This is a genomic window from Bacillus cereus group sp. BfR-BA-01349 (assembly GCF_022663795.1).
GTDB lineage: Bacteria > Bacillota > Bacilli > Bacillales > Bacillaceae_G > Bacillus_A > Bacillus_A cereus.
In genome coordinates this window covers 1-53,781 of the sequence record NZ_JAKUGE010000035.1, presented here as the reverse complement: position 1 = coordinate 53,781, position 53,781 = coordinate 1, and the positions used below count along the sequence as shown (strand labels likewise).

Sequence of the window (53,781 nt, the reverse complement as noted above, 5' to 3'; positions counted from 1 at the left end):
CATTAACGCCTCGAGAAAGAATCCAGGTAATAGAATGGCGTATGATGGATGAAGAACGACTAGCTGTTTGGGATAAAAAGAAGGCTTGAGCTGGATGTTTGGAAACGGACAAGTCCGGTTCTGAGGGGAGAAAGAGTCCGCGAGGACTCCGACTTACCCGACCTCAATAATAATCATGATATGATTAAACGTAGTTTATATTATTGGGGAAGGCTATACACAGCTCAACTTCAAAAGGGAATGCCATACAACAGGAGTTTTATGGAATCGACAACAACATAAAATATTGAGTAGTGATATCGAAGTTCACATCGTAGAGATTTCGAAACTTATGCAACAGTGGCGGAATGAACAAGTAAATCCTTGGGAAGATTTGTTTGTTCGTTGGTTATTATTACTTCCGGCAAACGAGGATGAACAACTAACCCAAACATTGGAGGACATTGCGATGAACCAAGATCCGATTTTACAAAAAGCGATGAATAAATGGGAGCGTATGATTCAAGATTCTTCTTTCCGACAAGCATATGAGGCAAGAGAGAAAGCTTTGATGGATGAAGCCGCAAAGTTCGCTCATGCTCGTAATGAAGGAAAGAAAGAGGGAATTGAAGAAAGTAAGATTCAATTAATTCGTGGAATGCATAAAAATGGAATGCCAATCGAAGATATTGCAAAGTTTACAAATTTACGTTTAGAAGAAATACGAAGCATTTTACAAGTCTAAATGATAAAAAGAACACCTCCATTGAATTTGCATACTTAGTATGCGAATTCGGGAGGTGTTTTAATATGTGTCCCGTTTTCGGGGGTCACTTCCATCATCAAGGTGTTTTCATTATAAGCTCAAAACTCTCCGAATCAGCCCCAAGCACAAAAGGACTAACCTCGCCAACGCTATAAAGTTGTAATTCATGCATTGCGCGTGTACAAGCAGTGTAGAACAATCGACGAACGCTCTCATCGTTGTATACATCTTTAGACGCATCGTAAATAATAACGGCATCAAATTCGATACCCTTCGCTAAGTAAGCTGGGATCACGACAATGCCTTGCTCATACTCGGCTGAGTTACTCTTCACGAGTTTAATATTCTCGATAGGACTAAGTGCCTCATAGGCAGCGGCGCTTTCAGCTGCAGATTTACATATAATTGCGATCGTGTTGTGATTTTGTTTTTGTAATTCAGCAACTTTGGCAGTAATACGTTCGTGCAGTTCGCTCTCATTCGCTACTTTCGTCACTGTAGGTTTCTCACCGTCACGTTCAAAGGCGTGAATGTTCTTCCCTTCCGGTACGAGAGCACGTGTAAATTCAATAATTGGTTTTGTTGAGCGATAGCTACGAGTTAAGTTGATACCGTTCGTTTCATCTGGACCGTATAAGCTAGTAAGTGTATTGAAATTCACTGTTTCACTCGCATGAGCAAATATTGCTTGGTTAAAGTCTCCAAGTACCGTCATTCTTGCGGCAGGGAAGAGACGTTTTAAAAACTCGAACTGGAACGGCGAATAATCTTGTGCTTCGTCTACGAGTACGTGTTTAATCGATCTGTTCGTTTGGAAGCCTTCAATTAATTCTTTTAAAAATAAGAATGGAGTCGCATCCTCATAATATAGTTTTCCTTCATCAAGCATGTTTACTGTTAAGGAGCAAATGTCATCCCACTCTTTCGGTTTTTTCTCAGTAACCCATGATGCATCTGTGAAAAGTTGTTTATATATGCCTGTGAAATTGATGAAACGCAATGTTTGAACACCTTTACGAAGGGGCTTCAATTTTTTACGGACAATCATACGTCCAAGTACTCTCGTTTCTTTTTCAAAATCATTAAAGGAGTTGTCGTCAAACTCTCCTTTTTTCTGCAAATATTTATAAGCTTTTTGGTATTCATCTTTACTAAGTAATTCAATTTCTTCTTCTACCCAAGGCTTTTTCAGTTCTGCTTTTTCAAGTGCATCTATTTGCTTATTTAGCCAATCCGTTAACTTCTCAATTCGACTATGGAAGCGGAGGGAGGAGTCGGTATTGTAAAATTGTTCTGTAATTTCTTTCGCAGAAACAATCAGTTTTCCTCTAAATTTCATTCCTCTAAATAGCATGCCTGAAGATTCAAGAGATTGTCTGTACGCTCTAATCATCTCGAAAAATTGAGTGGATGCTTTAAATCGGATGCTCGCATTTCTCGTTTTATAGGTAGGGCTATTCGTTTCAGTTAACATATATTCTAATTGCTCATAAGGATCTTCAACTTCAAATGACTTACTTAGTCTATGATTCAAATATTCTTGGAATGTAACTTGCTGCATATTTTCTTCACCAAGTTCAGGTAGTACGTTAGAAACGTAGCTATTGAACATAGAGTTAGGAGAGAAGAGAATAATTTGATCTGCTTTTAGCCATTCGCGATATTTATATAGTAAGTAGGCGATTCGCTGCAGAGCAGCTGATGTTTTACCGCTACCAGCAGCTCCTTGAACGATAAGGAGTCGGCCTTCATCGTGGCGGATAATTTCATTTTGCTCGCGCTGAATCGTAGCAACGATGCTCTGCATATGTTTGTTCGTACCTTTTCCGAGCGCTTGTTGCAAGATTTCATCACCAATTGTAAGGCTCGTATCGAACATAGAATCAATCTCGCCATTTTGAATAATGTATTGTAATTTTTTCTCCACATTACCGTGGATTACGCCGCCTGGTGTACTGTATTCAGCAGGTCCTGGTGGATAATCATAGTACACACTCGAAATAGGTGCGCGCCAGTCATATATAAGGAAGTTTTCTCCGCTTGCATCAGTAAGTGTAGCGACGCCGATATAAATTTGATCCGCGGCAGATTCTCCTTCTTCTTTGAAATCAATTCGTCCGAAATAAGGTGCTTTATGCATACGTCTTAATGCGGCAAGTCGATTAAAGGTGTGCTTATGGGTAATTTGTGTGACAGCTAGTGACTGAGCTTGTTGTCTCAAGTTGATAACTGTTTCAAGATAATCATCGAAAGTATCAGTATTAACTTTCACGTCATCCCAAAAGTGTTTACGAATATTGATTACTTCTGCCCGGCGTCTACCAGTTTCGTTTTCCAGTTTATCAATTTGCTCCGTAATTGTTTCAATTACGGTATCTAATCGTTTTTGCTCTAAATCAAGGTTTTTGTTCATACGGTAAGCACTCCTTTAAAAGTGAAAAATAGAGGTTGACTGAAGATGTGTTTTGGTGTACAATTAAGATACGGATAAATACGTTCTTTGTATTTTGTAAAACGTGTTTCTGTACTAATTTAACATAGTTTTTGAATTTAATCAATGATAATAAGATAAACCTTGGTTCTACGTGGCGTGGATCAAGGTTTTTTTGTGTTTGAAGAGGGAGTCACGCTTGTTGTCGTTTTTTGTCGGTAAGTCGATATATTTCGAAAATCGCTGATATATTTTGAAAATCGCCGATATAATTTCATTTACCGAATCTAGATATAACTACCGGGAGAAGAGGGGATAAAAAAAGCTCGGGCCTAAGCCCAAGCTTTTTACTGCATTATTTCTTTTCGTCTTTTTTAGCGTCAGTTTTCTTCTCTTCGAAAAGATCTTTTAAATCTTTATCGTCAACTTTTACGTCAGCTTTTTTGATTTCTTTCATCATAAGATCGTTCATAAATTGGCCATCTTGCATTTTCTTTTGAACGATTTCTTTTTTGATGTCAGCTTTAGATTGTTCGAATGATTTTTCTGGTTCTTTAATGTCTGTTACTTTAATGATGTGGTAACCGAATTGTGATTTCACAGGCTCGCTTACTTCATCTTTTTTCAGTTTATAAGCAGCATCTTCAAATTCTTTAACCATTTTACCAGCAGTAAAGTAGCCAAGGTCTCCGCCTTTTTCTTTTGAACCAGTATCTTCAGAGTATTGTTTCGCTAACTCTTCGAAAGATTTACCTTGTCCAAGTTCTTCTTTTACCTTTTTCGCAGTAGCTTCATCTTTTACAAGAATGTGGCTTGCTTTAATTTCAGGCTTGTAGTTTTCTTTTAGTTCTTTATCAGTGATTGTTTTCTCGATAGCTTTTTCTTGAGCTAATGAAGCGCGAACGCCATTTTTGACTGTTTCTTCTTTAAGACCTTGTTGTTTTAATAATGTATCGAATTGATCACCGAGTTGCTTTTTCATCTCATCGTACTTTTTATCTACTTCTTTGTCGTCTACTTTGTAGTTTTTAATAAGTACTTTTTCCATAACCATGTTATTTAGTGTTTGTTTACCAGTTTGTGAATTTTTCATTTGTTCGTAGAATTCTTCTTTTGTAATGTCACCAGCTTTAGATGTAACGATTTTGTCTGATGATGATGTTCCACATGCTGATAATGCGATTACACTTGTTGCGGCTAAGGCAAGCATAGCTTTCTTCATTCAATAAACACTCCTACTATTATGTATTTTTAATTTATCCTACACCGATGAATTTTAGTTCATAAGAGCCCGATTAAGTCTCACTGATACTTTTGCTTTTTTATATTGGTAAAGCGCGCTTAACAGGGCTTACCGTGGCTGAGGAAAAAGTTTTGATGAATGTTTTGTTCTATAGTATAAGCAATATGTACAAAATTTAATATATCATATTTCGAACCGTTTTCATATTGATAAAGAAAAATTAACCAGCACGTGTCAGATTTTGAAAGTGTGCCATATTGGGCGCATGCCGCATATACAGAATAGAGGAGGGGATGGGGATGAATTCTCAACTTATTTTATTACTTGTACTGTTTATTTTATTGGTTATTGTAGGTATAATTTGCTTATAGAGGAAAAAAGTGAGGAAGGGGCTTTCCCTCCTCACTTTCCATGAAATATAATTTCTATATAACTAGAAATTAATAAAATTGTTATACATACATTAATAACCCGAAAGACACCGGGCTGGCGGCTCGCAGCTATTTGTTTTCGTTCACACAGTGTATGTGTCATGAAATTCGTGTAAAATATAACAAGAAGTGCGAATGCGACAAAAACAACTGTTATAAGTGTCATGAGGCGAGACCTCCTTTTGGCTAAAATACATATACATATATTGTATCACACGATATTTTGTTCGTGTTACAAAATTCAGAAATAGAAGACTTTGTGTTAGAAAGTGAGGGAGGAAATGGACGTTGTTAGAAGATTAGAACAAGCTGAATACTATGTAGACCTATTATTTAAAATGATTGATGAAGAGAAGTGTCCATTTTATTCTTTGATCATAAAGAAAAAAGCTCGTAAAAAAGATATTGAACGTATACTAAATCTTTGTGAAAAACTGAACGAGCAATATGTAGTGGAGAAAGCAGAAGGGCTTCTTTTGTTCGATGCGCTGTTAGATCAATTTGAAAAAGCGCTTCCACATCAGCTCGAAGTACACGAAACTGCGGAAGCGCTAGCAAAACAAGGTTTATTTAAGCCGCTTATGAATGAATTCTTAAGCATGATTGCGAAAAAATAAATAGATTATTTCTTAACTAACTTTTGATCGGATTCTGTAAAGTTCTCTTCAATATCTTCTAATGATTTCTCAAAAATATCGATAAAGTCTTGTCCGTAAATATTACGCAGGATTGCAATCAGTTCGATATTTTCTGGGAACTTCCCATAAAAATTACGAAGTGCAAGAGCCCCATTAAACACTGAATTATTTTCAGGATCATACTCTTCCATTAAGCGAAGTAGTAATTCTTCCCCTTTGTCTGTAATTTCAATGTACGTATTTCGTTTATCATCTTCCTTTTTTGAGAATACAAGATAGCCGCGTTCTTCCAGCTTTTTCGAGAAGTTAAACGCTGTTGATACGTGCATAACTCCAAATTTAGCAATCTCAGAAATAGAAGCCCCTTTTAAATGATAAGCAATTGTTAAAATATGATGTTCATTAATATTTAAATCGTAAGGTTTAATCCACTGCTGCCAATCTTTCTCTACACATTTCCATAACGCTTTCGATAATTGAGCAATGCGTTGGCTGAAAATCATCGCTTCTTTTACCGAGTAATCTTTTTCTCCACTTTTCATTTACTCACCCACTTTAACATTCTTTTTTCATTACTATCTATTATGCCAGTAAAATAAAAATTAATAAAGTCTTTTTGTGAGAATTGTGAAAATTTTTCGAGAAAATGACATTCTATACAAATCATGCATAACTATGGAAGCGTTTTATGAGTCGTGAATACATACGTTGTCCTTACATGTTAAGTGATAACATATATTGTAAATGCATAAAAACACGGCATATCTATACGATATGCCGTGTCAAGGTCAATTTATATAAAAAATATTTGTTATATGCAAAAAACTAAGCAGGAATTTGTTTACGCTTTTTCTGGAACAGCTTCTTGTAGTTTCTCAATTGACTTTTGGATGTCCAAAATTTCTTTCTCAATATGGCGCTTGTTTTGAGAAATATCTTGCTTCCAGTTAGAAAGCGTGTCTTGCATGTCATCTTTTAATTCTTGAAACACTTCTTTACCTTCTGAAGCAGTTTCAATAATTTGACGCTTTAATAATTTCGTATCAGCTGTAATATCAGCTAAAGTCTTTTTAATATCATTTCCTTTTTCTTTTAACTTGCCGCGCATGTCTTTACCAGAAGAAGGAGTTGAGAAAAGAACAGCTAGTCCAGCAACTGCTCCGCCGCAAATAACACCTGTAATAAAGGATTTAGCTTTTGACATAAAAGGAGACCTCCTTATTTTTTGTTCGTATTCATGATGGGAAAAATATGCATATCTTTCTTATATGTGCTATGCACAAACAATCATCCCTGAGTATTTTAAGTAAAGAAACAAGCCATGCGGAATTTGATGACTTCAGGGAAGTGGCTTGTTATGTATTACGCCTTCTTATAGTGTCATTATTTCACACTATTTGCAATTGTACTTGCGATGTTTTGTAAATTTTCCATAGTGTATTCATTTTGATGTGATTTCCAAACAGCACCGAAACCACCTTTTTCACCGTAGCGTGGAATTAAATGAAGGTGGAAGTGGAACACAGTTTGTCCAGCTTTTTCACCGTTATTGTTAAGTAGGTTAAAGCCAACTGGATTAAACTCTGCTTTAATCGCATTTGCGATTTTTGGAACGACAGAAAAAATGTGTGATGCGATTTCTGGCGTTAACGCAAAAATGTCTTGTTTGTGAACTTTCGGAATAACAAGAGTATGTCCTTTTGTTACTTGACTAATATCTAAAAATGCAAGCACATGTTCATCTTCGTATACTTTTGAGCAAGGGATTTGCCCGTCAATGATTTTACAAAAAATACAATTGTCTGCTGTATGATTCATTGATCTCATCCTTTCAAATATCCTTAGCCGTATTTTACCATAATTACATAAGAGAACAAACACGAAAAACAGGAAGCTGACTCAGCTTCCTGTTTTCTGAAGAGGGATTGAAAAAGCATTATCGTAATTTACGTTTCGCAGACACCCCATTTTCAAGTGAAATGAATTGCAATCTTTTTTAAAATGAAATTGTTTATTTTTTAAAACAGTATATGCTCTTTCAGAGACACCCCGTTTCGAAAATGAAACAAATGATCTGGTTATGTGTAAATTTCATTGTCCAACTTGGACACCCCATTTCATGATGACTTCACTATGTTGTTGTACTCATCAATAGGTGGTTGCTTTTTCAATGTGTTCTTTCTTCAATAATTATGATGTCCGCTTTCGGAAAAATATATGCTAATAAATTTAAAAATTTTTTTTGAGTACATGGATACTATGTAGTACAGCATAATTTTTGGTAAGATGAATATAGAATGAATACTAATGAAGAAAGTGGTGTCGTATGAGCGAGTTATTGCGTGTAGAAAATGTTACAGGAGGATATACGAAACGACCTGTATTAAAAGACGTTTCGTTCTCTGTTAATAAAGGCGAACTTGTCGGCTTAATCGGTTTAAATGGAGCTGGTAAAAGTACGACGATTAAACATATTATCGGTTTAATGGAACCGAAAAAAGGAACTGTCACAATTAATGGGAAAACAATTCGTGATGATATGACAGCGTACCGTTCTAGCTTTTCATTCATTCCGGAAACGCCGGTATTATATGATGAATTAACGTTAGAAGAGCATTTGAAATTAACAGCTATGGCGTATGGCGTTGATGAAAAACAATATGAAGAACGTGTAGGACAACTACTACAAGAGTTTCGTATGAAAAATCGTTTAAAATGGTTTCCATCTCATTTCTCAAAAGGAATGAAACAAAAAGTAATGATTATGAGCGCATTTTTAGTGGAGCCATCTCTTTACATAGTAGATGAACCTTTCGTTGGATTAGATCCGTTAGCGATTCAATCCCTTCTTCAAATGATGGACCAAATGAAAAAGAGTGGTGCCGGTATTTTAATGAGCACACATATTTTAGCAACGGCAGAGCGTTATTGTGATTCGTTCATTATTTTGCATCAAGGTGAAGTAAGAGCGAAGGGAACATTATCTGAACTGCAATCACAGTTTAATATGCCAGGTGCAACGTTAGATGATATTTACATCGCGCTAACAAAGGAAGAAGATTATGAATAGCACAGCGTTATGGAAAGAACGATTTCGTCACTTTCTAAAAGAAGTTCGTACATATAGTAAATACGTATTTAATGATCATTTGAAATTTATTTTCGTGTTCATCATTGGTGCGGGAGCGTATTATTACCAGCAATGGTTACAAACGTTAACAACTTCGTTTCCGGCGGCGCTCGTAATGGCAGTATTAATTGGACTCGTGTTAACGGCTGGATCCATTCAAACATTATTAAAAGAAGCGGATCTCGTTTACTTACTGCCAGTTGAAGAAAAGTTAAAACCTTACTTCACAAAGGCATTTCTTTTTACATTTATGATTCAGTTATACATAATCGCAATCGTAGCAGCTGCGCTTGCTCCGTTATACTTCCAACAAATGAAGCAAACAGGAGCGGCTTACATATGGATTGTACTCGCGTTTGTTATCGTAAAAGCGTGGAATTTATTTGTAGCGTGGGAAAAGTCATTTTTAACAGATCAAAATATACAAAGAGCGGATTGGTTCATTCGTTTTATCCTAAACGGTTTATTTGTATATTTCCTTGTAGAACGTACTTCAGTTCTTTTCATTGGTGGAATCGTCCTTCTCATGGTGTTATACCTTGCTATCATGCATCAAATGGTAAAGGGAAAGCCACTAAACTGGGAGTATTTAATTTCTGAAGAAGGTAAGAAGATGATGCTGCTGTACCGCATCGCGAACATGTTCGTTGATGTACCAGCATTAAAAGAAAGAGTAGCACGCAGAAAATGGCTCGATTTCATTCTTTCGATGATTGGTGAAAAGCGTACATATTTATACTTATATACGAGAACGTTTTTAAGATCAGGTAACTATTTTGGATTATATGTGCGTTTGCTCGCTCTTGGAGGAGTTATTTTGTACTTCATTCCGTTTTTATATGGACGATTTATCGTAAGCCTTATTTTCCTATACTTAATCGGTTATCAGCTCTTAACTTTATGGAAACATCACCGCATGAAGATTTGGCTTGATTTGTATCCGGTAGGGGGAGAAGAGAAGAAGAAAGACTTTCTTACTTTATTAAACGCGATTCTAATCATAGGGAGCGTAATCTTTACAGTTATATTTGCACTAGCAACGAAAGATTTCATGATGATAGGAATTTTACTTATCGTAAGCATATTATTTAGTATCGGTTTTGTTTACCAATACGGGGCGAAGCGCATTGAGCGTTTAAATTGAAAGGAATGAACCCATGATTACATACGAAGAGAAGGTTATAAAAGAATTGGAGCAGTGGAAAGCTACATTCATGAAAGATTCTTCTATGATGACACGGTTCTCCAAAAAAGTGCAGACGAAAGTGCAACAGCTCATTCCGGCGAAAGTACAAAAGGTACTAACAGAGACGATTCGTATGATGGTGCAAACGATCAGCGCCGGGTCAAACTTTATAAAGCCGAAGCTAAAAGAGACGACATGGTCATTGCAAAGACGAGACGATGAAGTACGTAAAAAAATGGATGAGTACAAAAAAATAGCAGCGGCAGAAGGAGCAGGGACGGGGGCTGGCGGTATTCTCCTCGGTCTTGCTGACTTTCCGCTTCTACTTACAATTAAAATTAAATTTTTATTCGATGCAGCAACGTTGTACGGATTTGATACGAGTAAACAAGAAGAGCGTCTTTTTATCCTTCACGTTTTCCAGCTCGCCTTTTCAAGTGACAATCACAGAAAAGAAATATGGAAAGCAATTGAAACGTGGGATACAGAAAAAGAAAATCATATGGACTGGGAAAAGTTCCAAACAGAATACCGAGACTATATCGATTTAGCAAAAATGCTTCAGCTCGTCCCGGTAATCGGTGCCCCAGTCGGCGCATATGCGAACTATCAATTGCTGCAAAGACTTGGAGAAGTGACGATGAATTGTTATCGTATGCGATTGCTGAATAGGGATTAAAAAGAAGGCGTCCTACATGTGTAACGTAGGACGCCTTTTCTTAGAAGCCAAGTCCGATATAGCTAACTCCAACTATAATCAATACGATAAAAAGTACAATGATTAATGAAAATCCGCTCTTACCAGCTTGTCCTGCTTCACCGCCGCCATTACCACCACTACCGCCATTACCACCAAGTCCCATATGATATCCTCCTTATTGTTATATGTTGCTTTTACTTTATAACTTTCTGTAATTTCCAATAAACACCTTCTAGAACGCTAACTAAATTGAAAATCATTTCGTTTTATTTTATAATTTACTTACCGACCGGTAAGTAAAAACAAGTGAGGTACAGTATGACGAAGAATTTACAAACATCGCAAAACATTGTAGAGGCATCATTTAAACTTATGGCAGAACACGGCATTGAGAAGATGAGTCTTTCCATGATTGCGAAAGAGGTAGGTATTTCAAAACCGGCTATTTATTATCATTTTTCTTCTAAAGAAGCGTTAATCGATTTTTTATTTGAAGAAATTTTCTCTGGATATCATTTCGTGAGTTATTTCGATAAAGAGCAATATACGAAAGAAAACTTTGCAGAAAAGTTAATTGCTGATGGTTTACATATGCTCTCTGAATATGAAGGGCAAGAAGGGATATTACGCGTTATCAACGAATTTATCGTAACTGCATCGCGAAATGAAAAGTATCAGAAACGCTTATTTGAAATACAAGAAGATTTCTTAAATGGTTTCCACGATTTATTGAAGAAAGGCGTAGAACTTGACGTAGTGTCACAACATGAAACGGAAGAAAATGCTCATACGCTAGCACTCGTGATCGATAATATGAGCAACTATATGCTCATGGGATTCCAGTTAAAGTATAAAGAAATTTGGATTCGAAATGTGAAAAACGTCATGAAGGAGGAGTAAAAATGAAAATGCAAAAAAACTGGTGGCTCGGTTTTCTTGGATTTATTGGGGTTTATAAAATACCAGGTATGATTGAAGCTTTTCAAGCGGATGGAAATTGGATGAAGTTAATCGGTTTCATTTGGCTACTTTGGTTCGGATATTTTATTCCTGAGAAGAAAGAAGATTAAATTTCAATTTTCTGTAAAGTTACGTAAAATATAGATTGAGAGAATTCATATATTAGATTACTAGATTTGGAGTGGTTACATGGATCCATTGAAAAATGAAATTCACCCTGACATGGTCAAGGTGTGGAAAGTTCGTGCTGTAATTGAAGAAGGGATCGGTATACTCGTTATTTTAGCTTACCTTTTCCTCATGATAAAGTTTGATTGGTGGGCGTGGATTTTGTATGTGATGATTGGGCTAACAGTTGTGTTCGCACCATTTGCGTACTTCTTATTCCCGAAACTACGTCAACGTTATTACAGCTACCAACTAAATGAAGAAGAACTTGAAATTCAGCATGGTCTTTTTGTCGTAAAGCGCGTATTAGTACCGATGATTCGTGTGCAGCACGTAACGATTGAACAAGGACCAATTATGAGAAAATATGGCTTAGCAGAATTACACATTTCAACGGCAGCAACTTCTCACAGCATCCCAGGCTTAACGATGTATGAAGCAGAAATGTTGAAAACGAAAATCGCAGAATTAGCGAAAGTGAGTGATGAGGATGTATAAGAGGCAGCATCCAATCACGATGTTATTAGAATTAAAAATAACAGATTTTATACCACTCATTATTTTCATGTTTAGCTTAAACGGAAAATTCCTGTTTTGGTATTTAATTCCTGCAGCATTTGGTTTACTCACCGTTTTTTCAGCATTTGAAAAATGGTATTACACAACATATTGGGTTGAAAATAACGTATTACATGTGAAAAAAGGTCTCTTCGTGAAAAAGGAAAGCTACTTAAATAAAGAACGTGTTCAAACGATTAATACAAGTTTTAACGTACTATATCAAATGCTCGGTTTGAAAAAAATTCAGATTGAAACAGCTGGTGGGGGCGATGAAGCAGAAGTTAGCTTAGCTGGTATTACGGCAGAAGAAGCGGCGGAGCTTATTGCTTTGCTAAATGAGCCAACTCCAGAAGTGAAAGCAGAAGGAACGTTAGACGAAGCAACAGAAAATGTAGTAGAAAAAGCAATTGTTACAGAGGAAAAACAAACGACAGAATATAAATTAACTTGGAAAGAGGTTTTATTAGCATCTGTTACATCTGGTCAATTTGGACTATTATTCTCTTTAATCTTTTTCGTTTATCACCAAGTAGATAAGTACATTCCGAAATGGATAGAGAATGGCGTAAAGTCGTATGTAATGGAACATGATATATATGGCTGGATTTTCATGGTAGCCATTTTACTCGTTCTTTCTTGGATTATATCTACAATCGGTTACGCGTTAAAACATGGCGATTTCACAGTGAATCGAAGAAATGACGAAGTTCGCATTTCACAAGGATTACTTGAGAAAAAAGAGCTCGTACTAAAATTGCATCGTATTCAAGGTATTACGATAAAAGAAAGTATTTTACGCCAACCATTCGGTTATTGTGCTGTGCAAGTAGAAGTCATTCAAAGTAAAGGAATGGGTGACGAAAAAGAAAAGGTTACACTGCACCCAATCATTCGAAAAGATCGAGTACAACAGTTACTCGCCCATTTACAATTACCATACGAACTGAATGCAAACATTATTGCATTACCAAAAGCAGCATTGCGCCGCTATCTCATTGATAGTTTTATCTTCTTCGCAATGCTAGCAATCCCGCTTCTTGGAATAAGTATATACTCTGAAAAGCACTTCATCATGTGGGCATTAATTCCGCTCGCAATCCTTATCTTTACACTTGGATACGCAACATTTAAAACAAATGGTTACAGTGTTAACGGAGAACAAATTACACTTGTCTATCGTAGCGTCGGAAAATATACAGGACTTATTAGAAGAAGACATGTCCAATCAATGGAGAAGACACAATCATATTTTCAGCGCCGTGCGGATTTATGTACGTATAAGTTTTCGAGTGCATCATCTAGTTACAAAATAGAGCATACGAGAGTAGAAGATGCGGAGAGAATGCAGGATTGGTATAAGAAGAAGTTAAGTGAGAATTAACCAGAGAAAGCTTGCCTATTATGAAGGGCAAGCTTTTTTGTTATAGGGAAAAGAGTGGTTTAATCCATATATTAGTACAACTACAGTATATGAAAAAAGGTAATTTGCTTCTATTTAAGGAAAATCTATGGGGTTTTTGATATAAATGGTATACTAAAATATAAATAGTATTAGGAGGTTATATATGATAAGTCAGTTGAAAAGAGAAGCACTTGATGCATTAAAAGGAAGATGGGGATTAGCGGTAGGGGCAACCTTATTAATCGGGATCCTTATTGGAGCTGTTGAAATGCTAACCACAGGTATTTTTTCGATATTTTGGGGTTGGGAAGAAGCAAGTGATTCACTTACAGTAAGTATTATTGTAATGCTTGTTATTGGTCCATTAACAATAGGTGCCTATTATCTTGTTTTAAATGCAATTCGTGGGACTGATGCTCGCATTGGTCATATATTTAGATGGTTTAGCGATGGAAGTAAGTTGATGAAGTCGTTTTTAACATATTTACTAATGTATGTATACTTGACTCTATGGACATTACTTCTTATTATTCCAGGTATTATTAAATCATTTTCTTATTCTATGACATATTTTATTTTGAATGATCATCCAGAATATACAGCGAATCAAGCAATTACTGAGAGTCGTCATATGATGAATGGACATAAAATAGATTACTTTTTACTATGCTTAAGTTTCTTAGGCTGGTTCATATTAAGTATTCTTACTATAGGAATCGGTTTCTTATGGTTAGCACCTTATTTCTACGCGACATCAGCCGCATTTTATGAAGAGATTTCAAAAGAATATTATAAAAAAGAAGGCACTACTTTCTAATAAAACATATAAACTATCTACCCTAAAGAATGTAGGGAGCAGATAGCAGATGGTTTAGGTGTTTTGATATTTGTCCTATTTTCGGGATTCACTTCAGGATAAGGTATAGATTTTTATATAGAAATGCTTCCCTCTATGTTTTATCATAGAGGGTTATTTTTTTATGTGAAAATGATAGGAAATAATGAATAGTATATGTAAAGAAAAAAGCGAGGTGAATGAGAGTGAGCAAATTTTTAATACCGTATTCATTTTCTATATTAAGTTTCTTTATTTCAGCAACAGCACTTGATTTATATGATAGGATGGGAAACAATAGTGAGCTGGTTTCGCCGAACATAATTGGAAAGATAATTCAATCTACTGAGCAAATGGGAGTCCTTACATTGTATTTCGGAGTACCTATTATTTTAGGTGGCTGTCTACTTGGTGAGCTATTGTTTAGAGGTATCATTTTACGATTTAAACTAAGCTATATTATATCTTTATTATTATATCTATTTTTAGCTTTTAGTATTGTTTTCGTAACGGTAGGCATTCCAACTACATATGAAGATTCTAATACATTTTTCATGGGGATAACTATGATTTGTGCTGTTACATTCTTTGTGATTCGGAATATATGGGAAAACAAGTTAATAATGGAGTGACAAAATGAAATACACCTGTCCATGTTGCGGATATAAAGTTTCACTTTATTGGATCAGTTAGAAAACCGACTAGTGAAGATGTGAAGGATGCTAGTTGGCAGCGAATTTGTTAAGTAAAATGTTATTACTCAATTCAATGGGAGTAATAACATTTTTTATTTAGTGCTGAAAGAATTACTGCCGTCTTATAAAGTAATAAGAAGGACTAAATCGGTAAATTTTATTAATGGATATATTAGGAATGAATATGAAAGTATAGATGTATAGTCAATGTTGTGTATTTGATGTTATCATATTGAATGATATGGAAATTTTTAATAGAATAAGTAACTAAAAATTCAAAGGTAATGAAGCTTTTGTTGTATAAAGAAAATACTTAGTAGTAATCAACAATATTAAAAATAAGATTCGTATTTATATAAATTTAGTAGAAATGGGGTTTTAAAAAGGAATGAGTATAAGCATAACGCGGCAAAAGATTTTGGCGGCCGCTTCTCAAATTGTACAATGTAAAGGGGTTGCTAAATTAACTTTAGAAGCAGTGGCAAAAGAGGCGGGTTTAAGCAAAGGTGGATTATTGTATCACTTTTCAAATAAAGAAGCTTTAATAGAAGGTATGATAGTCCGAGGGGTAGAGGATTATGAAGGGGCCATTTACAATAAAGTAGCGGAAGACTCAGAGAGGAAAGGGAGATGGATTCGCTCTTTTGTAGAGGAAAGATTAAGTAATGAGAGAAGAACAGAAGAGTTGTCTAGCAGTATGATGGCAGCACTCATGTTAAAACCTGAATTACTTGAGCCATTACAACAATCATTTCAGCAACTACAAAAAAATATAGAAAATGATGAGATAGATTCAGTTTGTGCAACAATTATTAGATTAGCAGCAGATGGATTATGGTATTCGGAATATTTAGGGGTTGGAAGACTAAGCCCCGAGTTAAGAGAAAAAGTGATTCAAGCTCTTATTAGTAATTCATATAAATAGAATATACGAACTATATAATTTAAAAATGATTCACCATTGCTTCTTTAATGTAGTGGTGAATTATTTTTTTTATTAGAAAAATAGAACAATTTTATAGAGTATTGAATTATAACCGTCCAGACGGTATAGTAATATTTGGTTTAAGAGGAAAATGAAACAAAAAAAGAATAAAAGATATTTTTAGCACACTATTCGAAAGGATAGGCCGCAAAGCTTAGAGTCTACGGTAATACATATTGGTTACTAAGATCGTCTGGTTGCACATTTTTGATGCAACCGGACGGTCTTTTTTTGTTATATAAATATAAAAAATAGGAGGGAACTATGCAAATGAAAAGTACTAAAACACATATTTCAATGGTTTCATTAGTTTTTCTAGTATTATTTTCAGTGCTGAATGTGTGGGCTCCAGTTATTCAAGCTGCTGTGATGAAAAGTCCAGTGGACGAAATTAATATTTCCCGTACTGATGGCACGACATCTGAACCATATCAAGCCTCAGATGGTATGAAAGTAGAAGTGAAGTGGTCAGCTAAAGAAAAAATAAAAAGTGGAGATCAATTCACAATTGATATGCCAAAAGAGTTTCGGAAAGACCTTATGAATATGAGTTTTCCTTTAAAAGATGCTGAAGGAAAAACAGTTGGTACATGTGAGATGAAAAAGGGTCTATTAACGTGTACTATGGGTGATTACGTAGAAGGAAAGAATAACATTAAAGGTTCTTTATTCGTAGAATTCTACTTTGGTCTAGAAGCATATGATGGTGTTAAAGAAATTCCATTAGAATTTAACGTTGATGGTCAAATCGTAAATAAAGAAGTAAATGTAAGTAATACTACAGAGAGACCGAAGCCACAGCCCAATACAGATAATCTATTGAAATGGGGTTCTTATAATCAAGAAGATCCGTCCATTGCTGATTGGCTTGTATATGTAAATGCGACTGGAACAGAAATGCAAGATCTTAAATTAACAGATACATTAGGACCTGGGCATGAGTTAATTACAGACAGCGTAGTATTAGAAGAGGCTGTATTTGAAGATGGTTATGCACCAACAAATATTAAGCCAGCAGATTTATCTAACATTAAAATAAATGCAACAAAGGCTGGATTTACAATTGAATTTCCAGACAGTTCAAAAGGTTATATTTTAAGATATAAAACAAAGATTACTAATCCTGCTGCAAAGCCTCATAAAAATACTGTGAAATTAGAAGGTAAAAATATTAAAACTGAAGAAAAAGTAGGACAAGTATTTGTAAGTGGTGGAGGGGGAACCGGTTCAGGTGACGATAATCCACCTAGCATTGAAAAAAATATAGTTGATGAGAATGGCAAGCTTGTAGAGAATGAGCAGCTAACACAAATGAATCAAGTTATTCAATATCAAGTTGGTACACATATACCAAACGATCCTCCTAAATACACATCAATGGTAATTAGCGATGATTTAGAAGATGTTTTAGAAGTATTAGAGGCAAAAGTGTATGATCAAAATGGCCAAGATATTACTTCTAAAGGAACGCTAAAGATAGATAAACAAAGAAGTGAAGTAACATTTACGTTTGATGAGAATTTTGACTATAAGTCATATGAAGACCAGATAATTAATCTTAGTATCAAGGCGAAAATTAAAAATAATGCAGACTTATCTTCTTACGTAGATAAGAAGATTCCTAATAAAGCGGAATTACATTTTGATGATAAAACATTAACATCAAAAGAAGTAACTATTACACCGCCTGAAGCTCCAAAAGATGGTACAGTATCGCTTCATAAAATAGATTCTGAGAATCCGAACAAAGGGTTAAAAGGTGCCGAATTTGAAGTTCGAAATAGTGCAAATGAAGTTGTTGCAAAACTGACAACGGACGAAAAAGGTTTTTCAGTACCTCAAACTTTAGCTCCGGGGACATATAAAGTTTATGAAACAGTAGCACCAGAAGGATATCAAAAATTAACAAGCCCAGTAGAGGTTACACTTCAAGCTGGAGAAACAAAAACAATTGAAATTAAAAATACTGTGCAAAAGGGTCAAATTGAAATAAAGAAAATTGATTCGGAAAATGGTGAAAAACCATTAGCAAATGCAGAGTTTGATATAGTAAAAGACGGTGTAGTAGTCGAACATATTGTTACAGATAAAGATGGTAAGGCAACCTCTAAACCGTTAGCACTAGGAAAATATATTTTAAAAGAAACGAAAGCACCTGAAGGATACCAATGAAAAGAAACAGAGTTCGAAGTAAATGTAACAGGGGACGGCATATTCCCAATACAAGTGGAAAATGCAATGGTTGACAAAGGGAATATAGAAATCACAAAAGTGGACAAAGAAAACGGGGCAGTATTAGCGGGTGTCGAATTTGAAGTCCAAGATGAGAAAGATGGAGTAGTAAGAAAAGTAGTAACAGATAAAGATGGAAAAGCAAACGTTTCAGATCTATCAGTAGGAAAGTACAAATTAGTAGAGACGAAAAGCTTACCAGGTTATAAAAAGCTAACAGAACCAGTACCATTTGAAATTACAAAAGGTATGACAAAAACTGTATCGATAAAAGTAGAAAATGAGCAGTTAGACAAAGGCTCAGTAGAAATTACAAAAATAGATAAAGATAGCCAAAAAGTATTAGAAGGCGTAGTCTTCGAAGTGCAAGATGAGCAAGGAAAAGTAGTAACAGAAGTAAAAACAGATAAAGATGGTAAAGCAAAAATCTCAGATTTATCAGTAGGAAAGTACAAATTAGTAGAGACGAAAAGTTTACCTGGCTACAAAAAGCTAACAGAACCAGTATCATTCGAAATTACAAAAGGTATGACAACAGTCCTATCATTGAAAGTAGAAAATGAACAGTTAGATAAAGGTTCAGTAGAAAGTACAAAAGTAGATAAAGACAACAAAAAAGCATTAAAAGGCGTAGTCTTTGAAGTGCAAGATGAAGCTGGAACAGTAGTAAAGGAAGTAAAAACAGATAAAGATGGTAAAGCAAAAATCTCAGATCTATCAGTAGGAAAGTACAAATTAGTAGAGAAAGAAAGTTTACCAGGCTATAAGAAACTAACAGATCCAGTATTATTTGAAATCAAAAAAGGCATGACTGAAGTTCTATCATTAAAAATAGAAAATGAAATGGTAGATACGGGAAATGTAGAGAGAACAAAGATAGATAAAGATAATAAAGCACCGTTAGCGGGAGTAACATTCATCGTCCAAGATGAAAAGGGTAATGAAGTTACAAAAGTAACGACAGATAAAGATGGAAAAGCAAATGTTTCAGATTTACCTGTAGGAAAGTATGAATTAGTAGAGGTAGAAAGTTTACCTGGTTATAAAAAGCTAGAAAAACCAGTATCATTTGAAATCAAAAAAGGCATGACCGAGGTTCTATCATTAAAAGTAGAAAATGAAATGGTGGATACAGGGAATGTAGAGATAACAAAAATAGATAAAGATAGTAAAGCTCCATTAGAAAATGTTGTATTTGAAGTACGTGATTTAAAAGGAAAAGTAGTTGCAAAAGTAACGACGGATAAAGAAGGAAAAGCAAACGTTTCAGATTTATCTATCGTGAAGTATGAGTTGGTGGAAGTAGAAACACCGGCAGGATACAAACCACTAGAAAAGCCAATTTCATTCGAAATTGAAAAGGGTAGAGTAACAGCGCTAAAGCTAAGAGTAGAAAATGAATTAGTGGATACAGGAAATGTAGAAATTACAAAAGTAGATAAAGAAAATAAAGATGCTTTAGCTGATGCAGTCTTTGAAATTCAAGATGAAGCAGGACAAGTAGTCGCTAAAATAACGACAGATAAAAAAGGACAAGCACAAGTTACTAATTTATCAGTCGGCACATACAAGTTAGTAGAAGTAAAAGCACCAAAAGGATATAAACAATTAGTAGATCCGATTACTTTCCAAGTTGAAAAAGGCATGACAAAATCTCTTGCTTTAACAGTAGAAAACGAAATGTTAGACAAGGGAAATGTAGAAATCACAAAAGTAGATAAAGATAATCAAAAAGTATTAGCAGGTGTAGTCTTCGCAGTACAAGACGAACAAGGAAAAGTAGTAACGGAAGTAAAAACAGATAAAAATGGTAAAGCAAAAATCTCAGACTTATCTGTAGGAAAGTACAAATTAGTAGAGAAAGAAAGCTTACCAGGCTACAAACAATTAACAGAACCAGTATCGTTTGAAATCAAAAAGGGTATGACAAAAGTTTTATCATTGAAAGTAGAGAACGAACTGTTAGATAAAGGTTCAGTAGAGATTACAAAAGTAGACAAAGAAAGTGGCGCAGTATTAGCGGGCGTAACATTCGAAGTGCAAGATGAAAAAGATAAAGTAGTAACAAAAGTAACGACAGATAAAGAAGGAAAAGCAAAGATTGCTGATTTATCAGTAGGAAAATATAAGCTAGTAGAAGTAGAGAGCTTACCGGGATATAAAAAACTAGCGAAACCAGTATCATTTGAAATCAAAAAAGGGTATGACAGAAGTCTTATCATTAAAAGTAGAGAATGAACAGTTAGACAAAGGTTCAGTAGAAATCACAAAAGTAGATAAAGATAGTCAAAAAGTATTAGAAGACGTAGTCTTCGCAGTACAAGACGAACAAGGAAAAGTAGTAACGGAAGTAAAAACAGATAAAAATGGTAAAGCAAAAATCTCAGACTTATCTGTAGGAAAGTACAAATTAGTAGAGAAAGAAAGCTTACCAGGTTACAAACAATTAACAGAACCAGTATCATTCGAAATCAAAAAAGGTATGACAAAAGTTTTATCATTGAAAGTAGAGAACGAACTGTTAGATAAAGGTTCAGTAGAGATTACAAAAGTAGACAAAGAAAGTGGCGCAGTATTAGCGGGCGTAACATTTGAAGTTCAAGACGACAAAGGCAAGGTAGTAACGAAAGTAACGACAGATAAAGCTGGAAAAGCAACAGTTGCAGATTTATCAGTAGGAAAGTACAAGCTAGTAGAAGTAGAGAGTTTACCAGGCTACAAAAAATTAGAAAAGCCTGTACCATTTGAAATTACAAAAGGTATGATAAAATCTTTAGCGTTCACTGTAGAAAATGAAATGGTAGATACGGGGAATGTAGAAATCAAAAAAATAGATAAAGACAGTAAAGCACCATTAGAAAATGTTGTATTTGAAGTACGTGACTCAAAAGGCAAAGTAGTTGCGAAAGTAGCAACGGATAAAGAAGGAAAAGCAAACGTTTCAGATTTATCTATTGGAAAGTATGAGTTAGTAGAAGTAGAAACACCAGCAGGCTACAAACCACTAGAAAAGCCAGTTTCATTCGAAATTACAAAAGGTATGACGAAAGTCTTATCATTGCAAGTAGAGAATGAACAGTTAGACAAAGGTTCAGTGGAGATTACAAAAATGGCCGCTGAAAGCAAGGAAGTCTTATCAGGAGCTGTGTTTGAAGTTCATGATGAAAAGGGAAAAATAGTAGTGAAAGTAACAACAGATAAAGATGGAAAGGCAAAAATCACAGATCTATCTGTAGGTAACTACACACTAGTAGAAGTAGAAGCACCAAAAGGTTATGAAAAATTAACTAATCCAATTCCATTTGAAATTACAAATGGAATGATAAATGCAGTTCAATTAGAAGTATTAAACAAATTGAATCATTTAGCGCCACCAGGCCCAGAAACACCAGATCCAGAAAAACCTGGAACACCAGATCCAGAAAAACCTGGAACACCGAATCCAGAAAAGCCTGGAACACCGAATCCAGAGAAACTTGAAAAAGAATTACCGAAGACAGGGCAGAAAATGCCTGTGGAACTATATATGGGAGCACTTCTTGTAATGATGAGTTTTGGATTACTCATATTAGGTAGAAAACAGCAGAGATAATAAAGGTGAAAAGGTATCCTCAAAGTATTTGAGGATACCTTTTTTAGCATAAAAAAAAGCATCTAGCAAAAGTACTAGATGCAAATAAAAACACAAGGGAAGACAAAGTTCTTCCCTTTTCCCGTATGTAATTATATCAAAAAATTTATAAAAAACTAGCTATATTTAAAATATAATTTTTAAAAAAGTTATATACATAAATAATTGCAATACGCGCAGTTTTATCTTTCTGAAAAATCTATTTCTTTATTTTTGAATATTAAGACTAATGTTGATAAATCTTCAGATAATTAGAAAAAACACCCGAAAGGATATATAATATTGCTTAATAAATAATTTTAATGAGTTGCGTATATTTCATTTGATGTATTAATTGAATATCATAATTTAAAATTTTATTAAGCAAGAATCTCGGTTACGTATTGCATTTCTAACATAGGGTGAGAAAGAAAAATACAATAGTGTGGAGGTTTTTATAATGACGTTTGTTCTTAGTAAAATGAGTGGCTTTAGCATAGAAGAAAAGGTACATGAATTTGAATCTAAAGGATTCCTTGAAATCTCAAATGAAATCTTTTTACAAGAGGAAGAGAATCATAGTTTATTAACACAAGCACAGTTAGATTATTATAATTTGGCAGATGATGCGTACGGTGAATGTCGTGCTAGATCTTATTCAAGGTATATAAAGTATGTTGATTCACCAGATTATATTTTAGATAATAGTAATGATTACTTCCAATCTAAAGAATATAACTATGATGATGGCGGGAAAGTTAGACAGTTCAATAGCATAAATGATAGCTTTTTATATAATCCTTTAATTCAAAATATCGTGCGTTTCGATACTGAATTTGCATTTAAAACAAATATAATAGATACAAGTAAAGATTTAATTATAGGTTACATCAAGTAAGGTATAAAGCTACTAAAGAAAGACCATCTTTTAGTTCGCCTATTTGGTTACATAAAGATGATGAACCAGTAGTGTTTTTACACCTTATGAATTTAAGTAATACAGCTATTGGCGGAGATAATTTAATAGCTAATTCTCCACGGGAAATTAATCAGTTTATAAGTTTGAAGGAGCCTTTAGAAACTTTAGTATTTGGACAAAAGGTCTTCCATGCCGTAACGCCACTTGGAACAGAATGTAGTACTGAAGCTTTTCGTGATATTTTATTAGTAACATTTTCTTATAAGGAGACAAAATGAGAGAGAATAAAATAATTATGATTTCTGGAGCCAATAGCGGTATAGGTCATGCTTGTATAAAATACTTTTTAGAAAAATCATTTCATGTAATAGCGCTTGATATTAATAATAATAACTTAATAGATTATATGAAAACAGATATGCCTTTGAAAGTAGTGCAAATTAATTTAAGTAATAGCGAAGCGATTCATAATCTTTTTACTCAATTAGATTTAGAAAAGCTTTCTCCTGATATATTAATAAATGCAGCTGGTATTCGAGAGATAACACCTGTTTTACATTTATCCGATGATATGTTTAAAAAAGTAATGGATGTAAATTTAGTAGCCCCATTTATCCTTTCTAGGGAAGTAGCTAAGCGATGGTGTGAATCGAAAATAAAAGGTTGTATTGTGAATATAGCATCGGTTTCTGGATTAATGGCTGAACCAGAGCGAGCTGCTTATGTTGCATCAAAGCATGCTTTAATCGGATTGACTAAACAGATGGCTATGGAATTTGGGAAGCAAAATATAAGGGTGAATAGCATTTCTCCCGGTGTTATTAGAACTGAACTTACAGAAGAATACTTTAGTAATACAGCCTTGATGTCTATGATAAAAAGTAATCAATCTTTAGATACTTGGGGGTTGCCGCAGGATATTGTTTCATGTATTGAGTACTTGATTTCTGATCAGGCCCGCTTTATTACTGGTTCTAATTTTGTAATTGATGGTGGTTGGACTGCTGGGAAAAATTTATAATTGAGTGTTTTTGAGGAAAAGCACCTGTCCTTTTTTAGGCTGGTGTTTTTCTCACTATAAACCGAGTTTTTATTGGAGGGGGATTAATTTGCTTCAAAAAAGTTTTAAGCAAGAGAAAACGGTACCGGCTTTAAAGATGATAGCATCAATGGTTATCTTTGGATCAGTTGGATTCTTTTCAGTTCAAACAAACTTACCTTCGTTTGAATTAGTGTTTGTAAGGTGTATTTTTGCGACAATATTTTTAAGTGTATGCGGGTTGCTTACAGGGCAATATAAACAAGATAAATGGGAACGAAAAGAAGTTATTCAAGTTTTAATATGTGGCTTTTTCTTAGTATTTAATTGGGTTTTCTTATTTAAAGCCTTTGAAAATATGTCAGTTACAATTGCTATCTCGGTTTATCATCTTGCACCAGTAATTGTACTGTTAATTGGAAGTATCGTCTTTAAAGAAAAATTAACATTAATATCTATCATTTCAATAGTTGTGTGTTTTGCAGGAGCTTTATTAATTGCTGGTATCGATGGAAGTTTCTCTGTCGGTTCATTAATGTCTTCAGGTATGATATGGGGATTTCTTGCAGCTCTCTTTTATGCATTTACAACTTTATTTGGTAAAGGGATTAACAAAATGAGTGCGTATGCAATGACATTTTTACAAACATTCTTGGGGATATTTCTTTTAATACCATTTATAGATTTAGATGCTTTTAGTGGCCTCACTCAAAGTAATTGGACATATATTATAGCTACTGGTTTTATTCACACAGGGATAGTATATTATCTGTTTTTTGATAGTTTACGCTATTTATCTACAAAAACAATCTCAATATTAGTTTTTTTGGATCCGGCAGTGGCAATATTATTAGATACTGTACTTACTGGATTCCGTCCAACTTTAATGCAAATAACAGGAATTCTTTTTATTTTTATTGGTATGACTTTAACATTAAAAAAATCTAAAGATAAAAAACTGAGCCAAAAAGAAAAGCGAATTGAAAGCGATGCTAGTATATCTCAACAATAATGAAATATATTGTGTATAAAACGATAAACCTTGCATGAATCATGTAAGGTTTATTTTAGTTCAATATAATTCATATGTATAATATATAATTTTCAAAACTGAGGTGTGTGTTTCTTTAATATGCTTTTAATTCATATATTTTTATTTGGCTATAAATTTACAAAAATGTATATAAAATCTTATTTTTTGATAATATATAAGTAATAAATTTATAGAATTGGAGTGATGAGATGCAGCCGTTAGAAAGGGAGATTCATTCTAATATGCTGAAAGTGTGGCGAATTCACGCTTTAATTGGGACGGCAGTTATACTAACAGTCGTAATTGCGTATTTCTTTTTTATGATTAACTTTAACTGGTGGGGCTGGTTGTTTGGACTATTAGTAACAGGAGCTATTACATTTATTCCACTTGATTATTTTGTGTTTCCAAATTTACGTCAGCGCTATTATAGTTACAGATTAAATGAAGAAGAGATTGAGATTCAAAAGGGAATGTTCGTTGTAAAACGCGTACTTATTCCGATGATCCGTGTGCAACACGTAACGATTGAGCAAGGGCCGATCATGAGAAAGTATAATTTAGCAGAATTACACATTTCAACAGCCGCAACTTCTCATAGTATTCCAGGTTTAACGAAAGAAGAAGCAGAACAGCTAAAAAGACAAATTGGAGAACTTGCGAAAGTGAGTGATAAGGATGTATAAGAGGCAACATCCGATTACGATATTGTTAGGTATTAGAGTTGCGAGTTTGTTGCCACTTATTATTCTTGTTTTATTTAAACCTGATGAACAAGTGGAACCTTGGTATTTATTTTATCTTTTCCTTCTGGTTGTTTTATTCATCATGGCTATTTTTTCAGCAATTAAATGGTATTTTAAAGTGTACTGGATTGAGAATAATATTTTACATATAAAGCACGGTGTTTTTGTAAAGAAGGAAAGTTATTTAAATAAAGAACGTGTGCAAAATGTTAGTACGTCTTCTAACGTCATTTATCAGGTGCTTGGGCTTATGAAGTTAAATATAGAAGTAGCGGGTGGTGGTAGTGAACCAGAAGTGATGTTGGCTGGTATTAAAGAAGACGAGGCAAAACATTTAATCTCTTTATTACATAAGAAAGAAACTACTGTAAAAGAAGACATAGAAGAAGAAAGCAAGACGGTTTATCAGTTAACAGCGAAAGAGGTTTTAGCAGCAGCGATTACATCTGGTCGGTTCGGACTAGTGTTTTCTGGACTGGTACTTCCTTACACAAAGTTTGATTTTGTTCTTCCTGAAGGATTCACAAGTAAAGTAGAAGCGTATGTGATGGGAAACGGTGTTTATAAACTAATTGTAATAGCATTAATTTTAATGGCAATTTCATGGATTATTTCCACGGCTGGATATGTGTTGAAATATGCAAACTTTAAAATTGAGCGAAATGGGGAAGAAATTCGTATCGTTCAAGGGTTATTTGAAAAGAAAGAGTTTGTCTTAAAATTGCACCGAATTCAAGCGATTACTGTAAAAGAATGTATGCTTCGCCAGCCATTTGGTTATTGCGCTGTTGAAGTGGAAGCAATTCACAGTATTGGAGCAGCAAGTAATGAAGTGATGCTGCATCCTTTTATGAAGAAAAAAGATGTACAGCACCTGCTCACATATTTAGAGTTACCTTATGAAATTGAAGCGGAGACCGCTCACTTACCAAAAACAGCGTTGCGTCGTTATTTCATTATGGGCTGGTTAATAAGTATCATACTCACAGTTCTAATTGCTAGCGTGAATATATATTTAAAACAATATATTGCATTGTTTGTTATATTACCGTTATTTATCGTGTTTTCGTTACTTGCGTATGCTAGATATAAAAGTGGCGGTTATGAATTAAGAGAAAATCAACTAACGGTTGTATATCGTAATTTTTCGAAATATACAGGAATAATGCGAAGAAGACATGTTCAAGCAGTAGGTTATAATCAATCGTATTTTCAAAGAAAGGATGAATTATGTACAACTCTTGTAGCGATAGCTGGGCGAGGTTATGAAGTAAAGCATATGAGAAAAAAAGATTCACTTCGTATATATAATTGGTACAAAGAAAAAGGAAACACCGGTGTGTAATGGTGTTTCCTTTTTGTGTCATGATTTGTCGATAATTCGATATATTCGAAGAATCGCTGATATAATTCGAGTTGCGCTGATATATTCAGAAAAACGCTGATATAATTCGAGTTGCGCTGATATATTCGAAAAATCGCCGATATAATTTCACATACCGCGGTTTCCGAACTCCAAACTCAAAAAAATTAAACTAATACATCAAAAGTAGTCACAAAAGAAGGGCGAGAGAAAATACTTTTCTGCTGTTCCGCATGTGGATGCGCCTGAGCCTGAGCTTGTCCTTCTGCTTGTGCAGGGCGTTTTTTATGAGCGTTTTCGAATGAACGTGATTCTGTCCAGTCTTTAAAGTTTTGCTCTGTTTCCCACATCGTTAAGATGACATATGTATCGTTACTTAATGGGCGTAGAACACGGATTGCTTGGAATCCTGGTTCGTTTTCAATAAGGCCTGCGCGGTTTTTAAAGCGGTTTTCAAATACAGGGCGACCTTCGTCTGTTACAGAAATATTGTTACAAACGATATAGCCAGGTTGTCCTTTAAATTCACCGACAGCATCTAGTACGTCATACTGAAGTGAGCCTTCTACAGATTCTTCTGTATTTTCTTTATAAAACATATTTTTCTCATCATTTTTTGCAGTGAAATGTACTTGTTCTAGAGGTGTTTCGTATGAAATAATAGCCTTCATTTTAATGCCCCCTTACTAGTTTGTTTCTATTATATCAACTCTCTTAAAAAACTTCGAAGATTATATACATAAAGATACTTCTTTTTCAAATAATAAATGTACCATCATTTGGAAAGAAGGACGATGTATGAAGAAAGTAAAGTGGACTTTATTAGGCGGCGTCGCAACGTTCGTAATAGCGATTGTACTCTATAAACTTATCGTGTTAGCTGGTGGCTATATGATGGATGAAAAGCAGCTCGTTTTCCACTCTTCATCACGTATCGTTGACCAGAAAGGGAAAGAAATTACGAAATTATATGTAGAGAATAGAGAGCTCGTACCGATCGAGCAAATTCCGAAGCATGTGCAGCAGGCATTTGTTGCGGTGGAAGATTCTCGTTTTTATGAGCATCAAGGGATTGATTATCCGTCTATATTCCGTGCTCTTTATAAAGATACGTTAGCTAGAGAGAAGGTAGAGGGCGGTAGTACCATTACGCAGCAACTCGCTAAAAACGTCTTTTTAACTCGTGAAAAAACATTTACGCGCAAATTGAAGGAAGTCGCAATTTCTCTTCAATTAGAGCAAAAATATACGAAGCAACAAATTCTTGAAATGTATATGAATCATATTTATTTTGGTCATGGGGCTTACGGTATTCAAGCGGCAGCAAAGTTATATTTTAATAAAAATGTTGAGGATTTAACAGTAGAGGAAGGGGCAATGCTTGCAGGCCTTCCGAAGTCACCAAACGGATATTCACCGTACTATTCTGCAGAGAAGAGTAAGGAACGCCGCGATCTAGTATTGTCACTTATGCATAAACAAGGCTATTTGACTGCCGAAGATAGCGTTCGTTATCAAGGAAAGACGATTGCTTTATATAAAAACTTAGACGAAAATGAGCTTGCATATATGCCGTATATTGATATGGTCATAGATGAAGCCGCTCGTTTATACGGGTTGTCTCATCAAGAAGTACTTCGCGGAGGATATACGTTTGTCGTACCTATGGATGAAAAGATTCAAAAGGTAGCATATAACCAGTTTCAAGATGCAAGGAATTTTCCTGGGAAAGAAGAAGGGGCGCAAGGTGCTTTCTTATTAATGGATAATCGTACGGGAGGGATTAAAGCGGCGATTGGGGGAAGAAAGTACGTCCCGAGAGGATTTAATCGTGTTTTTGCCAAAAGGCAGCCCGGATCTGTTTTAAAACCACTTATCGTTTATGCACCAGCACTAGAAACGAAAAAGTATAATCCGTATTCTTTATTAACAAATGAAAGAAATTCTTTTGAAGGGTATGAACCTCGAAATTATAATCATGAGTATTCAAAAGAAATGACGATGTATGATGCGATTTTAGAGTCGGCAAACGTACCGGCAGTTTCTTTATTAAATGAGTTAGGGGTAGAAGAAGGAAAGCAATATTTAGAAAAAGGAAATGTCCATATTGCAGATGCTGGTTTAAGTACAGCGCTTGGGGGACTAAAAAATGGCGTTTCAACATTTGATCTTGTAAAAATGTATCGTTCATTTTTAGCAAATGGAAATATTATTGAACCGCACGTTATTGATAAAGTATTAAACAGACACGGTTCAGTCATTGGGGAATCTCCAAAAGTAGAGACGAAAATCTTCTCGAAGCAGACAGCATGGTATATGACGAAAATGTTAGAAGGAGTTGTGAAGGAAGGAACAGCGAGAGTTGGTGTATATAACGGTGCGTTAGCTGGAAAAACGGGTACAACTTCATTGCCAAATGACGATAAGGGAGCAAGAGATATGTGGTTCGTCGGCTATACACCTAACTTAGTAGGCGCTGTTTGGATTGGTTATGATCGTACGGATAAGGAGCATCAGTTGCAAGGAGAAAGTGCATCTGCGACAAAATTGTTTAAGAAAATTTTAACGAAGGCTAATGTAGAACATAAAGAGAAGTTTATGAAGCCTGAAGGTGTGGAAACAATCGGCGCTCCGATTCGACTGCGCAAAATTGAAGATGTAAAAATGAAACTATCATTTAGCCCTTTCGGTTTATTTAAAGCAAAATTAAGTTGGACGCCACTTCCAGATAACAGAATTATGTACCGAATCTATAGAGTGGAGAACGGAATTCATACACATGTTAGCACTGTAAATGGTGCTGGGGAATATGAGGAAAAGTTCGTTAACATATTTTCAAAACCGAGCTTTTACGTTGTACCATATAATACACAAACGAATCGTGAAGGAGAAAAGTCAAAAGTAGCTAAACCATAGTTTTTCTCTGTGTTATAATAAGAATGTTGTGAAAATAGTAAGCGTTTTTAAGAATGTTTGTGTCAATTTAATGAACAACGTACATAATATTATGCATTTTGTTTTTACAAGCTGTATAGTAAAAAAAGATAAATATCGAACGTATTCGAAGCATTGGTAAGGAAGGGAGCAAGGGTCTTGGTAAGAACTATAAATGAGACATTTTTAAAAGCATGTAGGGGGGAACGTACCGATTATGTACCAGCATGGTATATGCGTCAAGCAGGTCGTTCACAGCCGGAATATAGAAAGATTAAAGAAAAGTATTCTTTATTTGAAATTACACATAATCCAGAGTTATGTGCTTACGTTACAAAATTGCCGGTTGATCAGTATAACGTAGACGCAGCAATTCTTTATAAAGATATTATGTCACCACTACCTGCAATTGGTGTGGATGTAGAAATTAAATCAGGTATTGGCCCAGTTATTGATAATCCAATCCGTTCTTTACAAGACGTAGAAAAACTAGGGGAAATCAATCCAGAAGATGACGTACCGTACATACTAGATACAATTCGTTTATTAACGACAGAAATGTTAGACGTACCGTTAATCGGTTTTTCAGGAGCTCCATTTACATTAGCGAGCTATATGATTGAAGGCGGTCCATCTCGTAACTACCATAATACGAAAGCGTTCATGTATGCAGAGCCAAAAGCTTGGTTCGCTTTAATGGATAAACTAGCAGATATGGTTATTACATATTTAAAAGCGCAAATAAACGCAGGAGCAAAAGCAGTTCAAATTTTCGATTCTTGGGTTGGAACAGTAAATGTAGCAGATTATCGCGTATTTATTAAACCAGCAATGGAGCGTATTTTTGCAGAAGTTCGTAAGATGGGTGTACCGATGATTATGCACGGCGTAGGAGCTGCACACTTAGTGAATGAGTGGCACGACTTACCGCTTGATGTAGTCGGCTTAGACTGGCGCTTACCGATTGAAGAAGCACGTGCACGTGGCGTTCATAAGGCGGTACAAGGTAATATGGACCCTTCATTCTTACTTGCGCCATGGTCTGTTATTGAAGAACATGTAAAAGGTATTTTAGATCAAGGGATGAAACAGCCGGGTTATATCTTTAACTTAGGTCACGGTGTATTCCCAGAAGTAAATCCGGATACATTAAAACGTTTAACTACATTTATTCATGAATACTCTAAAGGGCAGTTAGCGAAGTAAAGGAGAATTGCTGTATGAAAAAGAAAATTGGTTTGCTTGTAATGGCATACGGAACGCCATATAAAGAAGAAGATATTGAACGTTACTATACACATATTCGCAGAGGAAGAAAGCCAAGTCCTGAAATGCTAGAAGATTTAACAGAGCGTTACCGTGCAATTGGTGGTATTTCTCCTTTAGCTACTATTACATTGGAGCAAGCTAAGAAGTTAGAGAAGCGTTTAAATGAAGTACAAGATGAAGTAGAGTACCATATATATCTTGGCTTAAAACATATTGAACCGTTTATTGAAGATGCGGTCAAAGATATGCATAACGACGGAATACAAGATGCAATCGCACTTGTTCTTGCACCTCACTATTCTACGTTTAGCGTGAAATCATACGTTGGACGAGCACAAGAAGAAGCTGAGAAACTTGGAAACTTAACAATTCACGGCATTGATAGCTGGTATAAAGAGCCGAAATTCATCCAGTACTGGGTTGATGCAGTGAAAGGTATATATAACGGTATGTCAGATGCAGAGCGTGAAAAAGCAGTATTAATCGTATCTGCACATAGTTTACCAGAGAAAATTATTGCAATGGGCGATCCATATCCAGATCAATTAAATGAAACAGCGGATTATATCGCGCGCGGAGCGGAAGTAGCAAACTATGCAGTAGGCTGGCAAAGTGCAGGGAACACACCAGATCCTTGGATTGGTCCAGATGTACAAGATTTAACGAGAGAACTAAATGAAAAGCACGGTTATACTTCATTCATATATGCACCAGTTGGATTTGTTGCGGAACATTTAGAAGTTTTATATGATAACGACTTTGAGTGTAAAGTTGTAACGGATGAAATTGGTGCGAAATATTATCGTCCAGAAATGCCAAATGCATCGGACGCATTTATTGATTGTTTAACAGATGTTGTATTAAAGAAAAAAGAATCTGTACTGTAAGAAGAAAGGGGGAGCCTGCTTGAGGAAAAAAGTTGTGATCGTCGGCGGAGGCATCACTGGATTAACAGCAATGTATAACTTACAAAAAAATATTCATGAAAAAAACTTGCCGATTGATACATTACTTATAGAAGCATCGGGTAAACTTGGCGGAAAAATTCAAACCGTTCGAAAAGATGGTTTTACAATTGAGCGCGGACCGGATTCTTTCTTAGCAAGAAAAGAAAGTGCAGCTAGATTAGCGAGAGAATTAGGTCTTGGCGATGAAATTGTAGAAAATACGACTGGTCAATCATTTATCCTCGTAAAAAATCGGTTACATAAAATGCCGAGCGGATCAATGATGGGAATTCCAACGCAAATTACTCCGGTTCTATTTTCCGGGTTATTCTCCCCAATTGGTAAATTAAGAGCTGGTTTTGATCTATTAATGCCGAGATCAAAGCCAGTATCTGACCAATCACTCGGACAATTTTTCAGACATCGTCTTGGAAACGAAGTGGTTGAAAACTTAATAGAACCGTTACTATCGGGTATTTATGCAGGGGATATTGATGAAATGAGCTTAATGTCAACATTCCCGCAAATGTATCAGATTGAGCAGAAACATCGTAGTATTTCGCTCGGTATGCGTACGCTCGCTCCGAAAAAAGAGAAAGCTGAACCGAAAAAGGGAATCTTCCAAACAGTGAAAACAGGTTTAGAATCTATCGTAGAATCTCTCGAAGTAAAGATGCATGAAGGTACGATAATAAAGGGAACTCGCATTGAAAAAGTTGCAAAACAGGGTGATGGTTATACGATTACTCTTAGTAACGGAAAAGAAATAGAAGCGGACGCCATCGTAGTGGCAACTTCGCATAAAGTATTGCCGTCCATGTTTGCTCAGTACAAGCAGTTTCGTTTCTTCCGTAATATTCCATCCACATCCGTTGCCAATGTCGCACTTGCTTTCCAAAAATCCGCAATCCAGCGTGATATTAATGGTACAGGATTTGTCGTATCACGAAATAGCGATTACACGATTACAGCATGTACGTGGACGCATAAAAAATGGCCGCATACAACGCCAGAAGGAAAAACACTCCTTCGTTGCTACGTCGGGCGTGCTGGTGATGAAGCGGTTGTAGAACAAACTGAAGAAGAACTCGTTCAGCTCGTACTAGAAGATTTACGAAAGACGATGGACATTACAGAGGATCCAGAGTTTACAATCGTAAGTCGCTGGAAAGAAGCGATGCCTCAATATACAGTAGGCCATAACGAGCGAATGAAACAGCTCACAACATTTATGGAGAAAGAGTTGCCAGGTATATATACTTGGCAGGTAGCTCCTATGCTGGCGCTGGACTTCCAGACTGTATTAATCAAGGTGAGGAAGCTGCAAAGCGTGTATTATCTCATTTGGAGAAAGTAATAGATGCTGAATTAATCGCACAATAAACGAAACGCCTTCAATCATATTGAAGGCGTTTCGTTTGTTATATAAAATACTTATTCGCCAATAAACATATATAAGTTATTTGGCTTTATAACAGCATCTCCTGCATAAATAACCCACTCTGTTAAGTTATCAAAATCTAAATGATAACTATTTCCTTCACTCATATCTTTTATAAAATATGGTTCATTAATGAGTATTCCTTGAATGAAATCTTCCGTAATGTTTTGCATTTCAAACCACATATGTTCACTTTTTCCTTCTTCGTAGGAGACACCAAACTTAGCAAGGAAACGAAAATCTTCATTTGATTGTTCAATGTGAAAAATGTTGCTGAAATACCCAAAAGTATTTTTCGCATTGTAAGCCATACGATCGGTTTCACTATTTGTTTTATAGAACATGAGCCCTGTAGCTTCCTCGTGTTCTTTGAAAAAACTTTCAATATATTCTTCTGAAGTATTAAATTTGAATAAGAGAACGGATGGAGATTGATGGTATTCATCTCGGGCATCCATTCCGCCTAAGAATGTATTTTGTGCATCTATTGGTTGTAGTTTCACTTCTTCATCTTCGATTGAAGATAATTGGTCCATACTCGTTTTATGCCCTATATAAGATAATCCTTTTTCCCACGGAACAGCGACTGTATGTATAGAACCTTGCTGACTATGCGCGATAACGATAGGCTCATTCATAGGGACTTGTCCATTCTCAACGGCATTATTAGCAAATGTTTGAAAGAGATCGCTAATGCCGTAGTAGGAAGAAATGCGATTTGGAATAATTAACTCTATTTCAGTTACGCCTGCGCTTAAAAGACCATGTGTATGAAACCAATATTGCGTAGGCTCACCGTCTTTATCGTCTTCATAAACGGAATGAATAACGTATAAGTCAGGAATGTCAGGTAATAATTCATTTTCAACGTGATATTCAATATAGCTTCTAGATATCACTTTCATTGCTGCACTTGAATCGATTACAAATAACAAATCTGGGGCGAGATTCCATAAGAACTGTAACTGCTGGAAAAAGCAGTCCAGTACATCGCCTACAAATAGCGTACGAGTGAAAATTTCAGTGCCGAAAGCTGCATCTTCAAAATTACGATCTACGATTGTAGAATCTTGTCTATTGTACATTTTATATCCTTCTGGATCGTTCGGTTCATCAATATGCAGTTCATACGGTATGACTGTTTCACCCATATGTAATTCAACAATAAGGCTTGTCTCATCACTATAAACAATTTTTAAATCATCAACTTTAGTAGCGATTGTTTCTAGTCGCTGTTTTAACTGCTCAATTGTAATTCTAGTTGGTATAACGGCAATCATATCTGAAAAATGACGTTCTAATGTTCCATTCATAGCTGCGCGGTATGTTTCTGTTTGCACTTCCATCCAATCACTCCTATTCAAATGAATCCATTTTACATGCCAATCAAATGTCGATATTTTCTGTTTTCTCTCTCTAACATTATAGAGTGTATTTGTAGAAAGTGTAAAATTATTATTTGGTATTGTAGTTTGAAAGCTTGTAAATTAAATAAATTTTTTGTAAAACTTGTCGAAATATCATTCTATATAACGAATCATTTGTTATGATAGAAATGCTGAGAAAATATGAAATAGAGAGAGGAAAATGGCTGTGAAGAAATTGTTAAGTGTCTTTTTATCATTCTTGCTATTGCTTTCATTTACTGGAACTTTAGCGCAAGCAGAAGAAACTGCTTCTATGTCAGTAGAAAAAGCAATTCAAGTATTTAAGCAGCAAGGGAAAACGAAGGGGATAGTAGAAGGATATATTGTTGGATATACGCAAAGTTCTTCTGAATATACGAAGGATCCAGCTAAGTTTGATGATACAAACGTAGCAATTACAGATTCGCCAAACGAAACGAATCCAGACAAAATCATGCCTGTTCAGTTACCGAAAGGTGATGTGAGAACGGCAGTGAATGTAAAAGATCACCCTGAAAATATCGGGAAGAAAGTTAGTTTGACTGGTACCCTTGAATTATATTTTAGTAACCCAGGTCTAAAATCAGTAACAGCTTATAAGTTTCAAGGTGAAGGACAAAACCGTGTTAGCGATGTAGTAGCTTCACCGAACGGTGGAGAAGTTGCTAAAGGAACAGCGGTAACATTAACGACGAATACAGAAGGCGCAACAATCTACTATACGTTAGATGGCTCTAATCCTACTAATAAAAGCGTTCGTTATAATGGACAAATTATAGTGAATGAAAATAGTGTAGTGAAAGCAATCGCAGAAAAAGAAGGACTTACTCCTTCAGCAATTTCGACATTTTCATTTATTATCGTAAATAATGAACAGGTTCGTATTCATGACATTCAAGGGAAATCACATATGTCTCCTTACAACGGGAAGAAAGTAAACAATGTGGAAGGCGTTGTCACAGCGCTTGATAAAAACGGCTTTTATATAGAAGATAATCAGCCAGATAATGATCCAGCTACTTCAGAAGGTATGTACGTATATAAAAAAGATGCGAATGTAGCAGTAGGAGATCTTATTCAAGTTGATGGAGTAGTAGAAGAATATGTTGGACCAGGATATGCAGAACGATTTGAAACAGACTTAACGACGACTGAAATTAAAGCGAGCCGCGTTGCTGTAATCGCAAAAGATCAATCTTTGCCAGCACCGATTGTACTTGGGGAAAACGGTGTGAAAATCCCGGACCAGATTATTGATAATGATGCATTTGGTTTATTTGATCCAAATGAAGATGCAATCGACTTCTATGAAAGTATAGAAGGTATGCGTGTTACGATGCCAACACCAAAAATTATTACACCTCAGAAAAACGGAAATTTATATGTAACAGTAAAAAATGGTGGAGATAAAATAGTAACACAATATGGCACACCTCTATTAGATGAAAATCAATTAAACCCAGAGCGCCTTTCTGTAAAAGTACCTCGCGATTATGTAGCAAAAGTAGGAGATACTTTTACTGGAGATATAACAGGGGTAGTAGGATATGATTACGGTTCTTTCCGTATTTCGCCAATAACAGAACTGCCAGCTGTAGTGGATGGTGGATTTAAGCAAGTAGGGGCAAATATTCAGCCACGTCTTGATAAGTTAACGGTTGCTACATATAACATTGAAAACTTCTCGGCGAATAAAAAAGAAACAACAGATGAAAAAGTAAAAGCGTTAGCGTATTCTATTAAATACAATTTAAAAATGCCAGATATTATCGGTGTAGAGGAAATGCAAGATAATAACGGATCAATTAATGACGGTACAATAGATGCGTCATTAAGCGCAAAACGTATCATTGATGCAGTTCTAGAAATTCGTGGACCGAAGTATGAGTATGTAGAAATCGCTCCAAACAATAATCAAGATGGAGGAGCACCAGGAGCGAATATTCGCGTCGGCTTCTTCTATAATCCATCACGCGTGAAATTAGCGACGGTACCGAAGTTACTTGATAAGAATGTTGTTCGTATTGGAGACGAAAATCCATTGTTTGAAAGTACACGTAAACCGCTAGCGGCAGAATTTACGTTCCAAGGACAAAACATTGTTGTCGTTGCAAATCACTTAAACTCAAAACTAGGAGATGCAACGCCATTTGGAAAAGTGCAGCCGCTCGTATTAAAGAGTGAAGACAAACGAATTCAGTTAGCACAAGAAGTAAATTATTTCGTGCAAGGAATTCAGAAAAAGAATACAAATGCACCAGTTGTTGTGTTAGGTGATATGAACGATTTCGAATTCTCTAAACCACTAAAAACACTAGAGGGAACAATCTTAAAAGATATGTTAAACACAGTGCCGAAAGAGAATCGTTACACGTACATTCACGAAGGAAATGCACAAGTGTTAGATCATATTTTAGTAACAAACAATATCGCACCACACACAATTGTAGACCCAGTACACTTAAACTCAAACATTATGAAAGAACACGGACGTGTAAGTGACCACGACCCAGTACTTGCTCAAATTGATTTGAAGAAGGCTTCTTAAAGTGGGGAACGCTTAGGTGACTAAGCGTTCTTTTTTTGCATCGTTATAGAATAGTATAAAGAGATGATTCCTTTTTTTGTAATCTAATGATAAAATTGATTGAATATTTAGTTTTTAATAAGGAGGACAACAATGCAGTTACAAATAAATGGAAAGGTAATGAATCAGTTTGCAATTTTTTTAGTACAATCATCATGCTTCAGTTTGTAGCTGATATAACAGGACTTACAAGCAATCTAGATATTACGTATAACTTAATACATACAGCAGCTTCTTATATAACATTTAGTTTGGCGGTTATTTTCACTTTAATAGGTGCAAGAAGAGAATTAAGTAAATATGCAATTGTTTCATTATGTTTAGTTGTAGGTATTAAAGCGATTTATTTTGTAGCGGTCGTTATTTTATGGGGGTTGGCAGGTACGCCATAAGTGAATAGTAAATAAACCCTAATTTCCAATATAGTAAGGAAATTAGGGTTTTATTATACTTGAAACGCTTTTCTACACCGCTCTCTTTTTTGCAGTCTTCTTTTATATTTTTTTCTATCCCGCTTTACTCCTTGTATATACATAAGTAAGCTAACGAAAAGGAAGAAAGCACATTGCGTCATTAAAATATATGGTGACATGCCTTGCAATGGTTGTTTCGGATCATATAAATGAAAAGGTGCTCCGCCTATTGAAGGAAGTATTGTATTTAGCAGGACGTACGGAATGGAGGCGGCTGCGAATGGAAAGAGAATTGCCATATAGTCTTTTTGTGACCATACAGATGCAGCAAGTCCTAAAAGGGCCATTAAACCTGCAAATAAAAAATTAATTCCGATATATACAGCAATGTAAGTGAGAGGCGCATCAAAATATAGGTTTGCGAACATTCCATCAGCATTTATGATGCCTGAACCAACCGTAGGTGTTCCGTCTGGAATGGTTAATTTGCAAAATAATAACGATAAGATGAATGGAAGTGTATAAAGAAATCCTCCGCAAAAAAAAGTAACGATATATTTCGCTACTGAATAAGGAAATATAGAAATCCCCTTACTCACAAACGGTTTAAAACCATCGGACTTATCCGAATTGTAACTTGTACTAAAGGGGAAACTCGCAATAACTGGCATTAATAATAAATAAACATCCATTTCATTGTCGCGAAATCCAATCCATTTTAAATCTGTTGATATAGGACCATTTGCTGCGTTTCCTAAATAACGAATTACATAATAATAGTGATAAATGCAAATAAGAACGAATCCACTAAGCATCATAATTAAAGAAATACGACTACAAAAAGCTTGCTTTATATTTAAACGAAGTGCACGCATCATGACTGAAAAAGCCTCCACTGTTTTGATAAACTTGTCTATTTTCTATATTACTATTAATTGTAAAGATTTTCTTGTTTTTTTATTTGATTATTTGAAAAAAAGGAAATTTGTTGTTGGTAAGTAAGGTTTAGCTGTATATCTCTAGAACATCTTTTCCTTTTCTCTTTTCTTCTGATAAACTATGGAAAGTATGATATACACTGACTGGAATTTTTTTATACTGGAAATAATAAAAAGAGAACTTGTATAGAATGTAAGCGTGTGGTAATATCAAAGATGTACTGATTGACTATATTATCCAATTGGTCATTTTTGGAGGTGATGATGTGGCAATAGATCGAAAACGTTCTATTATTGAGGCTGCAACAAAGTCTTTTTCAGCGTTCGGCTATAAAGCAACAACGATGGATCAAGTAGCGAAGTTAGCGAATGTAGGGAAAGGAACGATTTATACTTTTTTCAAAAATAAAGAAGAGTTATTTGGTGAAATTATTTCTAATTTAATTACAGAAATGAAGCAAGTTGCAGAAAGTGCAATTCGTTCAGATGTTTCATTTTTTGAAAATGTACATAGAGCATTATATAGCATCTTGGAATTTAGAAAAGAACATCAGCTCATGATTAAATTAATTCAAGAAGAGCGCGATATGGGAACGAAAGAAGTACAAGAAGTGATGCAACAAGTTGATGTGGAAATTGTTTCTGTTATTCAATCGTATTTAAAAATTGCGATTGAAAAAGGTGAAATTAGCAAATGTGATCCAGAAATTACAGCATTTATTATGCTTCGTCTATATGTATCGCTTATTTTTGATTGGGAAAAAAATCACGAACCGCTAGAAAAAGAAAAAATTGCAGAGTTATTTGAACTTTATTTACTAAAAGGATTGTCAAACTAAGATAATCCTTTTATTATTATAAAAAATGACCAATTGAACAAAGTGGTCATATATTTATTTTAGGGGGGATAATAGAAATATTCATTTCATAGTAAGGAACAGTTGCATAGTATAAATTCGGGGATAAGGCATATGTATGAATAGGTATAGCCTTTTTATTTGGGAGCAAATGACCATATGAACAATTTGGTCATTCAGAAAGGGGTAGAAATGATGAAATGGAATCAGTTACTTCGTAAAGAGTTTACTGAAATTATAAAAAGCAAAAAAATATTAATTCCGATTATCGCGGTTTTATTCGTACCAATTTTATATGCAGGTATGTTTTTATGGGCCTTTTGGGATCCGTATAAACAGTTAGATGATTTACCAGTGGCGGTAGTCAATTTAGATAAAGGTGCAGTATTTGATGGGAAACCAATTGAGGTCGGAAAAGGGCTTGTTGATAATTTAAAAGATAATACAAGTTTTAAATGGGAATTTGTAAGTGAAAAAGAAGCGAAAAAAGAAATGGAAGGCAGAAAGTATTACATGTTAGTACGCATTCCAGATGACTTCTCAAGTAACGCTACAACGTTATTAAAAGATGATCCAAAACCATTAAACTTAGAATATATCCCAAATGAAAGCTTAAACTTCTTATCTTCACAAATTGGCGGAACAGCCATTGAAAAAATTAAAGGTGAAGTATCAAGTACGTTAACGAAAACATATGCAGAGAAAATGTTTGATTCCATTCAAGACGTCTCAAAAGGATTAGCAGATGGGGCGGAAGGAGCAAGTAAACTACATGACGGATCAAGTGAACTGCATGATGGTTCAAGTAAAGTGACGGGTGGCCTTCATACACTTCAAGGGAAGTCTGGGGAGATGAAGGATGGAGTTGGGAAGCTATTTGATGGATCTGGGAAAGTAACAGCAGGTTTAAATACGTTAAACGGCAAAACAGGTGAGATGCAAATAGGTATCGGAAAATTAGTAGATGGATCCGGAAAAGTAACAGACGGTTTAAATACGTTAAATAGTAAAACCGGTGAAATGAAAAAAGGAATTAGTGAATTGCATGATGGATCTGAGAAAGTAACTAACGGTTTGAGCATATTGGTAAGTAAAACAGGTGGATTAAAAACAGGAACAACTGAACTATCAAATGGTATGGAAAAACTTGCGGGAGGGCAAAGTCAATTAGAGAAAGGTTCTCAAGAAATCCAAAAGGGTTTGCAAGAGTTAAATAATAAAGTACAAAACTCTGTTGCAGGATTAGAGGAAATGCAGTTGAAAGTTCCTGCTATATTGAATACAGTAAATGAGAAAATAGACGGGGCTGGGGCAAATGTAAATCAGTTAAATGAATTTACGCAATCAACAGCAGGAGATGCAAAAACAGCAGCGCAAGAGGTAGCGAATTTACAAAAGCAAATTGAAAGTTTACCGAAAGAGTATCAAGAGCAGTTACAACCATTCATAGCAAGTGCCGTAAAAAGTACAACGACAGTTCAGCAAAAAGCTGCCGGAGTAGCAGGTGGAACAAATAAATTAAATGAAGAAGTAAAACAATTAAAAGGTGAAATCGGTGAAAAGACAAGTGGGATGCAAAGCAAAATGCCGAATCCGGAAGATATAGGAAATTTAACGAGTGGTATCAAAAAATTAGCGAATGCACAAAACGAATTTGTAAGTAAGTTTCATGGATTAGGTGAAGGATTAGGTAATGCTAAAGTAGGTGCAGATCGATTAAAAAACGGATCAGGGCAATTAATTGATGGGGTAAATCAATTGTTTGATGGATCTGGAAAGGTAACAGAAGGCTTAGGTACATTATCTGTAGGAGCAAACCAAATGGCAGGTGGTGTAAATCAATTAGCAGATGGCTCAAGCCAAGTAACAGGCGGTTTAGGTCAATTATCTGTAGGCGTAACGAAATTAGCGGATGGTTCAAGCCAAGTAACAGGCGGTTTAGATACATTATCTGCAGGAGCAGGCCAAATGTCAGGCGGAATAATGCAATTAGCAAATGGCTCTGGCCAAGTAACAACAGGCTTAGGTACATTATCAACTGGCTCAACCCAGCTAATCGACGGCGTAAATAAATTAGCAGACGGATCTGGTAAAGTAACAGATGGCCTCGTAAAAGTAAACGATGGTTCAGGTGAACTTGCTGAGAAACTTGGCGAAGGGGCAGAGAAAACTGGTGAAGTGAAAGGAACAGATAAAACGTATGATATGTTTGCAAGTCCTGTAAAAGTGAAGACGGAGAAAATGGCGGAAGTTCCTAACTACGGAACTGGATTTACACCGTATTTCTTATCACTCGGTTTATTTGTTGGGGCGTTATTATTATCAATCGTTTATCCATTACGCGATACAGTTGGCGTTCCGAAATCTGGATTTAGTTGGTTTATTAGTAAGTTCGGCGTGTTACTATCAGTCGGTATTATTCAAGCGATTGTAGCAGATGTTATATTACTGTTCGGATTAGGTGTAGAAGTACAAAGTATTCCGTACTTCATACTCTTTAGCATCGTTACAAGTTTAGCCTTTATCGCATTAATTCAATGTTTAGTAACAGCATTCGGTGATGCAGGCCGTTTTATCGCCATCATCACATTAATTATGCAGCTTACAACAAGTGCTGGAACATTCCCACTAGAATTGATTCCGAAGTTTTTACAACCATTCAATGCGTGGTTACCGATGACATACTCTGTATCAGGACTGAAAGCAGTCGTATCAAGCGGAGACTTTTACTTCATGTGGCAAAACATAGGAATGCTCATGATCTTTATCGTTGTATTATCACTTGGAACGATCGCTTCCTTAACTTTGATGCACAAACGACAATTTAAAAATGTTGCTGAAAATCAATCGGTTGAAGCATAGATAAAAGCACCTTTTTGGTGCTTTTTTATTTTAATAGAGGGCATCTTTTCCGTAGTTCATCTATAAATCTTTCTAAAAGCTATAGAAACGAAAGAAAAGGAATTACAACAATTTACAGAGAAACATAGGGTAGAGGAGTTGATATGATGAAAGGCAATCTTACTTATTATTTTATCGTAAATCCGCTAATAATCTTTCTTGTTTATGCCCTTTCACCTATATTGTTTGATAAAGAAGTATATACAAGTATGAAAGATGCATTTGGAATACTTACGTTCTACTATGTGTTAATGGGTGGATATTACTTTATTGATATTTTAAGTGAAAAGATAAAGAAAAAAAGTGATAGAGGATAAAAAATGACTGAAAGTGAAATGAAATTCCGCGATACGACCATTCGTAACTTTTTCGATAAAGAGGATCGTTTAAAATCGATTCCAGGTCAAAAGAAGAAAAAACTAGTATTGTTAGAGCATTTAATTAGCAAGTTAGATGCTGGAAATCAATATACAGAAAAAGAAATTAATACATTTATAAAACAATATCATGATGATTTTTGTACAATTAGACGTGAATTTATTGTACATAGGTTTATGGATAGAGAGGATAATATGTACCGTATAAACGGGAGAGAAGTTTGGACGAAGTGGGAGGAGTTAAAATAATGAATCAGCGAGGGGATCCCCGCTGATTATAAGCCTGTGCTAGTCTTGCTGTTTCTTTGTAGTAAGTCTATGAACGCTTCAACATTCGAACTTGTAATGTATCCAAGCGTTATATATTCATCTTCATAGTAAAATATTATTTTTTTGTCAAAGATTCTTCTCTTCGTTTCTATGGATAGAATTTTTTCGTAATCAAATTCGGCAATGAATGTGTTTTTATATTGGCTAAAAAAGAGAAGTCTTTGATTAGTAGCAAGTAACATGCCAGGATATGGGACTTTATGCGTAATCATATAGCCAGTAAGTGAACATTTTAAAGTAGATAAAATCTTTTCTTCTTTATGTAATAGTTGTTTTGCAGCTGTTAATATTGGATTCATTGCATACATTCCTTTTATTTTGATGTATGAATATTGTATCAAGAGTAAAAAGATTCTCAATATGCAATATTGCATATTGGACGTTTTATAGTTTTAATATTATTTTTTAAAAGAAAAAGTACGAGGTGATTCAATGATACGATTAGCAAAAGAGGCTGATGCAGAAGCAATAATGAACATTAGAAAAGAAATTATATTATCGGAAAATACTACAAAGTTTTTCATAGTATCTCCAAAGAAATTACCGAATGATATTGATGCAGAAAGAGAAAAGATACGGAAAAGTAATGAGAAAGGTAATCTTTATATTGTGTATGAAGTAGATTATAAGGTGGTAGGCTTTTTACTTTTCAACCGATATGAACTAGAACGGTTACAACACGCAGGCACAATGGGAATGGGGATTAAAGAGGCGTATTGTAATCAAGGCATCGGCACGAAATTAATTGAATTTCTTATTAGTTGGGCTAAAGGGCAGAAAGGTTTAGAGAAAATTTGCTTAGGTGTAGTTTCTGTTAATGATCGGGCAATTAAAGTGTACAAACGTATGGGTTTTGTAGAAGAAGGAAGGCAACGAAAGCAAATTAAATATGAAGATGGATCATATGGAGATGATGTATTGATGGGCTTTTATATTAAATAAAGAATATATGGTATTAAGAAAAGGAATGTACATAACGTAAATTTCTAAAAGCAGTATATTGCCCCTGCATTAACAGACTTTTACCTATGTATAATATTAATATAGTAAAATCATAACAACCGATATTGCAGTTTCCAATAATATACTATATAATCAATTTAAGAAAACGTTTTCATGCAAAGGGGGAGAATTTCGTGTCGACTATAGAGGACGTGGCGAAATTAGCAGGGTTATCAAGGACAACGGTTTCTAGGGTGATTAATAATCATCCATATGTTTCAGATGAGAAGAAAAAAAGGGTTCAATTAGCAATGAAGCATTTAGGCTTCGTTCCTAATTCTGCGGCGAGAAGGCTTCGTAAACAAAAAACGGAAACAATTGCGGTGCTAGTTCCAAGGATTACAAATCCTTTCTTCAGTAGATTTATTGAAGCAATCGAGATTGCTGCTTCTGAACATAAATATAAACTGATTATTTGTCAAACAAGATATTTACCGGAAAAAGAGATGGAGTATTTACAATTATTATCTACGAAACAAGTAGATGGGATTATTCTATGTTCACTAGAAAATCCGTGGGAAGATGTAGAGCCATACTTACAGCACGGTCCAATCGTGTTGTGTAATGAATATATTGAGGAAGCAAATATTCCAACAGTGAAGTTTGATCATGCGCAAGGAGCATACATAGCTGCGAAGCATGTGTTAGATCAAGGATATCGTAATCTTATTTTTTGCCGTGGTAACGAAACCAAAGTCGTTAGCCAGCAGCGAAAAATGGGCTTTTTACGTGCAATAACTGAGAAGAGCCGCCAAGTAGAAGCGATTGACTTTCTTGAAAACGCTTTCTCTTGGGAAGATGGAAAACGAATATTCCATGAAGTATTAAAGGACAAAAAAAATCCTACCGCGATTTTGGCAGGAGGCGATGAGGTAGCAGCTGGAATTATCTCAGAGGCGAAACGCCATAACTGGAGCATTCCAGATGATCTTGCTGTTATCGGTTTTGATAATCAAATATTATCGCAGATTACAGAACCAGGTATTACGACAATTGAACAGCCAATTGATGAAATGGCCCGAAAAGTTGTCGACCTAATGATGGATAAAATCCATACGAAAAATTATCGAAAAAAAGAATTGTATGAGTTTGAACTGGAGCTCTTGGTGAAAGGTTCAACGATGAAGGATAAGATGTTATTAGCCTAGTAGACTATGTCTGCTAGGTTTTTTTATGTTCACAAACTACTATTCTTCGTGAACGCAATCGTCACATTTGTTATGGTATGCTTCGTGCTGCTCATCAATTTCTTTCCCGCAGTGTGCGCAAGTTTTCGTCGGTAAATTTCTGAAAAACTCCATTGGTTGATCGATCATGTCAATCCCTCCATTTCCATTTCTTACTATCATTATATTAGTACAAAAAATAAAAGTCAACAACTGTTTTATAACAAAATTGAAAATTAATGAAAAAGTTTAGGAAATGGATTATAGTTAACAATGTAGGATGTAAGTAAAACATGCATTTCTACTCGGTTTTAGAAAGGATGGATACATATGAAAATGACTGTTGTCGGCTTTTGGGGCGGCTTTCCAGAAGCGGGAGAAGCAACGTCGGGGTATTTGTTTGAACACGATGGTTTTCGTTTACTTGTAGACTGTGGTAGTGGTGTACTAGCACAGCTTCAAAAATATATAACACCATCTCATATAGATGCAGTTGTACTGTCACACTATCATCATGATCATGTTGCGGATATCGGGGTATTGCAATATGCGAGATTAATTATGAGCGGGGCGAAGGGGCAACTACCGGAATTACCAATATACGGCCATACCTTTGACGAGAATGGATTCCATTCTTTAACACATGAACCACATACGAAAGGAATCGCGTACAATCCAGAAGAAACACTTCAAGTTGGACCGTTCTCGATTTCGTTCTTAAAAACTGTTCATCCTGTTACATGCTTTGCGATGCGTATTACAGCTGGAGATGATGCTGTAGTATACAGCGCGGATTCAAGTTATATTCCTGAATTCATTCCATTCACGAAAGATGCTGATCTTTTCATTTGTGAGTGTAATATGTATGCACATCAAGAGGCTGCAAAAGCAGGGCATATGAATAGTACAGAAGTAGCAAGTATTGCAAAAGATGCAAATGTAAAAGAACTTTTATTAACGCACTTACCGCATACAGGCAACCCATCTGATTTAGTAACAGAAGCAAAACAAATTTTCAGTGGCCACATTACGCTAGCGCATAGTGGCTACGTATGGAACTCATGAGGTGATACGATGTTATTTATTGATAATAAAGGAATTACAGATCCTAGAATAAACTTAGCGATTGAAGAATATTGTGTGAAAAATTTAGATATTAACGAACCTTCGATTATCATTGGTAAAAACCAAAACACAGTAGAAGAAATTAATGCAGATTACGTAAAAGAAAAAGGTATTCATGTTGTTCGTCGTCTATCAGGCGGAGGCGCAGTATATCATGATTTAGGAAACTTAAACTTCAGTTTTATTACGAAAGATGATGGAGACAGTTTCAGCAACTTCAAAAAATTTACAGAACCTGTAACGAAAGCGCTTAGTAAATTAGGCGTAAATGCAGAACTAAGTGGTCGTAACGACATTTTAGCTGAAGGTAGAAAAATTTCAGGTAACGCACAGTTCGCAACGAAAGGTCGTATGTTCAGCCACGGTACGTTACTATTTGACTCTGAAATCGATCACGTCGTATCAGCGTTAAAAGTAAAAATGGATAAGATTCAATCAAAAGGAATTAAGTCAATCCGTAGCCGCGTTGCGAACATTACAGAGTTCCTAAACGAAGAAATGACGACAGAAGAGTTTAGACAACTTCTTCTAGAAACAATTTTCGAAGGAGAAACAGAAATCCCAACGTATGAATTAACAGAAGAGGATTGGAAAGCAATCCATAAACTTTCTGAAGAACGTTACCAAAATTGGGATTGGAACTACGGAAAATCACCGAAGTTCAACTTACAACATTCACACCGCTTCCCAGTTGGACAAGTTGACGTTCGTCTTGAAGTGAAAAAAGGAACAGTAACAGAATGTAAAATTTACGGCGACTTCTTCGGTTCACTAGATGTTCATGATATCGAAGAGCGTCTAACAGGCGTTCAGTTCGATAAAGATGCATTCACTGCAGCTTTAGAAGGCGTAGATATCGCACGCTACTTCGGTAACATTACAACAGAAGATTTCTTACATTTATTCTTCTAAAAATGAGGGAGGCTTCCATAACGGGCAGCCTCTTTCTTTTTTGCGTAGATTGTCAGGTTTTGTCGGTAAGTCGATATATTTGGAAAATCGCTGATATAAATTGAGTTGCGCTGATATATTTGGAAAATCGCCGATATAAACCGAGTTGCGCTGATATATTTGGAAAATCGCCGATATAAATCGAGCTGCGCTGATATAACTGAAAAATCGCTCATATAATTTCATTTACCACAAAACATAAAATCACAGGACATTTGCCCCTCGTAAAGGAATATATATATTCAAAAGGAGGCGGATCGAAATGAAAAGGGTAATGTACGTTGTATTATTACTCAGCTTAGTTATCGGAATGACAGCGTGTAGCAGTGGATCGCACTCAAGTCGTACAATTTTGTCTATCGGAAAACCAGCGGAGGATAATGTCATATATTTTACGCATACAGATAACAAACGAAAGATACATGATATACAAGACATGTTTCAAAATAAGAAGTGGAAAAGAAATGAAACATTCAGCACTGTTAATAAAACATCAGATGTCGTCTTATCAATAGATGAAGACAATATAGGGTTACCGGCATTATATGTTACAGTTTATTTTCATGAAGATGGAGCGGATGCTCTTAACTTGCACGGAGAGCATACGACGTTAAATAAAGAGGAACTTAATAAACTTAGAGAAAAGATGAATGCATATTATCCTAAAATGATTTCTGGTCTAGTTTCATAAATTACATGCGAACAAAATTCCCTTATCTTTCCAAAGTAAACTAAGAGAAGGTGATCTGTCTATATGCAGTTAATAGAATATCACTTGCTACTTTAATTTTCTTTTAATATAATTAATTTAGAATTTTTAAATATTCTAAATTTTATAAAGGTGGGGTTTTTGTGAATCTCGTTCAATCTTTGGCTGAAACGGCAAAAAAGAAGGGGGAAAAACCGGCTTATATATTTATGGATCAGTCGGTCTCATATGACCAATTAAACAAAATGGTCACAAGGTTTTCTAGCAATTTAGCAGAAATGGGCATTGGAAAAGGGGACAATGTCGCATTAGTTGTTGGGAACTCACCACATTTTTTGGTCGGTTTATACGGAACAATGAAAGCCGGAGCAACTGTTATTCCAGTTAATCCAATTTATACAGCAGACGAAATGCATTATATTTTACAAAATGGAGATGTAAAAACAATCATCGTACTCGACGTCCTTCTACCTGTTATACAATCTCTTACAACAAGACTTCCTTCATTAGAAAACATCATCATATGTGAAACCTCATCAGATTTTAACCATACAGAAACCGAAAAAATGAAAACGTTTACTAGTTTTGTGGGGACTGGAGATACAACTTACGAAGGTCCTGAACTAGATGAAGAAGATGTAGCGGTTATTCTATACACTTCGGGCACAACTGGAAAACCGAAAGGCGCTATGTTAACACATAAAAATTTATATAGTAATGCGAACGATGTGGCGTCGTATTTACAATATACGGCTGATGACCGCGTTGTTGCGGCACTGCCTATGTTCCATGTATTCTGTTTAACAGTTGCGGTAAATGCACCGATTGTGAACGGGGCAACGATTTTAATGTTACCGAAATTTAGTCCGAAAGAAGTATTCCGTATTTGTCGCACGTACGAACCAACGATCTTTGCTGGCGTACCGACGATGTACAATTATTTATATTTATTTGAAGAAGCAAGCGCAGAAGATGTGAAGACGCTTCGCCTTTGTATTTCCGGTGGTGCATCGATGCCTGTTGCTCTTCTGCAAAACTTTGAAAAACGTTTTAACGTTATTGTTTCAGAAGGATACGGTTTATCAGAAGCATCACCAGTTACTTGTTTCAATCCGCTAGATCGTCCTCGGAAACCAGGATCAATTGGCACAAATATTTGGCATGTAGAAAATAAAATTGTAAATGAACTTGGGGAAGAGGTACCTGTCGGCGCAGTCGGTGAATTAATTGTTCGCGGACCTAACGTTATGAAAGGATACTATAATGCACCAGAAGATACAGCTGCGACATTGAAAGACGGCTGGCTATATACAGGTGACTTGGCGAAAATGGATGAAGAAGGTTACTTCTATATCGTGGATCGTAAAAAAGATATCGTCTTAGTTGGCGGTTATAACGTATACCCTCGTGAAGTAGAAGAAGTATTATATACGCACGAATCAGTAGCGGAAGTTGTCGTAATCGGTGTTCCTGATGAAAACTTAGGAGAAGCTGTGCGAGCGTACGTCGTTTTGAAGCAAGCAAACGTAACAGAAGAAGAACTAATGCATTACTGTACGTTACATTTAGCGAAATATAAAGTGCCGAAAAGCATTGAGTTTTTAATAGAATTGCCGAAGAATACGACGGGTAAGTTGTTAAGAAGAGCATTGAGAGAGAAAGCGATGCAAGTGTAAAAATGAGGCAACCATCTTTGGAGGTGGTTGCCTCATTTTTTTTGTATTGATTAAGCGGTGGTGCCATATATTTAAACCTGTATATGACCAACAAGGAGGGGACATACGTAGATCAGAAGAAATTAACGCTTACGTCGGGTGCAATATCTTATTTGTGAAATTATGGATGAACTCTGAAAGTGATAAGAACGGTAATTTTAATCAAAATGGAGTAGTGGACTGTGAATCAATGGCTACGGTGTTAGTAAATGCATATAAATTAGAATGGAATGAAAATAGTAAGTTACCAAAAGAATTTGCTGATTTGAAAAATCATTGGGCTCAACGTATGCCAATATTTTAGTTTAATAAGAAAATTCAAATTCCAAGTTGACACATGTGAATTACAGAATTAAAATGAAAAGAAATCGAATAGAATACATTAGAAGCTAATCAGATAAACTGAAGGCGCACAATGTTCACATTTGTGAATATATTGTGTGCCTTTTTCTATTGTATAAACTAAGGGGGCTTAACGATGAAAAAGTGGGGTAAGACAGCGTTTATGAAAAGTACAGGTGTTTTATTATCAGCAGTTGTACTTTTATCAGGGTGTGGTTCGGCAACATCCACTAGTAATTCTGAAGGAAGTGGAGATAAAAAAACAGTTGAGCTTTTAAATGTTTCTTATGATCCAACGAGGGAGTTATATCAAGATTTCAATAAAGATTTTGCGAAGTATTGGAAAGAGAAGCACGGGCAAACAGTAAATGTAAAACAATCACACGGGGGATCTGGAAGTCAAGCGCGCTCTGTTATTGATGGCTTAGAAGCAGACGTTGTTACACTAGCACTTGCTTATGATATTGATGCGATTAGTAAGAAAAAACAATTAGCAGAAGATTGGCAGAAGCGACTTGCGAATAATTCCACTCCATACACGTCAACAATTGTATTTCTTGTTCGAAAAGGAAACCCGAAAGGTATTAAAGACTGGGATGATTTAACGAAAAAAGGTGTGTCTGTCATTACACCAAACCCAAAAACATCAGGCGGGGCACGTTGGAACTATTTAGCGGCGTGGGGATACGCACTGAAAAAATATAATAATAGTGAAGATAAGGCGAAAGAGTTTGTTAGCCAAATTTATAAAAACGTAGAAGTATTAGATTCAGGAGCGCGCGGAGCAACGACAACATTTGTTGAAAAAGGAATTGGTGACGTATTAATCGCATGGGAAAATGAAGCGTTATTATCCCAAAAAGAGCTTGGAAAAGATAAATTTGAAATTGTAACCCCTTCTATTAGTGTACTTGCAGAACCACCAGTAGCGGTTGTAGATAAAGTCGTTGATAAAAAAGGAACGAAAAAAGTAGCAGAAGGGTATCTTGAATATTTGTACTCAGAAAAAGGACAGGAAATTGCGGCAAAAAACTTTTATCGTCCACGTAATGAAAAAGTAGCAGAAAAATATACATCTCAATTTCCGAAAGTTCAATTATTTACAGTAGATGAACTATTTGGTGGCTGGAAAAAAGCGCAGGAGAAACACTTTAATGACGGCGGCGTATTCGATAAAATTTATCAAAAATAATGCGTACTGCTAAAGGGGGATGAGGTGAAAGAGGATGAGGAAGAAACGTGTTTTACCAGGGTTTGGATTATCGCTTGGATTTACAATGTTGTACATGAGTTTATTCGTACTTATACCACTTTCTATCGTATTTATTCAAACTTCACAGTTAGGTTGGAAGAAGTTCGCTGGGGTTATAACGAACGAGCGTGTGTTGCATTCCTATCAAGTTAGTTTTACAACTTCATTTGCAGCTGCTATTGTAAATGCCATTTTCGGTTTATTAATAGCATGGGTGCTCGTACGCTACAAATTTCCAGGAAAAAGACTATTAGATGGACTCATTGATTTACCGTTTGCACTTCCGACAGCTGTAGCTGGTATTACACTTACAACGCTTTATGCGGAAAATGGATGGATTGGGAAAATATTTAGTCTGTTTCATATAAAAGTAGCTTTTACACCACTCGGAATTATCGTTGCGCTTACTTTTATCGGTTTACCATTTGTCGTTCGAATGGTGCAACCAGTGCTGCAAAATATTGATAAAGAAGTAGAAGAGGCAGCTTCGAGTTTAGGTGCATCCCGCTTACAAATATTTGTGAAAATCATTTTACCAGAAATCTTTCCCGCTCTTCTTGCCGGTTTTTCACTCGCATTTGCAAGAGCATTAGGAGAATACGGATCTGTCGTTTTCATCGCAGGTAATATGCCGATGAAAACAGAAATTGCACCACTGATGATTATGACGAAACTAGAACAATATGATTACGCGGGGGCAACAGCTGTAGCGACCGTGATGCTTATTATTTCCCTCCTTTTCCTTCTTCTTATTAATATGATTCAAAGCTGGAGTAGAAGGCATGAACTAAAAAGTGAATAGGAGGAGAGAAAATGGAACCAACATTATTAGAAAAGAAAATAGTAAAAAGCGTATCAGCTAAAAAAGAATCTAAGCTTGTACCAGGCATATTAATTACGATTACAGTTTTATTTTTATCTCTCTTTCTATTACTGCCACTCATAACTATTTTTCTAAAAGCCTTTGAAAGAGGGATGGATGTATACATTGCTGCTATTACAGATCAAGAAGCATTTTCAGCAATTAGGTTAACGCTTCTCGTTACGTTAATCGTTGTACCGCTGAATACGGTATTCGGAATCGCAGCGGCATGGCTTATTACAAAGTTTCAGTTTAAAGGAAAACAAGTATTACTCTCTCTTATTGAACTGCCGTTTGCTGTGTCACCAGTTATCGCAGGATTAGTATTCGTTTTACTTTTCACACCGAGGGGTGCTCTTGGCGAATGGTTACTTGAACATGGAGTGAAAATCATTTTCTCTGTACCAGGTATTATTATCGCAACAATCTTTGTAACCTTCCCGTTCGTTGCACGTGAATTAATTCCGGTTATGCAGGCGCAAGGGAAAAGTGAAGAAGAGGCAGCTTTATCAATTGGCGCAAGTGGCTGGAAAATGTTTTGGCGCGTTACGCTTCCAAATATAAAATGGGGTCTTTTATACGGCATGATTCTATGTAATGCCCGTGCTATCGGTGAGTTTGGAGCCGTTTCTGTCGTATCAGGTCACGTGCGTGGCATTACGAACACGATGCCGCTCCATATTGAAATTTTGTACAATGAATATCAATTTTCAGCAGCATTTGCAGTAGCGACGTTAATGTCATTAATTGCAGTGTTTACACTCGTTATAAAAAATTGGATTGAATGGCGAATGGAAAAACGACAATAAGGGGGATTACGGTGAGTATTCAAATTCAAGGTGTATCAAAGCAATATGGTACATTTCAAGCATTAACAGACATTCATTTGGATATTCCAAAAGGTGGTGCGACACGTTCCTAAGTGAAAAGCTTAGGCACTGTCGGACAATTGTTCAACAGTGAACTTTCATTCCGAGTTGTCAAATGATAGGGTAACGCCTTGAAGGGCACCTCTAATATTCCGACATGCGGTTAGATTGGCAAGAGTCTAACGGTTTGAAGCTCGGGGAAGTCGGCTGAGAGCTACCGTAAGTTAAAATACACGAAAGCTGTCCAGAGGTGGGTGGTGTAGCTTATAGGCCGGGGGTCTACAAAACACTTATGGTTAGAATGCACGATGATGCAATCGCGAACTTTGAAAGTGC

At 35.7% G+C, this 53,781-nt stretch carries 45 protein-coding genes, 6 pseudogenes and 1 riboswitch; of the genes and pseudogenes, 39 read left to right on the top strand and 12 right to left on the bottom strand.

Going from position 1 to position 53,781, the window contains the following annotated elements; genetic code table 11:
- Positions 1-162 precede the first annotated feature (162 nt).
- Positions 163-724, top strand: a pseudogene (locus tag MR169_RS18950) (Rpn family recombination-promoting nuclease/putative transposase); the annotation flags it as partial.
- Between the two features lie 97 nt (positions 725-821).
- Here the strand turns inward: MR169_RS18950 and helD are convergent.
- The 3 genes from helD to MR169_RS18935 form a co-directional block, all read right to left on the bottom strand.
- Complete coding sequence (helD, locus tag MR169_RS18945; RefSeq protein ID WP_242319836.1) at positions 822-3,158, bottom strand: RNA polymerase recycling motor HelD; 2,337 nt, start codon at positions 3,156-3,158, stop codon at positions 822-824.
- A gap of 373 nt (positions 3,159-3,531) precedes the next feature.
- Positions 3,532-4,398 carry a peptidylprolyl isomerase PrsA gene (gene prsA, locus MR169_RS18940; protein ID WP_000710067.1) on the bottom strand — a complete coding sequence of 289 codons (867 nt, stop codon included), beginning with the start codon at positions 4,396-4,398 and terminating at the stop codon, positions 3,532-3,534.
- Between the two features lie 423 nt (positions 4,399-4,821).
- Positions 4,822-5,016: a hypothetical protein gene (locus MR169_RS18935; protein WP_000172690.1), complete on the bottom strand. Its 195-nt coding sequence runs from the start codon at positions 5,014-5,016 to the stop codon at positions 4,822-4,824.
- A 115-nt stretch (positions 5,017-5,131) separates the two neighbouring features.
- Here MR169_RS18935 and MR169_RS18930 point away from each other — a divergent pair, with 115 nt between their 5' ends.
- Entirely contained in the window at positions 5,132-5,467 is a 336-nt protein-coding gene (locus tag MR169_RS18930) for a DUF1878 family protein (protein ID WP_000383655.1), read from the top strand.
- Positions 5,468-5,472: 5 nt separating this feature from the next.
- Here MR169_RS18930 and MR169_RS18925 read toward each other — a convergent pair whose 3' ends face one another.
- From MR169_RS18925 to MR169_RS18915, 3 genes are all read right to left on the bottom strand, one after another.
- Positions 5,473-6,030 (bottom strand): HTH-type transcriptional regulator Hpr, encoded by a 558-nt coding sequence (locus MR169_RS18925; protein WP_000834924.1) that lies wholly within the window; start codon positions 6,028-6,030, stop codon positions 5,473-5,475.
- A gap of 299 nt (positions 6,031-6,329) precedes the next feature.
- The gene (locus tag MR169_RS18920; protein WP_000030299.1) at positions 6,330-6,692 is read right to left on the bottom strand and encodes a YtxH domain-containing protein; all 363 of its coding nucleotides are present in this window, start codon (positions 6,690-6,692) and stop codon (positions 6,330-6,332) included.
- A 179-nt stretch (positions 6,693-6,871) separates the two neighbouring features.
- Positions 6,872-7,306 (bottom strand): HIT family protein, encoded by a 435-nt coding sequence (locus MR169_RS18915; RefSeq protein WP_242319835.1) that lies wholly within the window; start codon positions 7,304-7,306, stop codon positions 6,872-6,874.
- Positions 7,307-7,814: 508 nt separating this feature from the next.
- Here MR169_RS18915 and ecsA point away from each other — a divergent pair.
- The 3 genes from ecsA to ecsC are packed head-to-tail and all read left to right on the top strand — an operon-like array spanning position 7,815 to position 10,483.
- On the top strand, positions 7,815-8,558 hold the full coding sequence (gene ecsA, locus MR169_RS18910; RefSeq protein WP_001292603.1) for an ABC transporter ATP-binding protein EcsA: 744 nt from the start codon (positions 7,815-7,817) through the stop codon (positions 8,556-8,558).
- The gene (gene ecsB, locus MR169_RS18905) at positions 8,551-9,762 is read left to right on the top strand and encodes an ABC transporter permease EcsB (RefSeq protein WP_242319834.1); all 1,212 of its coding nucleotides are present in this window, start codon (positions 8,551-8,553) and stop codon (positions 9,760-9,762) included. The genes ecsA and ecsB overlap by 8 nt, the downstream gene beginning before the upstream one ends.
- A gap of 13 nt (positions 9,763-9,775) precedes the next feature.
- Positions 9,776-10,483, top strand: a complete 708-nt coding sequence (gene ecsC, locus MR169_RS18900) for an ecs operon protein EcsC (protein WP_000634143.1) — start codon at positions 9,776-9,778, stop codon at positions 10,481-10,483.
- Between the two features lie 40 nt (positions 10,484-10,523).
- On the opposite strand, the gene MR169_RS18895 is transcribed toward ecsC, so the two are convergent.
- The gene (locus MR169_RS18895; RefSeq protein WP_000522760.1) at positions 10,524-10,667 is read right to left on the bottom strand and encodes a YjcZ family sporulation protein; all 144 of its coding nucleotides are present in this window, start codon (positions 10,665-10,667) and stop codon (positions 10,524-10,526) included.
- 155 nt (positions 10,668-10,822) lie between these two features.
- On the opposite strand from MR169_RS18895, the gene MR169_RS18890 reads away from it, so the two are divergent.
- The 13 genes and pseudogenes from MR169_RS18890 (at position 10,823) to MR169_RS18830 (ending at position 27,034) form a co-directional block, all read left to right on the top strand.
- Positions 10,823-11,404, top strand: a complete 582-nt coding sequence (locus MR169_RS18890) for a TetR/AcrR family transcriptional regulator (RefSeq protein ID WP_000164831.1) — start codon at positions 10,823-10,825, stop codon at positions 11,402-11,404.
- 2 nt (positions 11,405-11,406) lie between these two features.
- The gene (locus tag MR169_RS18885; protein ID WP_000783813.1) at positions 11,407-11,574 is read left to right on the top strand and encodes a hypothetical protein; all 168 of its coding nucleotides are present in this window, start codon (positions 11,407-11,409) and stop codon (positions 11,572-11,574) included.
- Positions 11,575-11,653: 79 nt separating this feature from the next.
- Entirely contained in the window at positions 11,654-12,130 is a 477-nt protein-coding gene (locus tag MR169_RS18880; RefSeq protein WP_000371357.1) for a PH domain-containing protein, read from the top strand.
- Positions 12,123-13,574: a PH domain-containing protein gene (locus tag MR169_RS18875; protein ID WP_242319833.1), complete on the top strand. Its 1,452-nt coding sequence runs from the start codon at positions 12,123-12,125 to the stop codon at positions 13,572-13,574. Before MR169_RS18880 ends, MR169_RS18875 begins: the two co-directional genes overlap by 8 nt.
- Before the next feature lie 184 nt (positions 13,575-13,758).
- Entirely contained in the window at positions 13,759-14,412 is a 654-nt protein-coding gene (locus MR169_RS18870; protein ID WP_242319832.1) for a DUF975 family protein, read from the top strand.
- A 224-nt stretch (positions 14,413-14,636) separates the two neighbouring features.
- On the top strand, positions 14,637-15,062 hold the full coding sequence (locus MR169_RS18865; RefSeq protein WP_033682783.1) for a hypothetical protein: 426 nt from the start codon (positions 14,637-14,639) through the stop codon (positions 15,060-15,062).
- A gap of 451 nt (positions 15,063-15,513) precedes the next feature.
- Positions 15,514-16,050 (top strand): TetR/AcrR family transcriptional regulator, encoded by a 537-nt coding sequence (locus MR169_RS18860; RefSeq protein WP_000028008.1) that lies wholly within the window; start codon positions 15,514-15,516, stop codon positions 16,048-16,050.
- A gap of 172 nt (positions 16,051-16,222) precedes the next feature.
- Positions 16,223-16,315, top strand: a riboswitch (cyclic di-GMP riboswitch).
- Between the two features lie 59 nt (positions 16,316-16,374).
- Positions 16,375-21,934: pseudogene (locus tag MR169_RS18855) on the top strand (SpaA isopeptide-forming pilin-related protein).
- 478 nt (positions 21,935-22,412) lie between these two features.
- A pseudogene (locus MR169_RS18850) lies at positions 22,413-23,149 on the top strand (2OG-Fe dioxygenase family protein).
- Entirely contained in the window at positions 23,146-23,892 is a 747-nt protein-coding gene (locus tag MR169_RS18845; RefSeq protein ID WP_242319831.1) for an SDR family NAD(P)-dependent oxidoreductase, read from the top strand. Before MR169_RS18850 ends, MR169_RS18845 begins: the two are co-directional and overlap by 4 nt.
- A gap of 88 nt (positions 23,893-23,980) precedes the next feature.
- Positions 23,981-24,922 carry a DMT family transporter gene (locus MR169_RS18840; RefSeq protein ID WP_242319830.1) on the top strand — a complete coding sequence of 314 codons (942 nt, stop codon included), beginning with the start codon at positions 23,981-23,983 and terminating at the stop codon, positions 24,920-24,922.
- Positions 24,923-25,152: 230 nt separating this feature from the next.
- Positions 25,153-25,629 (top strand): PH domain-containing protein, encoded by a 477-nt coding sequence (locus MR169_RS18835; protein ID WP_001182725.1) that lies wholly within the window; start codon positions 25,153-25,155, stop codon positions 25,627-25,629.
- On the top strand, positions 25,622-27,034 hold the full coding sequence (locus MR169_RS18830; protein ID WP_242319829.1) for a PH domain-containing protein: 1,413 nt from the start codon (positions 25,622-25,624) through the stop codon (positions 27,032-27,034). Before MR169_RS18835 ends, MR169_RS18830 begins: the two co-directional genes overlap by 8 nt.
- Positions 27,035-27,219: 185 nt before the next feature.
- Here MR169_RS18830 and hmoB read toward each other — a convergent pair whose 3' ends face one another.
- Positions 27,220-27,723: a heme-degrading monooxygenase HmoB gene (gene hmoB / locus MR169_RS18825; RefSeq protein WP_000644099.1), complete on the bottom strand. Its 504-nt coding sequence runs from the start codon at positions 27,721-27,723 to the stop codon at positions 27,220-27,222.
- A 127-nt stretch (positions 27,724-27,850) separates the two neighbouring features.
- On the opposite strand from hmoB, the gene MR169_RS18820 reads away from it, so the two are divergent.
- From MR169_RS18820 to hemY, 4 genes and pseudogenes are all read left to right on the top strand, one after another.
- Complete coding sequence (locus tag MR169_RS18820; RefSeq protein ID WP_242319828.1) at positions 27,851-29,968, top strand: transglycosylase domain-containing protein; 2,118 nt, start codon at positions 27,851-27,853, stop codon at positions 29,966-29,968.
- Positions 29,969-30,145: 177 nt separating this feature from the next.
- Positions 30,146-31,192: a uroporphyrinogen decarboxylase gene (gene hemE, locus MR169_RS18815; protein ID WP_000252605.1), complete on the top strand. Its 1,047-nt coding sequence runs from the start codon at positions 30,146-30,148 to the stop codon at positions 31,190-31,192.
- 14 nt (positions 31,193-31,206) lie between these two features.
- On the top strand, positions 31,207-32,142 hold the full coding sequence (gene hemH, locus MR169_RS18810) for a ferrochelatase (RefSeq protein ID WP_242319827.1): 936 nt from the start codon (positions 31,207-31,209) through the stop codon (positions 32,140-32,142).
- A gap of 19 nt (positions 32,143-32,161) precedes the next feature.
- A pseudogene (gene hemY / locus MR169_RS18805) lies at positions 32,162-33,585 on the top strand (protoporphyrinogen oxidase).
- Between the two features lie 51 nt (positions 33,586-33,636).
- Here the strand turns inward: hemY and MR169_RS18800 are convergent.
- Positions 33,637-34,989 (bottom strand): DUF4026 domain-containing protein, encoded by a 1,353-nt coding sequence (locus tag MR169_RS18800; RefSeq protein ID WP_242319826.1) that lies wholly within the window; start codon positions 34,987-34,989, stop codon positions 33,637-33,639.
- A gap of 241 nt (positions 34,990-35,230) precedes the next feature.
- On the opposite strand from MR169_RS18800, the gene MR169_RS18795 reads away from it, so the two are divergent.
- Positions 35,231-37,597, top strand: coding sequence for a DUF6359 domain-containing protein (locus MR169_RS18795; protein ID WP_242319825.1), 2,367 nt, complete (start codon positions 35,231-35,233; stop codon positions 37,595-37,597).
- 132 nt (positions 37,598-37,729) lie between these two features.
- Positions 37,730-38,028: pseudogene (locus MR169_RS18790) on the top strand (hypothetical protein).
- 53 nt (positions 38,029-38,081) lie between these two features.
- Here the strand turns inward: MR169_RS18790 and MR169_RS18785 are convergent.
- Positions 38,082-38,927: a hypothetical protein gene (locus tag MR169_RS18785; RefSeq protein ID WP_000984174.1), complete on the bottom strand. Its 846-nt coding sequence runs from the start codon at positions 38,925-38,927 to the stop codon at positions 38,082-38,084.
- A 326-nt stretch (positions 38,928-39,253) separates the two neighbouring features.
- Between MR169_RS18785 and MR169_RS18780 the strand changes: the two genes are divergently transcribed.
- The 4 genes from MR169_RS18780 (at position 39,254) to MR169_RS18765 (ending at position 43,371) form a co-directional block, all read left to right on the top strand.
- Positions 39,254-39,826 (top strand): TetR/AcrR family transcriptional regulator, encoded by a 573-nt coding sequence (locus tag MR169_RS18780; RefSeq protein WP_000963381.1) that lies wholly within the window; start codon positions 39,254-39,256, stop codon positions 39,824-39,826.
- Between the two features lie 213 nt (positions 39,827-40,039).
- The gene (locus MR169_RS18775; protein ID WP_242319824.1) at positions 40,040-42,706 is read left to right on the top strand and encodes a YhgE/Pip family protein; all 2,667 of its coding nucleotides are present in this window, start codon (positions 40,040-40,042) and stop codon (positions 42,704-42,706) included.
- 143 nt (positions 42,707-42,849) lie between these two features.
- Positions 42,850-43,062, top strand: a complete 213-nt coding sequence (locus MR169_RS18770) for a hypothetical protein (protein WP_016117390.1) — start codon at positions 42,850-42,852, stop codon at positions 43,060-43,062.
- Between the two features lie 3 nt (positions 43,063-43,065).
- Entirely contained in the window at positions 43,066-43,371 is a 306-nt protein-coding gene (locus tag MR169_RS18765; RefSeq protein WP_000140286.1) for a DUF2087 domain-containing protein, read from the top strand.
- Positions 43,372-43,397: 26 nt separating this feature from the next.
- Here MR169_RS18765 and MR169_RS18760 read toward each other — a convergent pair whose 3' ends face one another.
- Positions 43,398-43,751: a PH domain-containing protein gene (locus MR169_RS18760; protein WP_001068220.1), complete on the bottom strand. Its 354-nt coding sequence runs from the start codon at positions 43,749-43,751 to the stop codon at positions 43,398-43,400.
- A gap of 133 nt (positions 43,752-43,884) precedes the next feature.
- Here MR169_RS18760 and MR169_RS18755 point away from each other — a divergent pair, with 133 nt between their 5' ends.
- Both MR169_RS18755 and MR169_RS18750 read left to right on the top strand, forming a co-directional pair.
- Positions 43,885-44,394, top strand: a complete 510-nt coding sequence (locus MR169_RS18755; protein WP_000620018.1) for a GNAT family N-acetyltransferase — start codon at positions 43,885-43,887, stop codon at positions 44,392-44,394.
- Positions 44,395-44,588: 194 nt separating this feature from the next.
- Positions 44,589-45,602 carry a LacI family DNA-binding transcriptional regulator gene (locus MR169_RS18750; RefSeq protein WP_000103715.1) on the top strand — a complete coding sequence of 338 codons (1,014 nt, stop codon included), beginning with the start codon at positions 44,589-44,591 and terminating at the stop codon, positions 45,600-45,602.
- 39 nt (positions 45,603-45,641) lie between these two features.
- Here MR169_RS18750 and yhfH read toward each other — a convergent pair whose 3' ends face one another.
- Positions 45,642-45,770 carry a protein YhfH gene (gene yhfH, locus MR169_RS18745; RefSeq protein WP_000567010.1) on the bottom strand — a complete coding sequence of 43 codons (129 nt, stop codon included), beginning with the start codon at positions 45,768-45,770 and terminating at the stop codon, positions 45,642-45,644.
- 180 nt (positions 45,771-45,950) lie between these two features.
- On the opposite strand from yhfH, the gene MR169_RS18740 reads away from it, so the two are divergent.
- From MR169_RS18740 to MR169_RS28360, 9 genes and pseudogenes are all read left to right on the top strand, one after another.
- Positions 45,951-46,685, top strand: a complete 735-nt coding sequence (locus MR169_RS18740; RefSeq protein WP_000784680.1) for an MBL fold metallo-hydrolase — start codon at positions 45,951-45,953, stop codon at positions 46,683-46,685.
- A 9-nt stretch (positions 46,686-46,694) separates the two neighbouring features.
- The gene (gene lplA / locus MR169_RS18735) at positions 46,695-47,657 is read left to right on the top strand and encodes a lipoate--protein ligase (protein ID WP_242319823.1); all 963 of its coding nucleotides are present in this window, start codon (positions 46,695-46,697) and stop codon (positions 47,655-47,657) included.
- A gap of 301 nt (positions 47,658-47,958) precedes the next feature.
- Complete coding sequence (locus MR169_RS18730) at positions 47,959-48,387, top strand: hypothetical protein (RefSeq protein WP_242319822.1); 429 nt, start codon at positions 47,959-47,961, stop codon at positions 48,385-48,387.
- Between the two features lie 161 nt (positions 48,388-48,548).
- Positions 48,549-50,081: a fatty acid--CoA ligase family protein gene (locus MR169_RS18725; protein WP_001055200.1), complete on the top strand. Its 1,533-nt coding sequence runs from the start codon at positions 48,549-48,551 to the stop codon at positions 50,079-50,081.
- 166 nt (positions 50,082-50,247) lie between these two features.
- The gene (locus MR169_RS18720; RefSeq protein ID WP_001999272.1) at positions 50,248-50,424 is read left to right on the top strand and encodes a hypothetical protein; all 177 of its coding nucleotides are present in this window, start codon (positions 50,248-50,250) and stop codon (positions 50,422-50,424) included.
- A gap of 174 nt (positions 50,425-50,598) precedes the next feature.
- Positions 50,599-51,654 (top strand): sulfate ABC transporter substrate-binding protein, encoded by a 1,056-nt coding sequence (locus MR169_RS18715; protein ID WP_000758703.1) that lies wholly within the window; start codon positions 50,599-50,601, stop codon positions 51,652-51,654.
- A 34-nt stretch (positions 51,655-51,688) separates the two neighbouring features.
- Positions 51,689-52,516, top strand: coding sequence for a sulfate ABC transporter permease subunit CysT (gene cysT / locus MR169_RS18710; RefSeq protein ID WP_001227879.1), 828 nt, complete (start codon positions 51,689-51,691; stop codon positions 52,514-52,516).
- Between the two features lie 11 nt (positions 52,517-52,527).
- A complete protein-coding gene (gene cysW / locus MR169_RS18705) occupies positions 52,528-53,385 on the top strand; it encodes a sulfate ABC transporter permease subunit CysW (protein WP_242319821.1) in 858 nt (285 codons plus the stop codon).
- A gap of 11 nt (positions 53,386-53,396) precedes the next feature.
- A pseudogene (locus MR169_RS28360) lies at positions 53,397-53,480 on the top strand (sulfate ABC transporter ATP-binding protein); the annotation flags it as partial.
- Between the last annotated feature and the right edge of the window lie 301 nt (positions 53,481-53,781).

Coding starts and splice junctions, on each gene's coding strand:
- hemH (WP_242319827.1), top strand. CDS start 31,207: ATGAAAAAGAAAATTGGTTTGCTTGTAATGGCATACGGAACGCCATAT.
- MR169_RS18765 (WP_000140286.1), top strand. CDS start 43,066: ATGACTGAAAGTGAAATGAAATTCCGCGATACGACCATTCGTAACTTT.
- MR169_RS18820 (WP_242319828.1), top strand. CDS start 27,851: ATGAAGAAAGTAAAGTGGACTTTATTAGGCGGCGTCGCAACGTTCGTA.
- MR169_RS18830 (WP_242319829.1), top strand. CDS start 25,622: ATGTATAAGAGGCAACATCCGATTACGATATTGTTAGGTATTAGAGTT.
- MR169_RS18875 (WP_242319833.1), top strand. CDS start 12,123: ATGTATAAGAGGCAGCATCCAATCACGATGTTATTAGAATTAAAAATA.
- MR169_RS18760 (WP_001068220.1), bottom strand. CDS start 43,751: ATGAATCCAATATTAACAGCTGCAAAACAACTATTACATAAAGAAGAA.
- MR169_RS18740 (WP_000784680.1), top strand. CDS start 45,951: ATGAAAATGACTGTTGTCGGCTTTTGGGGCGGCTTTCCAGAAGCGGGA.
- ecsB (WP_242319834.1), top strand. CDS start 8,551: ATGAATAGCACAGCGTTATGGAAAGAACGATTTCGTCACTTTCTAAAA.
- MR169_RS18935 (WP_000172690.1), bottom strand. CDS start 5,016: ATGACACTTATAACAGTTGTTTTTGTCGCATTCGCACTTCTTGTTATA.
- hmoB (WP_000644099.1), bottom strand. CDS start 27,723: ATGAAGGCTATTATTTCATACGAAACACCTCTAGAACAAGTACATTTC.
- yhfH (WP_000567010.1), bottom strand. CDS start 45,770: ATGATCGATCAACCAATGGAGTTTTTCAGAAATTTACCGACGAAAACT.
- MR169_RS18795 (WP_242319825.1), top strand. CDS start 35,231: ATGGCTGTGAAGAAATTGTTAAGTGTCTTTTTATCATTCTTGCTATTG.
- MR169_RS18775 (WP_242319824.1), top strand. CDS start 40,040: ATGAAATGGAATCAGTTACTTCGTAAAGAGTTTACTGAAATTATAAAA.
- MR169_RS18925 (WP_000834924.1), bottom strand. CDS start 6,030: ATGAAAAGTGGAGAAAAAGATTACTCGGTAAAAGAAGCGATGATTTTC.
- MR169_RS18930 (WP_000383655.1), top strand. CDS start 5,132: ATGGACGTTGTTAGAAGATTAGAACAAGCTGAATACTATGTAGACCTA.
- MR169_RS18755 (WP_000620018.1), top strand. CDS start 43,885: ATGATACGATTAGCAAAAGAGGCTGATGCAGAAGCAATAATGAACATT.
- MR169_RS18800 (WP_242319826.1), bottom strand. CDS start 34,989: ATGGAAGTGCAAACAGAAACATACCGCGCAGCTATGAATGGAACATTA.
- MR169_RS18720 (WP_001999272.1), top strand. CDS start 50,248: ATGAACTCTGAAAGTGATAAGAACGGTAATTTTAATCAAAATGGAGTA.
- MR169_RS18895 (WP_000522760.1), bottom strand. CDS start 10,667: ATGGGACTTGGTGGTAATGGCGGTAGTGGTGGTAATGGCGGCGGTGAA.
- MR169_RS18770 (WP_016117390.1), top strand. CDS start 42,850: ATGATGAAAGGCAATCTTACTTATTATTTTATCGTAAATCCGCTAATA.
- MR169_RS18715 (WP_000758703.1), top strand. CDS start 50,599: ATGAAAAAGTGGGGTAAGACAGCGTTTATGAAAAGTACAGGTGTTTTA.
- MR169_RS18785 (WP_000984174.1), bottom strand. CDS start 38,927: ATGATGCGTGCACTTCGTTTAAATATAAAGCAAGCTTTTTGTAGTCGT.
- cysW (WP_242319821.1), top strand. CDS start 52,528: ATGGAACCAACATTATTAGAAAAGAAAATAGTAAAAAGCGTATCAGCT.
- MR169_RS18845 (WP_242319831.1), top strand. CDS start 23,146: ATGAGAGAGAATAAAATAATTATGATTTCTGGAGCCAATAGCGGTATA.
- MR169_RS18920 (WP_000030299.1), bottom strand. CDS start 6,692: ATGTCAAAAGCTAAATCCTTTATTACAGGTGTTATTTGCGGCGGAGCA.
- prsA (WP_000710067.1), bottom strand. CDS start 4,398: ATGAAGAAAGCTATGCTTGCCTTAGCCGCAACAAGTGTAATCGCATTA.
- ecsC (WP_000634143.1), top strand. CDS start 9,776: ATGATTACATACGAAGAGAAGGTTATAAAAGAATTGGAGCAGTGGAAA.
- MR169_RS18880 (WP_000371357.1), top strand. CDS start 11,654: ATGGATCCATTGAAAAATGAAATTCACCCTGACATGGTCAAGGTGTGG.
- MR169_RS18730 (WP_242319822.1), top strand. CDS start 47,959: ATGAAAAGGGTAATGTACGTTGTATTATTACTCAGCTTAGTTATCGGA.
- MR169_RS18835 (WP_001182725.1), top strand. CDS start 25,153: ATGCAGCCGTTAGAAAGGGAGATTCATTCTAATATGCTGAAAGTGTGG.
- MR169_RS18890 (WP_000164831.1), top strand. CDS start 10,823: ATGACGAAGAATTTACAAACATCGCAAAACATTGTAGAGGCATCATTT.
- ecsA (WP_001292603.1), top strand. CDS start 7,815: ATGAGCGAGTTATTGCGTGTAGAAAATGTTACAGGAGGATATACGAAA.
- helD (WP_242319836.1), bottom strand. CDS start 3,158: ATGAACAAAAACCTTGATTTAGAGCAAAAACGATTAGATACCGTAATT.
- lplA (WP_242319823.1), top strand. CDS start 46,695: ATGTTATTTATTGATAATAAAGGAATTACAGATCCTAGAATAAACTTA.
- MR169_RS18915 (WP_242319835.1), bottom strand. CDS start 7,306: ATGAATCATACAGCAGACAATTGTATTTTTTGTAAAATCATTGACGGG.
- MR169_RS18870 (WP_242319832.1), top strand. CDS start 13,759: ATGATAAGTCAGTTGAAAAGAGAAGCACTTGATGCATTAAAAGGAAGA.
- MR169_RS18885 (WP_000783813.1), top strand. CDS start 11,407: ATGAAAATGCAAAAAAACTGGTGGCTCGGTTTTCTTGGATTTATTGGG.
- MR169_RS18860 (WP_000028008.1), top strand. CDS start 15,514: ATGAGTATAAGCATAACGCGGCAAAAGATTTTGGCGGCCGCTTCTCAA.
- cysT (WP_001227879.1), top strand. CDS start 51,689: ATGAGGAAGAAACGTGTTTTACCAGGGTTTGGATTATCGCTTGGATTT.